This window comes from Pseudomonas monsensis, from assembly GCF_014268495.2.
In the GTDB taxonomy this organism is placed as follows: Bacteria; Pseudomonadota; Gammaproteobacteria; order Pseudomonadales; family Pseudomonadaceae; genus Aquipseudomonas; species Aquipseudomonas monsensis.
Genome location: NZ_CP077087.1, coordinates 1 through 55,465, shown reverse-complemented (window position 1 = coordinate 55,465; position 55,465 = coordinate 1). Strand labels below are relative to the sequence as shown.

The window sequence follows — 55,465 nt, the reverse complement described above, 5'->3', positions numbered from 1 at the left end:
GGTCATCTGCTGACGCTTGAGCGTGGTTTGCAGCGTTTCGATCAGGAGTTGACCGACCTCGTCGCCCAGGGTGCCGACGGCCAACAACTGGCTGACTGGTTCACCCGGTTTTATGTGTTCGTGGTGCAAGGCAATCTGTGCATCGCCACGGCGCTGGCCAGCAGCGGCGGCGATTGGCTGGGGCGCCCGCCGACCGCTTACGACAATCTTGAAAACAGCCCCCATCGACTGCCATGGGAAACCGATCCGGCCACGCCTCGGCCCGCGTCGAGCGAACTACCGTTACAGGCATTCCCTCAATGGTCACGGCTAATCCGCCTCGCCAACGCGACCAGCCTGCCGGGCCTTCGCGGCTACTACCTGCAAGTACGCGAGTGGTATCGCGACAATCTGATGCGCATCTTCTTCCGCCTGCACCACGCCATGCCGCTGGCGGATCGCGAACATTGGTTTGCACCGCACCCCGATGTGCGCACCCGCGATGGCAGCTTTTGGCAGGACGGTCGCGAAGGTGCGGAGCAGGCGACCGGGTTCATGATTTATCCGGGGCAGGTGCAAGGCATCCTCGGCGCCGACATCTTGCTCGAAGACACCCTCGATCCGGGGCGGCACGCGCATTACCAAACCGCGCGGGCGGTGATTGCGCGGATGGGCGGGAGGTTGTCGCATGGCTCGACGTTGTTGCGCGAATTGCGCAAACCGTCGGCGGTGATGCCGCAGGTGGATCCGGAGTGGGTGGGGTGTGAGGTGTTGTATCGGGATGGTGAGTTGGAATTGATCAATTCGAAGGATATGAAGTGAAACGATTGCTGGTGTTATGTGTGAGCTGGTTGCCGATAGCAGTTATGGCGGCAGATGTTTGCAATCAGGAAGCTGACTCAAAATATTTCTTATCGCAATGGTCGCAGAGCAGTGAACATCCGGAAGACATACTTTCCAGTCTCGATGGAAAAGAGTTTTCTATCGATCCGGGCCACGTGGTTTTTAGCGGCGATCTAAATGGCGATGGCATCCAAGACTTCATCTTCAATTCCCGCGTCGGCATTGGCTCATCAATGGATAGCACATTCGCCTTCCTGATCCAGTGCCGTGGTTATTTGAGGTATTCGGGCGGCGGTTATTTCGCCGGGGTCAAAGTTCTGGACGGCCCAGCCAAGGGGGGAGGTGAGTTCAAGGACATCGAGATCTACTCCTACATCAGGGACAAGCGCGGGCGGATTCGCTACAAGGGTGAAAAGGCCATGACCCGGCCACATCTGTGGCAATTCGACCCGCAGACACAGCGTTACGAAGGGCAGGCTGAGTAAGCCGACGGTCCCCACGGCATTTACGGAGTTACTACGTGAAAGGATTTTCGATTGTTCTCGGCAGCTTGATATTAGCTGCCGCGTCCATGGCATTCGCTGCCGATCCAACCTTCAAGGATTACACCGTCACGCCAGTTTTCACCGGCCCCAACCATAAATTGGTACCGCAAGAAAACAGCAGTCCAATAATGGATCAGGCACGGGTGCAAGCCCTGAAAGGCAAGGTCAACTTCGCCGGCCATTACATCCTGCACAGGCTCGGTTGTGGCGGTAGCGCGATTTGCGGCGAAGTGCTGGACGCCCAGACCGGTGAAGTGGTTGGCGGTCTGCCGAATGCCTACGACGGCAGCACGTTCGGCATGGTTTACCAACCCGACAGCCGATTGATCATCGTCTCCGGCATCACGCTCGACGGTGAAGAGGACGTCCAAGGGAACGCGTTGGATAGCGGTAACCGGGATCGTTACTACGAGTTTGTGAACAATGAGTTTCGGCTGCTGAGCATGACCGACGTGGAATCGTCGCCGATGGATGAGGAGTGAGTGGATGAACTGGTTTTTCATTCGGCCTGTGCTGATTGCGCTTTCGCTTTTACCTCATTCACTGCCCGCGACTGCCAGTGAAGGGAGTTGCTACGGCTACCTTACTGAGCTTGTCAGGAGCAGCGATTTTCCGTTTCGTTATGTCGGCAAGGACAAGGTCAACCTGCTGATCGACGAGGACGACGGCGAAGTGGTGCGCGCTCAGCTGTTTTTCGACACCGACGGCACCGGAACAATCGGCTGGATCAAATACACCCCGGCTACTCACGAATTGCTCAACACCTCGGCCGAGCTGGATGAACCGGTGGCGTTGTCATTCGACGCTAAGTTTGCGGACGGCTATGTAAAGTGCCTGACAAAACAAAAGGCCAGCTAACGGCGAAAAGGATTTCTCAATGAATCAGCTTTTGTTTTCCGGGTGCCTGGCATGGTTGTTCTCTTCCCCAGCCTTCGCCGCGCCGACGGATGCTTACACCCAACGCGATGTCATGCAGTGCGGCGGTGTTGAAGTGGTGTTGGTGTCGTCCTGCCGATCGGTGACGGTGGATGGTGCGCAAACCCACGTCATCCCGGTTTGCTCTGACCAAACCATCAACATCGGCGGCAAAGTGCTTCGTCGCGATATCAGCAAAGTTTCACAACTCACTTCCGACGGTGCGAAGACGAAGATGTTGAGCAATGTTGTTGTGGCGATGGATTGCGTGGAAGGCACCCAGGGCAGTCTTGTTTCGATAGGCGGATATGGCGGTTGTGGTTCTTGCCCAGAGTGGCACGGGTATTACTCGACATCAGGGCGATTGGAGCAATACAGCTTCGATAATAACCAACGCTCTTTTGGCTCGAAGGGATCTCGGGAGGAGCTGATCAAGGCCTATGGCGTTACGAAGAGACAGTTAATGTCAGAAAGCCCGGCGGTGAAGAGGATCGTCTATGGCCAGCCTTAAGTGGGTGTTGATGATCAACTGCCTTCTTGCCGCCACAAGTGCCCTTGCCGAGGACCCGCCCATAGTCGGTATCGACGCACACACGGTTACGTTTCGAGCGACAAAGTGGACTATGCCCGGCGTTGAGTCGGCGACCGCATGGTTCACCGCCAACGGCAAAACCTTCCCGCTTTTCGGCGCCGACATTGGCGCCGATGGGCATTCCAATATGCTCAGTCCTGACAAGAAAACTCTGCTGCTCGATCCAGTGATCGTCGGGATGTTGTCGCTCGAGAATGGTGAAGAAAAACTGGAGTCGCAACAGCATTGCGTTGTGATCTCCATGGAGACCGGTTGCGTGCTCGCTGATCGTTGGGCCACTTTTTGTGTCGGTCAGTGGAAGGGCAATCAGTGGATTTCCGCAGACGGTGATGTGCTCACTCCTGCCCTGGAGACGAAGTCCCCAAAGGACTTGCTGAAATATGTTTCAAGAATGGAGCCGGCGCAATCCCGCGCAGAATCCATCGAATGGGGCCTGAACTTTTTAAGCCCCGAGTCCTACATGGCGTGCCATCCCCCGGCGCAAAATGTTCAGGCGTACAACGACCTAGGTTTTTATCTGGCCGAGGGCGGTAGAGATGAGCTGGCGCTGAAGTTTTATCGCGGCGTTGAGGCGGTCGGTAAACGCACGGTACTGATGTTGAACATTGCCGACTCGCTCTGGCGCCTTGATCGCAAAGATGAAGCGCAGCGCTATTACAGCCAGTACCGCGACGCGATGAGCGCCGTCGGCAAGGCGCAGAAAATACCTCAACGTGTAGTTGAGCGATCCGTCATTCAGGGAATGAAAAATTGAACATGTTTGCGCGTTTTATCGCGTTGTCCTTTGGATGCCTGTTTGCCTCCTGCGCGATGGCCGAGGACGACTGCAAAGAAATCACCGTGAGCGCCCAGGTCGATCGGTGCGTGGAGGCAGCCCGCAAGGAAGCCGACACGCAACTCAATGCCAGCTACAAGAAACTGCTGGGACGGTTTGAGGCTCAACAAACGCGTGACCCTGAGCAGGGTAAAGCGCTGGTCGCCATGGCCAGAGAATCCCAGCGCGCCTGGATCAAGCTACGCGACACCACCTGCCCGCTTGAAGCCACGGAAATCGAGCCTGGGGTGGCAGCGCATGTCACGACGATCAACAACTGCGTGGCCAGAATGAGTCTGGAGCGTGCGGCTTATCTGGACACGATCGTCGCTGATGAGCCGGGTAATGTAGTTGATCTCAACAAGGTGTATCTGTCCGGCTCCCAGCGCTTCGGCGATGTCGTGGCACGTTATGTCAGCACCTTTGGCAGCCCATGCCTGACGGTCCAGATACTGGCGCCCAACGGCGGTTGGAGGGTGCTGTCCTCCAAGCGTTTTTGCAGTTTCGAGGGCAAGGCATTTTGGACGGACTATGCCGATGCCGGGTTTGAGGATCATGCGTTTGCCGAGGATGGGTTGCACGTGACGCTCAGTTTGACGGAGCTTCGTGGGCTCGGAGAGAAGCGCCTTGCCTGTGTGATACCGATTCAGAGCGAGCAAATCAAAGAGCTGAAGTGTGGCGCGCTTGAGCCTGGTGCATAACAGGTCCGAATAGTTTGCTGATACCCCTGAAACCGCTAAAGGAATGTTCGGTTTGAAATTTTCGTCTGCATTGTTTTCCGCGTTGCTCGTTTTCGTTCCTCTGGCGGCTCATAGTGAGGTCACGACCGAAGTTTTTTGCTTCCGCTCCTACGAAGGCAAACCCATAAATTTTGAATTCCGAACCTATTACGACTCTGTCGCCAAATGGAGCGGTGCTGGCGTCAAGTACAGCAAGTCGAAACAGGTTATTGGGCTGGTTCATCGCAGTACTGAACAAGAAGAGCTCGTGTATGGCCGGCCCTACCAGTACACGACAACTTGGGTTGAAGTAGTTGATGGCGCACTGACAGGTGAGTATCAGATGGTCACTCAGGGTGGCCGGGTTGATGCGATGACGTATACGAATTACAAGTCTGCAAAGAAGTATTCGTTTAAAAACGATTACAACGTGGATGCGAAACTCGAAAAAGGTTGCGAGTGGTGAAGCAGGGAATATTCAGAAAGGGGACTTAACGTCCCCTTTTTTATCCGCAAATCTCGCTACGGCTTGGCCGCCATGCTCTTCGCTTCAATGTGATCAAGCATCCCTTCCACCATCAATCGCACCCCGTCCGCCATTCTGCTGAGAGCCAGTGCCACCGAGCGGCGGGAGCCGGGGAGGTCGTCGGCGAGGTCGCAGGCGATGACGCTGATGGACAGCAGGTCTTCCGAGGCGTTGGCCATGAGGGCCTCGGCGTCGGTGCCAGGGGAGAGGCTGAAGAGGCCCGTTTCGCGTTTGGTATGTGGTTCGGTGGGCGGCTTGAAGTGGTGGTCGAGGGCGCGCTCGGCGGCTTCGTGGAATTTCTTTGATTCCAGAGTTTCGTAGGGCGAAACGTCTGGATTCTCTGGGGGATTGGGTGTTGGTTTGATCATTCGGTCTTACTCCAGTTTAAGGAGCCGACACCGTTTCGCTCGCACTTCGAAAGTGGTGGCAGCTGTGCATAGGTGTGCAAGACCGGTGGAGTAACCCGGCAGACCCGAAGGTCTCCCATACACAGCAGCCATAACGATCCGCGAGCATAGGAAAACGCTCGGCGAATTGCCATAACCAATGTGCACTCCAGCCGGACTTGCACGTCCGAGTCACCGATTTTGCGGCGACCCACAGAGCCTATCCACATCGCACCAACTCGCCTAGTTCATGGACAGCCCGGCACTTTGCAGGAAATTTCCCATAGATTCGCGGGCCGGAAGATCAAAAGATTGCAGGCTTCGCCAGCTCCTACAGGGATGTGTTTCAACAGGTGTAGGACGTTGCTTGCAGAATCGTGACTTGGCGGTCATCGTGCGGGAAATGACCAGCATCCTCTTCCAACAGCGGCAGATACTGGCGTTATCGTCCGAATCCCTTACACTCCCCCGGCCGTTCATTTTCCTTTTGAGGCTGTGCGCATGAAATTTCGTTTTCTTCTGTGGATGATGGGTTTGTTGATGGGTAAGGCCAGCCGGACAAATCCTGCGTTCCAGCAGCAGTTGGGTGACAAGGATCTGGTGTTTCAGCTGCAGACGCTGGACGGGAAAGTGGCGCGGCATTTCGTGGTGAAAAATCAGCGCATCACCAGCAAGTCCGGTGTGGTGGCGGAGCCGGCGTTTGCGATTGCGTTTAAAGATGCGGGTTATGGCTTTGCCACGATGCAGGCGAAGAACAAGCAGCTGGCGTTTATGCAGGGGATTCAGGACAAGTCGATCCAGCTGAAAGGTAATCCGGCGCTGGTGATGTGGTTTCAGGGGTTGATGAAGTATTTGAAGCCGAGGAAGGCCAAGCCTAAGGCTTGAGTAGAAGGGCTGTTGTGGCGAGGGGATTTATCCCCGATGGGCTGCGCAGCGGCCCCAAAACCTGAGACCTCGATATAACTGACACACACTGTTGGCTGGGTTTGCGACTGCTGCGCAGCCGGTCGGGGATAAATCCCCTCACCACAGGTTTTGTGTCAGACAGGTAAATTGGGTTGGATTCATCGCGGGCAAGCCCCCTCCCACAGGGATTGTGTTGATCTTGTGGGAGTGAGGCTTGCCCGCGATGCGTTTAGGCCTGGCTGAACTGCGAGGCCAGTTCGCGTAGCAGGACTTCGGCTTCGAGGACTTTGCTGACCACGTCGTTGGCTTTGTCGCGGGTCAGGCCGACGCGTTCCAGCAGGGCGTCGGGGATGTCTTCGTCGGGGCCGGAGCCGATGCCGCGACCGCGCAGCAGGCGTACGGCCAGGCAGACGAGGTTCGGGTATTCGGCATAGGCGCCGTCGTAGCTTGGGTCGTGCTGGAAGCGCAGGGCGGTGGCCAGTTCATCGGGCATGTCCCAGTAGCGCATCAGCCACGAGCCGATCTGTTCACGGCTGATACCGAGCAGATGTTGCTCGATGTAGCTGTGGCACAGGTGCGGGTTGACCTCCAGGTGACGGCAGATCAGCGAGAAGTGCGGCGGGAACACGTGGGCCAGCAGCAAGTAGCCGAAGTTGTGCAGCAGGCCGGCCAGATAGGTCAGGCCGGCTTCCGGGCGCTGGGCGCGCGGCATGGCGCGGGTCAGGCCTTCGATGACGGCGGCGGTGTAGATCGACTGCTGCCAGTACGGTGTGGTGTGTTGCGGGTGGTCTTTGGGCAGGCTCAGGGTCTTGCCGAGGGCCAGGCCCAGCGCGAGGTTGATCACCAGATCGAAACCGAGCACGCGGACGATCGCGTCTTCCACCGAACGGATCTTGCCCGGCGAGGCGTAGTACGGCGACGCCGCCCAGCTCACCACTTGCGCGGCCAGCGCCGGGTCGGTTTCAACGACGCCGGTGATGTCGTCGATGGTGGCGTTGGGGTCGACGCGCAGTTTGATGATTTTTTGCGCGGTTTCGGCCAGCGGTGGAATCTCGATGGTCGCTTCCAGACGCTGCTGAATCCGCCGCGCGGTGAACGCTTGCACAGCCTGGGTGATTTCCTCGCGGTCATCGTCCGGGCGGTCGAGGTTCGGGCGGATGCTGCTCAGGGCTTCGCCAAAGTTGGCGGCGCTGGCCTTGGTCAGCATGGTCTTGAAGTCTTCGCTGGCGATTTCCAGCAGCAGGCCCGGCTCGCCGGAGTTGATCAGCAACTTCGGCTCACGCAGCAGGCTTTCTTCGTAGAGGCACGGCGAACTGGTCAGTGCCGGCAGGCCCGGCAGCAGGCTCAGGCTGTGTTTGCCGAGCATTTTTTCCAGGCGTTCGGTGGAGACGGCGGTCAGGCGACGGCCCGTGAGTTCGGCGAGGCGGTTGAGGTCCAGCAACTGGCTCTGCGGAAACAGCACCATCAGCGCGCCGACGGCATCGTCCAGCAACACGGCTTGTACCTTGCGCGAAGCATTGAGACCGTGGTGGTCGAGCACCTCTTCGTAGGCGATACCCAGCTTGCCGAGCAGCAGCCGAATTACAGACGGCGCGTGCGGGAGTTCGGGGGCGAGAGCTGCGTCAGTCATGGTCTGTATCCGTTTTTGAAACAATTGCAGGAGTATAACCAGCTTGGTTGGAACGGGGGGTCAGAAACTGCGACGGTGCTCACACTTGGCCGTATTGCTGTCCGTGGCGCAGCCAGCGGTCGAGTAACGGGCTGACGTGGGTCGGCCAGCGTTCCAGCAAGGCTTGCGCGGCGTCGCGGACGGCGGGCAGCAGGTCGGCGTCGCGCATCAGGTCGGCAACCTTGAATTGCAGCAGGCCGGTCTGGCGGGTGCCGAGCATTTCGCCGGGGCCGCGCAGTTCGAGGTCTTTTTCGGCGATGACGAAACCATCGTTGGTCTCGCGCATGATGCCCAGGCGCTGGCGACCGATCTGTGACAGCGGAGGATGGTAGAGCAGCACGCAATGGCTGACCGCGCTGCCCCGGCCAACCCGGCCACGCAGTTGGTGCAGTTGTGCGAGGCCGAGGCGCTCGGGGTTTTCGATGATCATCAGGCTGGCGTTGGGTACATCGACGCCGACTTCGATCACCGTGGTGGCGACCAGCAGTTGCAGATTGCCGGCCTTGAATTCGGCCATGACTGCGGCTTTTTCCGCAGGTTTCATGCGCCCGTGGATCAGCCCGACTTTCAGCTCGCCGAGGGCGGCGGTGAGGTCTTCGAAGGTGGTTTCGGCGGCCTGACAGGTCAGCTCTTCCGACTCTTCGATCAGCGTGCACACCCAATAGGCCTGACGCCCTTCGGCACAGGCGCTGCGCACCCGTTCGATGACTTCGACGCGGCGGGTGTCGGTGACCAGCACGGTGTTGACCGGGGTGCGCCCGGGCGGCAATTCGTCGAGGATCGAGGTGTCGAGGTCGGCGTAGGCGCTCATCGCCAGCGTGCGCGGAATCGGCGTGGCGGTCATGATCAGTTGATGCGGGCACATGCGCCCGCCAACGCCCTTCTGCCGCAGTGCCAGACGTTGCTGCACGCCGAAGCGGTGCTGCTCGTCGATGATCACCAGTGCGAGGTTCTTGAATTGCACTTCGTCCTGGAACAGCGCGTGGGTGCCGACCACCATCGGTGTGCCGCTGGCGATCTGCTCCAGCGCGGCGACGCGGTTCTTGCCCTTGAGCTTGCCGGCCAGCCAGGCGACTTCAATGCCCAGCGGTTCGAGCCAGCGCTTGAAGGTGATGAAGTGCTGTTCGGCGAGGATCTCGGTCGGCGCCATCAGCGCGACCTGATAACCGGCCTCCAGAGCTTGCAGGGCGGCGAGGGCGGCGACCACGGTTTTACCGGCGCCAACGTCGCCCTGAATCAGCCGCAGCATCGGTTCGTGCTGGCTGAGGTCGTAGGCGATTTCGTTGCCGACACGTTGTTGCGCGCCGGTCGGGTTGAAGCCGAGGTTGGCGAGGTATTTCGGCGGCAGCTTCGTGGCTTTTGGCATCGCCGGTGCGCGCAATGAACGCATGCTTTCACGCAGGCGTTGCTGGGACAACTGATGGGTCAGCAGCTCTTCGAAGGCCAGGCGATGCTGGGCCCAGTGATGACCGAGGGCCAGTTCATCGACGTCGGCATCGGCGGGCGGGTTGTGCAGGTAGCGAATCGCATCGGCCAGCGGCGCCAGTTGGTAGTCGCGCGCCAATTCGGTCGGCAGCCAGTCGGGCAGGGTGGCCGGCTTGAGCATCGTCAGCGTTTGCATGCACAACTGGCGCAGACGCGCCTGGGTCAGGCCTTCGGTGAGCGGGTAGACCGGGGTCAGGGTTTCATCCACGGGCGGCGGTTCGTCACCGGTGATGGCGCGGTATTCCGGGTGGTAGATTTCCAGCCCTGAAGCGCCGGGCCGGGCTTCGCCGTAGCAGCGAACCCGCGTGCCGCGCTTGAGGCCTTCTTTCTGCGCGTTACTGAAATGGTAGAAGCGCAGACTCAAGCCTCCGGTGCCGTCCTGCAAGCGCACAACGAGGCTGCGACGGCGACCCATGACGACGTCGGCACCGCTGACGGTGCCTTCGACCACGGCGTCCTGACCCGGCCGTAACGCACCGATCGGCACCACGCGGGTGCGATCCTGATAACGCAGCGGCAGGTGGAACAGCACGTCCTGCAGGTTCTCCAGGCCGACCTTGGCCAGTTTCTCGGCCATGGCTTCGCCGACACCCTTGAGTGCCGTCACCGACACTTGCGACAGCTCCGTCATGACGCTCGCTTAACCGGCGGTGACCGGTGCCGCTGGCTTGGCCACCGAACACAGGCGAATGGAATCGGCGAGGATCTCGATGGCTTTCGGCCGCGGGAAGCTCGCGCGCCAGGCGATGGCCACGGTGCGGAAGGGTACCGGTGGTGACAGCGGACGCACTTCGATGACGCCGGGGGCGTAGTGATGGCTGTCGACGGCCGACAATGGCAGGATCGAGATGCCCAGGCCGGAGGCGACCATGTGCCGAATGGTTTCCAGCGAGCTGGATTCGACCGTGGTGTGCTTGGCGCCGTCGTTGCCTTTGGTCAGGGTCGGGCAGGCTTCGAGCACTTGATCGCGGAAGCAATGACCTTCGCCGAGCAGCAGCAGGCTCTTGTCGTTGAGCAGGCCGGCGTCGATGGTTTCTTTCTGTGTCCACGGGTGCTGGGCCGGCATCAGGACGTAGAACGGCTCGTCGTAGAGCGGCAGGGTCAGCACGTCGGCTTCGTTGAACGGCAGGGCGATGATGATCGCGTCGAGCTCGCCGTTGCGCAGTTTGTCGCGCAGCACGTGGGTGAAGTTTTCTTCGATGTACAACGGCATCTGCGGGGCGACCCGGTGCAGTTGTGGAATCAGGTGCGGGAACAGGTACGGCCCGACGGTGTAGATCGCGCCGACTTTCAGCGGTGCGGTCAACTGGTTCTTGCCGGCCTGGGCCAGTTCACGAATGCCTTGCGCCTGCTCGAGCACCTTTTGCGCTTGGGCGACGATGCCTTCGCCGACCGGGGTCAGGCGCACGGCGCTTTTGCTGCGCTCGAAAATCAGCACACCGAGTTCGTCTTCAAGCTTTTTCACGCCTACCGACAGGGTTGGCTGGCTGACGTGGCAACGCTCGGCGGCGTGGCCGAAGTGCTGCTCTTGGGCGAGGGTAACGATGTAGCGTAATTCAGTGAGGGTCATAGCAAGCGTCCATGAAGATGCAGGCCAAGCATACCGGCTGCAATTGATAGGCGCACGTTATCAGACTGAGTGAGGAATGCGACACCGGCCAATGTGGGTTTGCCGCGTGCAGATACGCAAAAGGCACCTTTCGGTGCCTTTTTGGCTGGCTATTACATCATCCTGTGGGAGCGAGCTTGCTCGCGAATGCGGTATGTCAGACGAAACTGCTCTGACTGACCTGGCCCCTTCGCGAGCAAGCTCGCTCCCACAGGGTATTGCGGTGTTGCTTAGCGGCGGCGATCGAGTGAGTACACAAACGGCGCCACAATTTCGATCGAGCCATTGGTCAACATGTCGGCTGGTGGCTTGGGCAGCGGTTGCGCGCGGCGGATCATTTCCAGGGTGGCCCGGTCCAGATCGGCGTTGCCGGAGCGGCTTACCAGTTCGAACGACAATACGTTGCCTTCGCCATCGACCACAAAGCGCAGACGGTTCAAGCCCTCCTTGCCGCGAGCCTGAGCACTTTGCGGGTACTTTTTGTACTTGGCCAGGTGTGCGAGCAGGGTGCCTTGCCAGCTGGCCTTGGCCGCCAACTGTGCCGGCGACGGGCCCGGCGCAGGCGCAGCGGATTTCTCCGTCGGTGCCGGGGTCGGTGGCGTATCGGCCGGTTTTTCCTCGGAAGGTTTTTCCTTCGGCGGATCAGGCAGCTTTTTCTCGACCGGCTTCGGCGGTTTAGGCTTTGGCTTGGGCTTGGGTTTCTGCACCGCGATTTCGGCTTTCGGTGCTTCAGCCAGTTTCGGAATCGGCAACTCTTCCACCGGAGCCGGCTGCTGCGGCGGTGTGACGACTTTCGGCGGAGCCGGCGGTGGCGGTGCCGGAACCGGTGCCAGTTCGACCATCATTGCCTGCGGTGGCAGTTCGATGGGCGGGCGGGCGGTCCAGTTCAGCGCCAGCGCGATGGCCAGCGCATGCACGCCCAGCACCACGGCCAGGCTACCGCCGTAACGCGTCAGCTTATGGCGCGTCTTGATCATTTCTTGGCAGCCGTCTCAAGCCCGACCAGACCGACCTTCAGGTAGCCGGCGGAGCGCAACTTGTCCATCACGCTCATCAGGTCACCGTAGTCCACGCCTTTGTCAGCCTGGAAGAAGATGGTGGTGTCTTTCTTGCCTTTGGTCTTGGCGTCGAGCGCGGCGCCAAGGGTGTCGGCTTTGACTTCGTCGTCGCCGATGTACAGGCGCTGGTCAGCCTTGACGCTGAGAAACACCGGTTTCTCCGGGCGTGGCGCCGGTTTGGCGGTCGAGGCTGGCAGGTCGACTTTGATATCGACGGTGGCCAACGGTGCGGCCACCATGAAGATGATCAACAGCACCAGCATCACGTCGATGAACGGCGTGACGTTGATTTCGTGGTTCTCGGCCAGATCGTCGTCTGCGCCTTCTTTCAAATGCAGGCCCATGGCCGATTACCCCACTTTCACCATGTGCGGTTGCGAGCTGCTGCGCTCAGGCTGGTGGTCGAGGTCGCGGCTGACCAGCAGCAGCACCTGCGCCGAGGCATCGGACACCTGCGCCTTGTAACCGGCAATGGAGCGGGCGAACACGTTGTAGATGACAACGGCTGGAATCGCTGCAACCAGACCCAGTGCAGTGGCCAGCAACGCCTCGGCGATGCCCGGCGCGACGACGGCAAGGTTGGTGGTCTGGGTCTTGGCGATGCCGATGAAGCTGTTCATGATGCCCCACACGGTACCGAACAGGCCGACGAACGGCGCGGTGGAACCGATGGTGGCGAGCACGCCGGTGCCGCTGCTCATGTTGCGACCGCAGGCGGCGACGAGACGTTCGAGACGGAAGCTGACGCGTTCCTTGATGCCTTCCTTTTCGCGGCTGTTGACCGACAGGCGCATCTCTTCGAGGGCGTCATGCACCAGCAGGTTGGCGAGGGTGCCTTCCTTCGCCGCCGTGGCGCTGGCTTCTTTAAGGGTGGCGGCTTTTTTCAGGGCGGCGATTTCGCCACGCAGACGACGCTTGGCACCCATCAGCTCGAAGCCTTTGGCGATCCAGATGGTCCAGGTGATGATGGAAGCGATGGCCAGACCGATCATCACGATTTTCACGATAATGTCGGCGTTCTGGTACATGCCCCAAGGCGACAGGTCGTGGGCCATGCCCAGGGAGTTGTCGGCTTCGAGGACTTCAGGGACGTCGGCAGCATCGACAGCCTGCACCGGATCGGTAGCGGCCGGGGCAACCGGAGTGGCGGCAGGTGCGCTTTGCTCGGTGGCGGCTGGAGTGGCGGGTGCCTGAGCGTCAGCGAAAGCGGCGGTCGGTGCCAGCATCAGGCTGAGCAGCAGAGCCGCTACGGTGCTCCAGGCGCGAGGTCGATTGGTTGGCGAAGCGGAGGTTTGATTACGTGTCATGCTGGCCGGACCTGAGATAGAAAAACGTTGCTGCTCTTCCAGGCCTCGTGAGGCCGAGAACAAAAGTGGCGTGCATTATTGCAAGTAATTCTTGTTAACAAAAGTAATAGAGTATCTTTTTTTCCTCGATTGCTAGCCGTTCGTCCTTCACCGGGGCTAGTCTGTTCCTTTCCGATGGGAGTTTTCTGATGTCCGCGCCTTCTGTTTTGATTGCCGGTTGTGGTGATGTCGGCAGTCGTCTGGCTACGCAATTGTTGAACGCCGGCTGGGAGGTTCATGGCCTGCGCCGCAACATTTCGCGCCTGCCCGACGGCGTGATCGGCGTTGCGGGTGACCTGTTCAGTGAAGATTGCCCGGCGACCTGGCCGGTGGGTGCGGTGGATTACCTGGTGTATTGCGCAGCCGCCACCGATCACGACGAGGCCGGTTATCGCGCGGCTTACGTCCAGGGTTTGCAGAACGTGCTGAGTTGGTTGGGCGACTATGGTCAGGTGCCGGAGCGGCTGATTTTTGTTTCCAGCAGCAGTGTTTATGGCCAGCAGAATGGCGAATGGGTGGACGAGCATTCCGCAACGCTTGCGACCGGTTACTCGGGGCGATTGATGCTCGAAGCCGAGCAAGTGGCGCTCAACAGTGGCATTCCGGCCAGCGTCCTGCGCCTGACCGGCATCTACGGCCCGGGCCGTGAGTGGCTGTTGACTCAGGTGCGTCGCGGTTATCGCGTGGCGGTCGAGCCGCCGCTGTATGGCAATCGGATTCACGCTGACGACGCGGCCGGATTGCTAGCGTTCCTGTTGGAGAAGGATCGGCAGGGCGTGAAACTCGAGGATTTCTACATCGGCGTCGACGATGCCCCGGCACCGTTGGCCGAGGTGGTGGGCTGGCTGCGTGATTATCTTGGGGTTACCGAATGGGCGGAAGACGCCAGCGTGCGTCGCACCGGCAGCAAGCGCTGCAGCAATGCCCGGGCCAAAGCGTTGGGCTGGACACCGACGTATCCGACTTATCGCGAGGGCTATGCCGCGATTCTTGAAGGTCAATGCTGACATCTGAACACCACACACGACTGTGGGAGCGGGCTTGCCCGCGATGGCGGCTTGGCAGTCAACTAAAGTGTTGAGTCTGTTGGCCTCATCGCGGGCAAGCCCGCTCCCACAGGATTATGTGTTGCTCCCAGGTGCGGTTACTGCTTTTCGAGCAACCACTTGCGCTCACCGGGGGTGAACTGCGGCATTTCATCCGCCAATGCAGTGTTCACTGCCTGGAAAATCTCCAGTGCCCTGCCTTTGCGGGCAAAGATCCAGTTGTTGCCCTGGCCGTTGAGTTGCAGCCACATGCTGTCGTGGTCGCTGTTCATCGAAGCGCAGTCGCCCGCCAGGCATAGCGCATAGCGGTCAGCGCCGGGCAGGCCGGAAACCTGGCCGTCAGCCTGGAACTGCACGGTGTTGCCTTCGCCGTCGCCACTGGCAATCTTCCAGCTGCCGCCCAGATACGCCGAATACAGTGCGCGTTCGAAGCTGGCGCCGATTGGCGCGCCTTCCGGCACCGGGATTTGCGCGCGGTCGAACAATTGGTCGGGCTCGTTCTCGGTGGCCGCTTGTTTCATCCGGCCGCCGTCGCGTTTCAGCTCACTGCTGGAGCTGCCATAAAAGTCGACTTTCCAGGCGCCGGACTGTTCGCCCTGCAGCCGTCCTTCGACGTTCTCGAAACCGTTGGTGTAGCGGGCCTGGCCGGCCTTGGTGTTGATGTCCCACTCAAGGTTCGGGCCGTAAGCCTGAAGCGCTTCGCGCAGGGGGCCGCCCTTGGCAGCGGCATCGATCGCCACCTGATTGATCCAGGTGCCGCTGATGTCACGGTCGGCAGGGTTGCTGGCGCAGCCGCCGAGGAAAATGGCGAGCAGCGGGAGAGCTAGCGCTTTGCGCATGGTGGAATCCTTTCAAAACCTTTTCTTGCTGAGCAGTCGGCGCGGCGTATCAGGCCGCGCCGTGCGCATCACTCGATGACCAGAATGGCATCCATTTCAACCTGCGCACCCTTTGGCAGGGCTGCAACGCCGATGGCGGCGCGGGCCGGGTATGGCTGGTCGAAGTACTTGCCCATGATCTCGTTGACCTTGGCGAAGTGGCTCAGGTCGGTGAGGAAGATGTTCAGCTTGACGATGTCCTTGAACGAACCGCCAGCGGCTTCAGCCACGGCTTTGAGGTTCTCGAACACCTGGACGGTCTGGGCTTCGAAGCCCTCAACCAGTTCCATGGTTTTTGGGTCCAGAGGAATCTGACCCGACATGTAGACGGTGTTGCCGGCCTTGATCGCCTGGGAGTAGGTACCGATGGCGGCTGGGGCCTTGTCGCTGGTGATAACGGTCTTGGTCATGTATGACTCCTTGTTAGGTGTGAGTTATGCACGCATGCGGGTGATGCGAATGACCCCGGTCAGGGCGCGCAGCTTCTTGATCACGCGGGCCAGGTGCACACGGTCGTGGACGCTGACCACCAGTTGCACGACGCTGATGCGACCATCGCGTTCGTCCATGCTGATTTTTTCGATATTGCCGTCGGCCGCGTTGACGCTGCTGGCCAGCAGGGCGATCAGGCCGCGCTGGTGCTCCAGTTCGACGCGCAGTTCGACGTTGAATTCGCCGGTGACATCCTTGGCCCACGAGAGCTGGATGCATTTTTCCGGGTTGTGTCTGATTTCGCTGATGTTGCGGCAGTTGTCCAGGTGCACGACCATGCCTTTGCCTGCCGACAGATGGCCGACAATCGGGTCGCCCGGGATCGGTGTGCAGCACTTGGCGTAGCTCAGAACCAGGCCTTCGGTGCCGCGAATAGCCAGCGGACCTTCCGGGCTCGGCAATTGCTCGCCTTCGCCGAGCAGGCGGCGGGCGACCACGTAGGCCATGCGATTGCCCAGGCCGATGTCTTCAAGCAGATCTTCGATCAGTTCGAGACGGTACTCGGCGAGCATCGCCTTGACGCGCTCGGCGTGGATCTTCTCCAGCGAACTGTCGAAGCCGTTGAGCACCTTGTTCAGCAGGCGCTCGCCGAGGCTGATGGATTCGGAGCGGCGTTGCAGTTTCAGCGCATGGCGGATGTGCGTGCGCGCCTTGCCGGTGACCACGAAGTTGAGCCACGCCGGATTCGGCCGTGCGCCCGGTGCGCTGACGATCTCGACCGTGGAGCCGCTTTGCAGCGGTTCGGACAGCGGCGCGAGACGACGGTTGATCCGGCAGGCGATGCAACTGTTGCCGACGTCGGTATGCACCGCGTAGGCAAAGTCGACCGCCGTGGAGCCTTTCGGTAGCTCCATGATCCGGCCTTTTGGCGTGAACACGTAGACCTCGTCCGGGAACAGGTCGATCTTCACGCTTTCGATGAATTCCAGCGAGTTGCCGGCACGTTGCTGCATCTCCAGCACGCCTTTGACCCACTGACGGGCGCGGGCATGGGTGCCTTTGGGCTGCTCGTCACCACTGGACTTGTACAGCCAATGGGCAGCGATGCCGTTGTTGGCCATCTCTTCCATTTCGCGGGTGCGGATCTGGATCTCGATCGGCACGCCGTGCATGCCGAACAGCGTGGTGTGCAGCGACTGATAGCCGTTGGCTTTGGGGATCGCGATGTAATCCTTGAAGCGTCCCGGCAACGGTTTGTACAAATTATGTACAGCGCCTAGTACGCGGTAGCAGGTATCGACCTTGTCGACGATGATCCGGAACGCATAGACGTCCATGATCTCGTTGAAGGCCCGACGCTTGCCGCGCATTTTCTTGTAGATGCCGTAGAGGTGTTTCTGACGACCGCTGACTTCGCCCTGGATGCCGTCGATAGCGAGGCAGTGGCCGAGGGATTCTTCGATCTTGTTGACGATTTCCTTGCGGTTGCCCCGGGCGCGCTTGACCGCCTGGTAGATCCGCGCGGAACGCATTGGGTGCATGGCCTTGAAGCCGAGGTCTTCGAATTCGATACGAATGGCGTGCATGCCCAGCCGGTTGGCAATGGGCGCGTAGATCTCGAGGGTTTCCTTGGCGATGCGCCGGCGCTTTTCGCCGGAAAGCACTTCCAGCGTACGCATGTTGTGCAGGCGGTCGGCGAGTTTGACCAGGATCACGCGAATGTCGCGCGCCATGGCCATGGCCATTTTCTGGAAGTTTTCGGCCTGGGCCTCGGCCTTGGTCTCGAAGTTCATCTGGGTCAGTTTGCTGACCCCGTCGACCAGTTCGGCCACGGTTTCACCGAACTGCGCTTGCAGCGCTTCCTTGGCGATACCGGTGTCTTCGATCACGTCATGCAGCATCGCGGCCATCAGGCTCTGATGGTCCATGTGCATGTCGGCAAGGATATTCGCCACCGCAAGAGGATGCGTGACGTACGCCTCGCCGCTGCGACGGCGCTGACCGTCATGGGCTTGTTCGGCGTAGAAATACGCTCGGCGGACCAGGTTGACCTGGTCATTGCCGAGGTAGGTCGATAAGCGATCGGCGAGGGCGTCTATGCTCGGCATGATGACTCCTGCCGTAGGCTGTTTTCCCGCGCCGTGCTACGTCGACCAGGCATAGGCTTAGACGGCCTCGTTGGACTCGTCCTCGAACGCGGCGAAGACCGGGTCTTCATGGACAATTTCCTGCTCGGCGATGAACTCGTAGCTCATCAGGCCTTCAGCGATTTCACGCAGGGCGACAACGGTCGGCTTGTCGTTTTCCCACTGGACCAGTGGCTCTTTGCCGCCGGTGGCCAGTTGACGGGCACGCTTGGTGGACAGCATGACCAGTTCAAAACGGTTTTCCACGTGGTTCAGGCAGTCTTCAACGGTTACGCGGGCCATGGTATTCCTCGGAGCGAATGCAATATGCGCGCTGCCCGGGTGGGCGAGCGGACTGAGCAGTTTAAAAAATCACCAGCGATTAGGGAAGCGCTGATTTTTTGACCAGACCCTTCAACGCGCTGCAAGCACCAATGTAAAGCCCTTGCAGCAGTTTTGGGAAGTGCTGTTTCAGCCCAGCAGTTCGGCCAGTAACTTGCCGAAACGCACCTGTTGGCGCTTCTGTTGCAACTGATTGGCGCGGAAAATCGCTTTCAGGTCGTCCAGCGCGTGGGCGAAATCGTCGTTGATGATCAGGTAGTCGTACTCGACGTAATGGCTCATCTCGCTGACGGCTTCACGCATCCGGCCGTCGATGATCTCGTCGCTGTCCTGGCCACGATTGGTCAGGCGCTGGTGCAGGGCCTGCAGCGATGGCGGCAGAATGAAGATCGAGCGTGCCTGCGGCATCAGCTTGCGCACTTGCTCGGCGCCTTGCCAGTCGATTTCCAGGATCAGGTCGTGACCTTCGTCCAGTGTCTGCTGCAGGCGGCTTTGCGAGGTGCCGTAGAAGTTGCCGAAGACTTCGGCGCGCTCAAGGAAGTCGCCGTGTTCGCCCATCTTCACGAACTCTTCGCGGGTCACGAAGTGATAGTTCACGCCGTCCACTTCACCCGGGCGCATGGCGCGGGTGGTGTGGGAGATCGACACGCGAATCTCCGGGTTGGCGTCGGTCAAAGCCTTGACCAGACTGCTCTTGCCCGCGCCCGATGGCGCGGAAATGATGTACAGGGTGCCGGTGTTGTGGGTCATGTCGGGGTAGCCTTACTCAATATTCTGCACTTGTTCGCGCATCTGCTCGATCAACACCTTGAGGTTGACGGCGGCTTGGGTGCTGCGCGGGTCGAAGGCCTTGGAGCCCAGTGTGTTGGCTTCGCGGTTGAGTTCCTGCATCAGGAAGTCCAGGCGGCGTCCGGCCGCGCCGCCGGATTTGAGCACCCGGCGCACTTCGATGATGTGGGTGCTCAGGCGATCCAGTTCTTCGGCTACGTCGCTCTTTTGCGCGAGGATGACCATTTCCTGTTCCAGACGCTGTGGATCCAGTTCGGCCTTCATGTCGGCGAAGCGGTCGAGGACTTTCTGGCGCTGGGTGGCGAGCATCTGCGGTACCAGTTCACGCAGGGTCACGACGTCTTCTTCAATGGACGTCAGGCGCTCATTGATCAGTCGCGCCAGCTCCGCGCCTTCGCGCTCGCGGCCGGCTTTCAGTTCTTTCAGACCTTGATTGAACAGGCCCAGCGCCTCGGCATTCAACGCCTGCGGATCGGTGGCGTCAGCTACCAGAACGCCCGGCCAGGCCAACACTTCCAGTGGATTCAATGCGGCAGGGTTCTTGATCAGGCCGGCAACTGTCTCGGCGGCGGCGACCAGTTGCGCAGCGCGCTCGCGGTCGACCTGCAGCGGCTTGCCGGTGCTTTCTTCGGTGAAGCGCAGGGTGCATTCCAGTTTGCCCCGCGACAGGCTCTGACGCAGCGCTTCACGCACAGCGCCTTCGAGGTCGCGAAACGACTCCGGCAGGCGCAGGTGTGGTTCCAGATAGCGGCTGTTGACCGAGCGCAGCTCCCAGCTCAGGGTGCCCTGGACGCCGGCTTTCTCGACGCGGGCGAAGGCGGTCATGCTGTGCACCATGGCGGTGACCTCGCAATGCAGATCGGCGCGAAACGTCAGTTCCGCAGGCTCGATATGAATGAATTAAAGCCGACTGGCAGCAAAGGCGCAGGATTGTAGCGCAGTGCGGCGAATGCGCCCAAACACACGGTGTGACAAAGGGCTGCAGGCCGTCGGTTATGCGTGTTCTAGCGCCTTCGGTCGTCACCCGGAATTTTTAACGAGTGCTCAGGTGCGGTGCAGCGCTCTATAATGCTCGGCAGTTTTCCGTCCCCAGTACAGGTATTCCCTATGAAACGTCCAAGTGGTCGCGCTGCCGATCAGCTCCGCTCGATCCGCATTACCCGCAACTACACCAAACACGCCGAGGGATCCGTACTGGTCGAATTCGGTGATACCAAGGTCATCTGCACCGTCAGCGTCGAAAACGGCGTGCCGCGTTTCCTCAAGGGCCAGGGCCAGGGCTGGCTGACTGCCGAATACGGCATGCTGCCGCGTGCGACCGGCGAGCGTAACCAGCGCGAAGCGAGCCGTGGCAAGCAGGGCGGTCGTACTCTGGAAATCCAGCGTCTGATCGGTCGTTCCCTGCGCGCTGCACTGGACATGTCCAAGCTGGGCGACGTGACCCTGTACGTCGATTGCGACGTGATTCAGGCTGACGGCGGCACCCGCACCGCTTCCATCACGGGTGCCATGGTTGCGCTGGTCGATGCACTGAAAGTGATCAAGAAGCGTGGCGGCCTGAAGGGCGGCGACCCGCTCAAGCAAATGATCGGCGCAGTGTCGGTCGGCATGTATCAGGGCGAGCCAGTGCTGGACCTGGACTATCTTGAAGATTCCGCTGCCGAGACCGACCTCAACGTCGTGATGACCAGCACCGGTGGCTTCATCGAGGTGCAGGGCACTGCCGAAGGTGCACCGTTCCAGCCTGAAGACCTGAACGCCATGCTGGAACTGGCCAAGAAAGGCATGAACGAAATCTTCGAACTGCAACAGGCGGCATTGGCCGACTGAGCAGGTTCGTAACCCGCAAGGAGGACGCGATGAGTGATGAGCAAGAGTTGCTGCCCAAACCGAGCCAGGAGGTTCGTCAATGGGCGATGTTTTGTCACTTGTCCGCCTTGCTGGGCATCTGGATTCCGTTCGGTAACCTGATCGGGCCGTTGATCCTGTGGCAGATGAAGCGCGAAACCGATCCGTTCATCGATGCCCAGGGCAAGGAAGCGCTGAACTTTCAGATCACCGTGGCGATTGCTGCAGCGATCTGTCTGCTGCTGATGGTGTTGATCATCGGCTTCTTCCTGCTGGGCCTGTTGGCCATTGGCGCACTGGTGCTGACGATCATTGCCGGGGTGAAGGCCAATGACGGGTTCCCGTATCGCTACCCGTTCACTTGGCGATTGATCAAGTAATAACCAATTGCGGTTTTTCCTGTGGGAGCGGGCTTGCTCGCGAAGGCGGTGGATCATTCAGCATGAGTGTTGGCTGACACCACGCCATCGCGAGCAGGCTCACTCTTACAGAAAGCAAAAACCAGCGCGCACAAAAAAGCCGACAGCGATGTCGGCTTTTTTGCATCCACGAATCGACGCTTAGATGGTCAGCGTCCAGTCGTAGTCGACGATCAGCGGCGCGTGCTGCGAGAACCGGGGCTGACGCGGCAGGCGTGCACTGCGTACAAAGCGGCGCAGGCCCGGAGTCAGGATCTGGTAGTCGAAACGCCAGCCCAGATTGAGCATCTCGGCCTGTTCGTTGTCCGGCCACCAGCTGTACTGGTCGCCTTCGCGGCTGACTTCGCGCAGGGCATCGACATAACCCATGTTGCCGACAATCTCGTCCATCCAGGCCCGTTCCGGCGCCAGGAAGCCCGGGGATTGCTGGCTGTCGCGCCAGTTCTTGATGTCGAGCTTCTGCTGCGCAACATACAGCGAGCCACAATAAATGTACTCGCGACGTTTGCGCCGCTGTTTGTCCAGGTATTTGCCGAAGTCGTCCATGAGCTTGAACTTCTGGTTCAAGTCCTCATCGCCGTTCATCCCCGAAGGAAGCAGCAAGGTGGCAATACTGACTTTGTCGAAATCTGCTTGCAGGTAGCGCCCGTAGCGGTCGGCCGTCTCGAAACCGAGACCGCTGATGACAGCCTTCGGTTGCAACCGCGAATACAAAGCCACGCCACCTTGGGCAGGGACTTCAGCATCGCAGGCATAAAGGAAGTAGCCATCCAGTTGGAAGGCTGGGTCATCCAGTTCAAAGGCGGAGGCACGGGTGTCCTGCAGGCAGATGACGTCGGCATTCTGTGCTTGCAGCCAACTGAGCAAACCACGCTCGACTGCAGCCTGAATACCATTGACGTTCACACTGATGATCCGCATAAATGGCCCCAAAAATCGCGTGCGTGTATGATACACGGCGTCAAGCTAATTAGCTAAATCCGTGGTATTTGGGGTTTTTTTCATGCAAGCGTATCAGCGCGATTTCATTCGTTTTGCCATCGATCGCGGCGTTTTGCGCTTCGGTGAGTTCACCCTGAAGTCCGGGCGCACCAGTCCTTACTTCTTCAACGCCGGCCTGTTCAACTCGGGTTCGGCCCTGGCGCAGCTGGGGCGTTTCTACGCGGCAGCCATTGCCGAAAGCGGCATTTCTTTCGATGTACTGTTCGGCCCGGCCTATAAAGGCATTCCGCTGGCGGCCACCACCGCTGTCGCGCTGGCCGAGCACCACAACCGTGATCTGCCTTGGTGCTTCAACCGCAAGGAAGCCAAGGCCCACGGCGAAGGTGGCAGCCTGGTCGGCGCGCCGCTGACCGGCAATGTGCTGATCATCGACGACGTAATCACTGCCGGCACCGCGATCCGCGAAGTGATGCAGATCATCGCCTCCCAGGACGGCGCCAAGGCCGCCGGCGTGCTGATCGCCCTCAATCGTCAGGAGCGTGGCAACGGTGAGTTGTCGGCCATTCAGGAGGTCGAGCGCGATTTCGGTATCCCGGTGATCAGCATTGTTTCGCTGAATCAGGTGCTGGAGTTCCTCGCTGACGATCCGCAGCTCAAGCAGCATCTGCCAGCCGTGGAAGCCTATCGCGCCCAGTTCGGCGTCTGACCGACTGGTGCAAAACCTGTGGGAGCGAGCTTGCTCGCGAATGCGGTGATTCAGCTTGCATCAATGTTGAATGTGCCGCCGTCTTCGCGAGCAAGCTCGCTCCCACAAAGTTTGCGATGATAAAAAAGACCCCGCTCAGCCAGGCTGAGCGGGGTCTTTTTGTTTGTACGCCGGCTTACGGACGCTTGCGATTGCTGATCAGCGTGCCCACACCAGTGTCGGTGAAGATTTCCAGCAGGATCGCGTTCGGTACGCGACCGTCGATGATCAGCGAGCTGCCGACACCGCCCTGAACCGCTTCCAGCGCGCAACGGATCTTCGGCAGCATGCCGCCGTAGATCGTGCCGTCGGCGATCAGGTCGTCGACCTGCTGGGTGCTCAGGCCGGTCAGGACGGTGCCCGACTTGTCCATCAGGCCGGCGATGTTGGTCAGCAGCATCAGCTTCTCGGCTTTCAGCGCCTCGGCAACTTTACCGGCCACCAAGTCGGCGTTGATGTTGTACGACTCGCCGTTCTCACCCACGCCGATTGGCGCGATCACCGGGATGAAATTGCCCTTGACCAGCAGGTTCAGCAATTCGGTGTTGATCCCGACGACTTCGCCTACCTGGCCGATGTCGATGATTTCCGGCTGGGTCATCTCCGGGGTCTGACGGGTGACCGTCAGCTTCTTCGCACGAATCAGCCCGGCGTCTTTACCGGTCAAGCCGATGGCGCTGCCGCCGTGACGGTTGATCAGGTTGACGATGCTTTTGTTGACCTGGCCGCCGAGGACCATTTCCACCACGTCCATGGTCGCGGCGTCGGTGACGCGCATGCCGTCGACGAAGTGGCTTTCGATCGACAGGCGCTTGAGCAGATCACCGATCTGCGGGCCGCCGCCGTGAACCACGACCGGGTTGATGCCCACGGCCTTCATCAAGACGATGTCGCGGGCGAAGCCGGTTTTCAGCTCCTCGCTTTCCATCGCGTTGCCGCCGTATTTGATCACCAGGGTCTTGCCGACATAACGTCGGATGTAAGGCAACGCTTCGGACAGGACCTGGGCGGTGTGGGCGGCGGCTTCGCGTTCGAGGGTCATTCAGGGCTCCGGGTGAATCAGAACGGTAGTTGGAGATCAGGTGCAACGCGTTTCAGTTGGGCGTGGAACACATCCTTGATGCGCTGCAATTCAGCCTCGTCATCGGCCTCGAAGCGCAGCACCAGCACCGGTGTGGTGTTGGACGCGCGCACCAGGCCCCAGCCTTTGGCGTAATCGACTCGCACGCCGTCGATGGTGGTCAGGTCAGCGCCTGCGCCCCATTGTGCGTCGTGCAGTGCATCAATGATGCTGAATTTGCTCTCTTCGGTCACATGGATATTGATTTCCGGCGTAGAAATATCATTCGGGAAGGTCGCAAACAGCTCCTCCGCGGTGGATTTTTCCTTGCTGAGGATCTCCAGCAGCCGCGCGGCGCTATAGATACCGTCGTCGAAACCGAACCAGCGTTCCTTGAAAAAGATGTGCCCGCTCATCTCACCGGCCAATAGAGCACCGGATTGTTTCATTTTCTTTTTGATCAACGAATGACCCGTCTTCCACATTAGCGGACGACCACCGTACTCCTTGATCAGCGGCACCAGGCGGCGGGTGCATTTGACGTCGAAGATGATTTCCGCGTCCGGGTTGCGCGCCACCACGTCGCGGGCGAACAGCATCAGCAGGCGGTCCGGGTAGACGATGCTGCCGGTGTTGGTCACCACACCGACACGGTCACCGTCGCCATCGAAGGCGAGGCCGATATCGGCGTTGGTTTCCTTGACCTTGGCGATCAGGTCGACGAGGTTTTCAGGCTTGCCCGGGTCCGGGTGGTGGTTGGGGAAGTTGCCGTCGACTTCGCAGAATAGCGGGATGACTTCGCAGTTCAGCGCTTCGATCAGTTGCGGGGCGATCACCCCGGCTGCGCCGTTGCCGCAGTCGACCACGACTTTCAGGCGCCGGGCCAGTTTGATGTCCTGGACGATTTCGGTGGTGTAGCGGTCGAGGATTTCGACCCGCGTGACGCTGCCCTGACCGTTGGTCAGGTCATTGCTCTTGATGCGCTCGTGCAGCACCTGGATCTGCTCGTTTGCGAGGGTGTCGCCGGCGATCACGATCTTGAAGCCGTTGTAGTTCGACGGGTTGTGGCTGCCGGTGAGCATCACTCCGGACTTGCCGGCCAGCACGTTGGCCGCGTAATACAGCGCTGGCGTCGGCACCAGGCCGACATCGCTGACGTGGCAGCCGCTCTCGGCGATACCGCGGATCAGCTCGGCCACCAGTTCCGGGCCGGACAGGCGACCATCGCGGCCGACCGACATGTTCGGTTCGCCCTGGGCCAGGCTCTGCGAGCCGATGGCGCGGCCGATCCAGTAAGCGGTTTCGGCATTGAGGAATTCCGGCACGGTGCCGCGAATGTCATAGGCGCGGAAAATGCTGTCGGGCAGCTTCGGGGCAATCTTGGCTGGGGTGCTCATCTGCACAAATGCTCCATCTCGAAAGTGGCGGGACAGACCGACGATTCACTCGGCGGCAGGCTCAAACTGAAGGGTATGACGGCGTTTTCCACAGAGAGTTCGTGGTGTGAAAGAGCCATGACGCCTCAGCTGGCGTGGCTTGTGGCCGACAAAACCCTGGTTTTCGGTGCTAAAACCTGCTGCAAAAGTTGCGCAAATTTTGTGGCGTTACTTGGTGCCGGTATGGCCGAAACCGCCCGCGCCGCGCTCGGTTTCGACGAACTCTTCCACCATTTCGAAGTGCGCCTGGACCACCGGTACCAGCACCAGTTGCGCCAGACGTTCGCCAACGGTCATGGTGAAATCGCTCTGGCCACGGTTCCAGCAGGACACCATCAGCGGGCCCTGGTAATCGGAGTCGATCAGGCCGACGAGGTTGCCCAGCACGATGCCGTGCTTATGGCCCATGCCCGAGCGCGGCAGGATCAGCGCGGCGAGGTTCGGGTCGCCGATGTAAACCGACAGACCGGTAGGGATCAGCACGGTTTCACCCGGCTTGATCACGATGTCCTCTTGCAGCATGGCGCGCAGGTCGAGGCCGGCGGAGCCCGGGGTGGCGTATTGCGGCAGCGGGAATTCAGTACCGATGCGTGGGTCGAGGATCTTGGCTTGCAAAGCGTGCATGTAAATTAAACCTGGTTCAGACGTTCGGCGATAAAAGTGACCAGTTGGCGAGCGATCTTGCTCTTGCTGGTCTGGGCGAAAACCGTGGCGTGCAGCGCACGGTCAATTACGCTGCAGGCGTTTTCTTCGCTGTTGAAACCGATGCTCGGATTGGCGACGTCGTTGGCGACGATCAAATCGAGATTCTTGTCCTTGAGCTTGCGTGCAGCGTAGTCGAGCAGGTGTTCGGTCTCGGCGGCGAAGCCGACACTGAACGGACGATCGGGACGGGTCGCAATGGTGGCGAGGATGTCGGGGTTGCGCACCATTTGCAGGACGAAGCCGTCGCCGCTTGTAGGGTCTTTCTTGAGTTTTTGCGGGGCAACGACTTCCGGACGGTAGTCCGCGACCGCTGCCGAGGCGATGAACACGTCGCAAGGGATGGCCGACTCACACGCGGCGAGCATGTCGCGGGCACTGACCACGTCGATACGCGTCACGCGATCCGGCGTTGGCAGGTGCACCGGGCCGCTGATCAGGGTCACGCGGGCGCCGGCTTCCACCGCGGCTTCGGCGAGGGCAAAGCCCATTTTGCCGGAGCTGTGGTTGGTGATGTAGCGCACCGGGTCGATGTTTTCCTGGGTCGGGCCGGCAGTGATCACTACGTGCTTGCCGGTCAGTGCCTGGCGCTGGAAGCAGTCTGCCGCGCACTGCGCCAGATCGGTGGCTTCCATCATCCGGCCCATGCCGACGTCGCCGCAGGCCTGGCTGCCCGAGGCCGGGCCGAAGGTCTTCAGGCCGCGGCTTTCGAGGAGTTGCAGGTTGGCCTGGGTCGCCGGGTCGCGCCACATCGCCTGATTCATTGCTGGCGCGACTGCCACAACGGCGTCGGTGGCCAGCACCAATGTGGTCAGCAAATCGTTGGCGATGCCTTGGGCCAGGCGGGCGATCAGGTCGGCGGTGGCCGGGGCGATCAGCACCAGATCGGCCCACTTGGCCAGCTCGATGTGGCCCATCGCGGCTTCTGCGGCCGGGTCGAGCAAATCGAGGTGAACCGGGTGGCCGGACAAGGCCTGCATGGTCAGCGGGGTGATGAACTCGGCGCCGCCATGGGTCATGACCACGCGCACTTCGGCGCCCTGGTCGATCAGGCGGCGAACCAGATCGGCGCTCTTGTAGGCAGCAATGCCGCCGCCGACGCCCAGAACGATGCGTTTCCGATACAGCCGCTGCATAGGTCTGCCTTTCATTTCGTGGGTGACATACGTGGCGAAACCCCCTCCCCAGGGTGAATTCGCCCGCAAAAAAGATGGGCTACGATATCACAGCGACCGCTACGGAACAGCGGCGCCCACAGACAAGGAATGTGTATGAGTATTCGCGATTGGCCTGCGGCGGAACGGCCGCGGGAGAAGCTGCTTGAACAGGGATCGGGAAGCCTTTCCGATGCTGAATTGCTGGCGATTTTTCTACGTACCGGGGTGTCCGGTAAAAGCGCGGTGGATCTGGCTCGACACCTTTTGAGCCAATTCGGCAGCCTGCGGGTTTTGCTCGAAGCCGATCTTGCGACGTTCAGCGAGCAATTGGGCCTGGGGCCGGCAAAGTTCGCCCAGCTGCAAGCGGTGCTGGAGATGGGGCGCCGACACCTGGCTGAGCGAATGCGCAAGAAGCCGGCGCTGGAGAGTCCTCAGGTGGTCCGCGATTACCTCAAATCCATGCTGCGTCACGAGCCGCACGAGGTGTTTGGATGCCTGTTTCTCGACTCCAAGCATCAAGTGCTGACCTTCGAGGCGCTGTTTCGCGGCTCGATCGACAACACCAGCGTGCACCCTCGGGAGGTTGTGAAGCGCGCGTTGGCCAATAACGCGGCGGCGGTGATCCTCTGTCACAACCACCCGTCGGGGAACAGCGATCCGAGTCAGTCGGATCGACTGCTGACCAAGCGTTTGCAGAAGGCTCTGGAATTGATTGATGTACGAGTGCTGGATCACTTCATCGTGGGCGAAGGCGAGCCGCTGTCTATGGCGGAGTGCGGCTGGATGTAACTCTCGGGAACGATGCAAATCCCTGTGGGAGCGAGCTTGCTCGCGAAAGCGGCCTGTCAGTAAACGTGATGCTGACTGACAGGCCGCCTTCGCGAGCAAGCTCGCTCCCACAGGTTTGATTGCATCCACAGGGTTTCGTGTCGGGCAGGTTATTTGAGGTTGACCTTGGAGTAGTCCTGCCGGCCGAACGGGCTCACCGAGTAACCCTGCACGTCTTTACGCGTCAGTGCGTAGGCGGTCGGGTGTGCCAGTGGCAACCATAGCGCCTGTTGCTGAATCTGCGTCTGCGCCTGCTCATACAGCTTGGTGCGCACGCCTTGCTCGCTGGTGGTCTTGCCGGCGCTGATCAGCTTGTCCAGATCGGCGTTGCAGTAGCGCGCGAAGTTGGTGCCCGATTTGACCGCCGCGCAGGAAAACTGCGGCGTGAGGAAGTTGTCCGGATCGCCGTTATCGCCGGCCCAGCCCATGAACAACAGGTCATGCTCGCCCGCCTTGGCGCGGCGAATCAGTTCGCCCCACTCGATCACGCGGATTTCCGCTTGAATGCCGATCTCGGCCAGGTCCGATTGCAACAGCTGGGCGCCGAGGCTCGGGTTCGGATTGAGCAGACTGCCCGACGGACGCGTCCAGATCGTGGTCTGGAATCCGTCCTTCAAACCGGCCTTGGCCAGCAGTGCCTTGGCTTTTGCCACATCGTGTGGATAGCCCGGCAGGTTCTTCGCGTAGCTCCAGGTATTCGGCGGGTACGGGCCGTTGGCGGGTTCGGCGGTGTCTTCGAACACGGCTTTGATGTAGTTGGCCTTATCGAACGCAAGGTTGATTGCCTGGCGCACTTCTGGTTTGTCCAGCGGCGGGTGCTGGCTGTTGATGCCGACGAAAGCGGTCATGAACGCGTCAGTCTTTTCCACTTTCAAGGTCGGCTCTTTCAGCGCGGCCTGTACGTCCAGTGGCTTTGGTGACAGGGCGATCTGACACTCGTTACGCCGCAGCTTTTGCAGGCGCACATTGGCATCCGGCGTGATGGCGAAGATCAGCGGATCCACTGCAGGCTTGCCGCCGAAGTAATCCGGGTTGGCCTTGTAGCGGATCGACGCATCTTTCTGAAACCGGGTGAACACGAACGGACCGGTGCCGATTGGCTGGCTGTTGAGCTTGTCCGTGGCGTTGGCCTTGAGCAGTTTGTCGGCGTATTCGGCGGAATAGATCGAGGCGAAACCCATGCTCAGGGTGGCGAGGAAGGTCGAATCCGGGTGGTCGAGGGTGAAGCGCACGGTCAGCGGATCCAGTGCGTCGATTTTCTTGATCAGCGCCGGCAACTGCATCGACTGCGCATGCGGGAAGCCGCTTTGCGCGACCTTGTGCCATGGATTGGCCGGATCGAGCATGCGGTCGAAGCTGAATTTGACGTCTTCGGCGGTCAGCTCGCGGGTCGGTTTGAAGTATTCGGTAGTATGAAACTTCACCTGTGGATGCAGTTTGAAGACATACGACAGCCCGTCGGTGCTGACTTCCCAGCTGTCGGCCAGGCTCGGGACCACTTTGCCGCTGGCGGTATCGAAGTCCACCAGGCGGTTCATCAGCACATCGGCCGAGGCGTTGGTGGTGGTCAGCGAGTTGTATTGCACCACGTCGAACCCTTCCGGGCTGGCCTCGGTACAGACGCTCAGGGCAGCGGCCTGGGCCAGAGGGCTCAGCAGGAGCGGGGCGAGCAACAGGGGTAGGGCAGCGAGGCGCATGGTCGGTTTCCTTTTACAGATCGAAGGCCCATCTGCAAGTGCAGTCTGGAAAAGGCCTACCCTAGAGGTCGCGATTGCAAATGACTATCCCCTTTTTGCATTTTTGGGGCAGGGCTTATGCAATTTCGACTGTCTGCTGGTGCATGCAAAGGCGTGATACCCTTCGCGGCCGGTTTTCTGCGACGAGCGGTAAAAGGCGACGGCGGCCTTTGTGTAAAGCGCTCGCAGCCCGAATTTGCGCCTTTTTGCCGATTGATTGCACACCGATTGTTGTTGCTCCCCGGTCTTTCTGGTATAAAGCAGCGCTCTTTTCTAGGGGCCCGGTTCCTTCACTGTAGGTGTAGCCGGTAAGACCTCTAAAGAAACGCGGCGCCTGGCGCCAAATGACTGAGAGATTAAGCGGCCAACCCATGCCGGGTTGGGCATGTGGTTTTAGAGGGCTGAGGCATGTCTAGAGTATGTCAAGTTACCGGTAAGGGTCCGGTAACCGGGAATAACATTTCCCACGCAAACAACAAAACCCGTCGTCGTTTCCTGCCGAACCTGCAGCATCACCGCTTCTGGGTTGAAGAAGAGAAACGTTTTGTGCGTCTGCGCGTATCTGCCAAAGGCATGCGTATCATCGACAAGCGTGGCATCACTGTCGTGCTCGCCGAACTTCGCCGCGATGGCAAGATTTAAGGGAGCTAATCATGCGTGAATTGATTCGTTTGATCTCGAGCGCCGGTACTGGTCACTTCTACACTACCGACAAGAACAAGCGTACTACCCCGGACAAAATCGAGATCAAGAAATATGATCCGGTTGTTCGCAAGCACGTGATCTACAAGGAAGGCAAAATCAAGTAATTGATTTTTCCGGACTTACAAAAAAGGCCCGTATCTCACGATACGGGCCTTTTTTGTTGCCTCGGGTTTCTGTGGTTTCTGGCCTGGCCTCATCGCTGGCAAGCCAGCTCCCACATTGATCGCTGGTGTTCAAAATTTGTGTTCACCGCAAAACCTGTGGGAGCTGGCTTGCCAGCGATAGGGCCGGATCAGTCAGCGAGAATCTCAAGCCTTCTGTTCAAAGATCACATAGATCTTGCGGCAAGCTTCAAGCACTTCCCAGGTTCCACGAAACCCTGCCGGAATCACGAAGCGATCGCCCACGCGCAAGGTCTTGGCATTGCCATCGCTGTCTCGCAGCACCGACACCCCCTGCAGGATTTCGCAGTATTCATGCTCGGTGTAATTCACTGTCCACTGACCGACCGCACCTTCCCACACACCGACATTCATTTGCCCGCAAGGGCTGTCGTATTGATTGAACACCGCTTGCTCGGGATCGCCCTTGAGCACTTTGGCCGGGTCCGGGCGATAGCGTTCGGCTTCGCTGCTGGTCAGGCTGATGTCGACGACGTTCTGGATGTTCATTGTTGTTTTCTCCCGTGATGACGGCGCGGTGGTTGGAAAGGGCCAAAGTCTATGTTTATTAAATTGAACACCGCAAGGCCGTATAGCCGGCTTATGTCAAATATATTGAAACAACCCCGGCCGCTGGTTTAGGGTGGCGGGTGCCTTGGGCCGAAAAGCAGGCTGGCCGGGCAGCATTCCTGAAGACGACCGCGAAGACCGCGGCGCTCTATTCAACAAGAGGAGGACACTCGAATGACCACCCTGACTCGTGCCGACTGGGAACAACGCGCCCGCGACCTGAAAATCGAAGGCCGCGCCTACCTCAATGGTGAATACACCGACGCCGTCTCCGGCGAGACTTTCGAGTGCATCAGTCCGGTCGATGGCCGTCTGCTGGGCAAGATCGCCAGCTGTGACGCCGCTGACGCTCAGCGCGCCGTGGAAAATGCCCGCGCCACCTTCAATTCCGGTGTCTGGTCGCGCCTGGCGCCGACCAAACGCAAAGCTACCATGATTCGTTTTGCCGGCCTGCTCAAACAGCACGCCGAAGAGCTGGCCCTGCTCGAAACCCTCGACATGGGCAAGCCAATCAGCGATTCGCTGTACATCGACGTGCCGGGTGCTGCGCAAGCGCTGAGCTGGAGCGGTGAGGCGATCGACAAGATCTACGACGAAGTCGCCGCCACGCCGCATGACCAACTGGGTCTGGTGACCCGCGAGCCGGTGGGCGTGGTCGGCGCCATCGTGCCGTGGAACTTCCCGCTGATGATGGCCTGCTGGAAACTCGGCCCGGCGCTGTCCACCGGTAACTCGGTGATCCTCAAGCCGTCGGAAAAATCCCCGCTGACCGCCATCCGTATCGCTGCGCTCGCGGTAGAAGCCGGCATTCCGAAAGGCGTGCTCAACGTGCTGCCGGGTTACGGCCACACCGTCGGCAAGGCGCTGGCGCTGCACAATGACGTCGACACCCTGGTGTTCACCGGTTCGACCAAGATCGCCAAGCAACTGATGATCTACTCCGGCGAGTCGAACATGAAGCGCGTGTGGCTGGAAGCTGGTGGCAAGAGCCCGAACATCGTGTTTGCCGACGCACCGGACCTGCAAGCCGCTGCCGAATCCGCCGCCAGCGCCATCGCCTTCAACCAGGGCGAAGTCTGCACCGCCGGTTCGCGTCTGCTGGTCGAGCGTTCGATCAAGGATAAATTCCTGCCGATGGTGATCGAGGCGCTGAAAGCCTGGAAACCGGGCAATCCACTGGACCCGGCGACCAACGTCGGGGCGCTGGTCGACACCCAGCAGATGAACACCGTGCTGTCGTACATCGAGTCCGGCCACACCGACGGCGCCAAACTGGTGGCCGGCGGCAAGCGCATTCTTCAGGAAACCGGTGGCACCTACGTCGAGCCGACGATTTTCGACGGCGTGAGCAACGCGATGAAGATCGCCCAGGAAGAAATCTTCGGCCCGGTGCTGTCGGTCATTGCGTTCGACACCGCCGAAGAAGCGATTCAGATCGCCAACGACACGCCGTATGGCCTGGCCGCTGCGGTGTGGACCCAGGACATCTCCAAGGCCCATCTGACCGCCAAGGCCCTGCGTGCCGGCAGTGTGTGGGTCAACCAGTACGACGGCGGCGACATGACTGCGCCGTTCGGCGGCTTCAAGCAATCGGGTAACGGTCGTGACAAGTCGCTGCATGCATTCGACAAGTACACCGAGCTGAAAGCGACGTGGATCAAGCTGTAAGCCTTTAGCGGGAGCCTGGCTCGTTCAGGCTTCCGAACTACAGAGATCCCCCTGTGGGAGCAAGCTTTTGTGGTGAGGGGATTCATCCCCGATCGGCTGCGAAGCAGTCGCAAAACCAGTGCATGCAAGGGTGCAGGTTTTGAGGTCGCTGCGCGACCTGTCGGGGATGAATCCCCTCGCCACAGGGTTTGCTCCCACATTGGTTTTGTGGTGCACATAAAAATAATCCACAGGAGCGTGGACCATGCGTTGGGCGACGTATTTCGCCGTGTTGGCGTCTGTCTTGAGTGTCGGCCTGGCCCTGGGGGTCAGCATGCCGCTAGTGTCGTTGCGCCTAGAGGGCTGGGGCTATGGCTCCTTCGCCATCGGCGTGATGGCGGCAATGCCGGCGATCGGCGTGTTGCTGGGGGCGAAGATTTCCAGTCATCTGGCGGCACGTTTCGGCACGGCGAACCTGATGCGTCTGTGCCTGTGGGCCGGAGCACTGTCAATCGGCTTGCTGGCGTTGCTGCCGAGTTATCCAGTGTGGCTGGTGCTGCGCCTGATGATCGGGGTGATCCTGACCATCGTGTTCATCCTCGGCGAGAGCTGGATCAATCAACTGGTCGTCGAAAACTGGCGTGGTCGCCTCGTCGCTCTGTATGGCAGCAGCTATGCGCTGAGCCAACTGTCTGGTCCGTTGCTGCTGGGCGCGCTCGGCACTGAACACGATTATGGGTTCTGGGTCGGTGTCGGGCTGCTGACGGTTTCGCCTTTTCTGTTGATGGGCCGCAGCGGTGCGCCGAGCAGCGAAGCCAGCAGTGTGACCTTCGGCGACCTGTGGGGTTTTGCCCGCGAGTTGCCGGCGATTGCCTGGGCAGTCTCGTTGTTCGCCGCGTTCGAGGCGATGATCCTGACGCTGCTGCCGGTGTATTGCCTGCAACAAGGCTTCAGCGCCGAGATCGCGCTGGCAATGGTCAGCACGGTGGTGGTCGGTGACGCGCTGTTGCAACTGCCGATTGGCGCGCTGGCAGACTATCTGTCGCGGCGCACATTGTTCACCGGCTGCGCAGTGGTCCTGATGCTGTCGAGCCTGGCGATCCCCATGCTGATCGACACGCTGTTGATCTGGCCATTGTGGGTGCTGTTCGGTGCCAGCGCCGGTGGGTTGTTCACTTTGTCACTGATCCTGATCGGCGAGCGCTATCGCGACGATGCGCTGGTGCGGGCCAATGCGCACATTGCGCAGCTGTGGGGTGTCGGTTGTCTGATCGGGCCCTTGATGGCGGGGGCGGGCAGTCAGTGGATCAGCGGGCATGCGTTGCCGTTGTTGATGGCGGCGGGGGCGTTCGGGCTGGTGATTCTGTTGATGCGCCAAGGTGCGTTTGGCACCGTGTCTGAACCTGCCTGACTTGATTCCGATCCGAGTAATGAACGTGTGGTGCGAGGGTTCGCTAAATCCCCTCGCCACAAAAGCCCGTCACAGCATTGACCTGTGTTTGTTTACAGCATCCGTTCAAGACCCACCGTGGTGCTGAACCATGCATTGAAGCGCCGCCACCAGCTCCCCGGTTCCTCGGTCAGCGTGTGCAGCTGGCCGTTGTCCTCGGTCACCCAGACGAGCTTGCCATCCTGCAGTTTCGCCTGATAACTCAGCGCTGGCGCCATGCCTTGCAAGGCCAGTTCGCGCACGTGCTCGGCCAGTTCCGGGCTGTCCACCAGCACGCCGACTTCAGTGTTCCATAGCACCGAACGCGGATCGAAGTTGAACGAGCCGATAAACGCTTTGCGCCGGTCGAAAATCATCGCCTTGCTGTGCAGGCTGGAATCCGAACCCCGAAACGACTTGCTGTAGAACAGGTGCGGGCCGCTGCCGTAGTTATCCCCAGGCTGGCGACGCAATTCATACAGTTTCACCCCGTGTTCCAGCAGCGCCTTGCGGTACGGCGCGTAACCGCCGTGCACCGCTGGCACGTCGGTGGCTTCCAGCGCATTGGTCAGCAGGCTCACCGAGACCCCGGCGTCGGCGCGTCCGGTCAGGTACACCAGGCCCGGCTGGCCGGGCACGAAGTACGCCGAAATCATGATCAGCTCTTTGTTGACGCCTCTCAGCTCCGGCGCCAGTTGCGTGGTCAGCAGCAGTTGCGGGTCCGGCTCGTTCTTGGCCAGCACCTTGCTTGGGGCATCCCACAGCGCCTGGTTCCAGGCCCAGATCAGTTCCTTGCGCCAGATGTCCATGCGCGGTGCGGTCTTGAACGTCATCAGCTTTTGGTACAGCGCGTGATTCTGTTTGCGGGTTTCATCCAGTGACTCTTCCAGGCGCGTGCGGGTGTTCTGCAAGTCCTTGGCGGTCGGTTTGCTGGAGAGGAATTCGTCGATCGGCTTGCTCAGAGCGCTGTTCCAGTATTGGTCGAAGCTGTGTCCGAGTTGCTCGGCCACCGGGCCGACGCTGAGCATGTCGATGTCGGTGAAATTCAGGTTCGGCTCGGCGTCGAAATACTCGTCGCCCAGGTTGCGCCCGCCGACGATGGCCACGCTGTTGTCCGCCAGCCACAGCTTGTTGTGCATGCGCCGGTGTTGCAGCGACAGGTTGAACAGGCGCCCGGCGGCGCGGGTGACGCCGGTGCTGCGGCCCAGGTGCAATGGGTTGAACAGGCGGATCTGGATCTGTGGATGCGCCGCGAGGGTGGCGATGAGCGTGTCGAGACCGTCGCTGGTGGTGTCGTCGAGCAGAATGCGCACGCGCACGCCACGGTCGGCGGCCTTGAGCAGTTCTTCCACGAGCATTCGCGTGCTGACGCCGTCATGGACGATGTAGTACTGCAAGTCGAGGCTGGTTTGTGCCTGGCGAATCAGCTCGGCGCGGGCGGTGAAGGCCTCAGTGCTGTTGGACAGCAGGCGAAAGCCGGAGCGGCCCTGATAGGGCGCGGCCTGGGCCTGGATCGAGCGGCCGAAACTGGAGTTCGACGCCGGCAAGGCCTGGCTCGGTTCACGCGGCACATCGAGGCTGGCGCAGCCGCTCAGGAGCGAGGCGAGCATCAGCAAAGCGAGTAGGGGCTGTCTGAAGCTCACGTAGGTTCATTCCGGTCGGCAGCAAAGGTCGGCATATGGACGCTGATCACTCGAAAAAAGTCAGTCGGCTTCGGCCAGTAATTTGATTGCCGCTGCACCGACCTTGCGCACCGCCTCTTCGATCTGCGGTGTCGGTTTGGCAGCGTAGTTCATCCGCAGGCAATTGCGGTACTTGCCCGAGGCGGAAAAAATGCTGCCGACGGCAATCTGTACGCCCTGGTCGTGCAGCGCCCGATTCAGTTTCAGCGTATCGAAACCTTCCGGCAGTTCGACCCACAACATAAAGCTGCCCTGTGGACGGCTGGCGCGGGTGCCGACAGGAAAGTAGCGGGTCACCCAGTCGATCATGACGTCGCGATTACGCTGGTATTGTGAGCGCATCCGCCGTAAATGCGGTTCGAAGTACCCGGATTTGAGAAATTCGGCAATCGCGATCTGCGGCTGCGGCGCAGTGGAGCCGGTGCTGATGTATTTCATGTGCAGCACCCGTTCCAGATAGCGGCCCGGCGCGACCCAGCCGATGCGCAATCCCGGCGCCAAGGTCTTGGAAAACGAACTGCACAGCAACACGCGGCCGTCCTCGTCGAAGGACTTGATCGTGCGTGGACGCGGGTAGGTATAGGCCAGTTCGCCGTACACATCGTCTTCGATGATCGCCACGTCGAAGCGCTGCGCGAGGTTGAGCAGCGCGCGTTTGCGCGACTCCGGCATGATGTAGCCCAGTGGGTTATTGCAGTTGGGCGTGATCTGGATGACCTTGATCGGCCATTGCTCCAGCGCCAGTTCCAGTGCTTCGAGGCTGATGCCGGTCAGCGGATCGGTGGGGATTTCCAGGGCTTTCATGCCCAGGCCCTTGAGCGTCTGCATGGCGCCGTGAAAGCTCGGCGAATCCACCGCGACGATGTCGCCGGGCTCGCAGATCGCGTGGATGCTGGTGGACAGCGCTTCGTGGCAACCGGTGGTGATGACCAGGTCGCTGGCGCTTAACTGGCAACCGGAATCGAGCATCAGCCGGGCGATCTGTTCGCGCAGTTCGAGGGTGCCGTGGATGTTGTCGTAATACAGACCGGGCATGTCCTGGCGCCGACTGATTCGCGCCAGTCCGCGCAACAGCGGTTTCATGGTGGGCGTGGTCACATCGGGCATGCCGCGCCCCAGTTGCACGACGTCCTTGCGGGGCACCGCACGAATCAGCTCCAGCACCTGATCCCACTGCGAAATCTCCACCGGCCGCTGCGCCGGACGGCCGACCGCCGGCAGCTCCGGCAGCTCGCGTCCGACCGGTACAAAGTAGCCGGACTTGGGCTTCGGCGACGCCAGACCACTGTCTTCGAGCATGCGATAAGCCTGCTGCACCGTGCTGAGACTGACGCCATGTTCTACGCTCAAGGCGCGCACCGACGGCAATCGGTCACCCGGACGGTAGAAACCTTGTTCGATGCGCGTGCCGAGCAGCTCGGCGAGATTCACATAAAGCGTCATGGCAGGTGCCTCGATGCAGGAGTTTCGTTAAACCAGTACAGATGCGACGAAAATCGACAATTCAGTGGCAGAAACGGCAAATCTGTATGGAGTTAATACAGATCGGTTGAATCTGTAATGCTTTTGCCGGCCCGCGCATCATGGAATCTCTGGCGACCCAAGTAAACAGGAGCGACAAAAATGAACGGCTTGAGCGATGTGCGGCTGACGTTACACAGTCAGGAACTGGTGACAGGGCAGGAGGACGGTGCATGGAATACGGCCCTGCGCAACGCGCCGTCCGGCCTCAGTCGCTGGGGCCTGTTCTGGCATCGTCTGCACACGCGCAAGGCGTTGCTGGCGCTTACACCCGAGCAGCTCAAGGATGTCGGGCTGACCCGGGAGCAGGCGCAGGAGGAGGGGTTGAAGCCGTTCTGGCGGATCTGAGATCTGTATTGTTCTTTCGGGCCTCATCGCTGGCAAGCCAGCTCCCACAGTATTTTTGGTGTTCACAATATTTGTATTCGCCGCAAAAACCTGTGGGAGCTGGCTTGCCAGCGATGGCGGCTTCAAGGGCGCAGCAAAAACCTCAGACCAGCTCTTTGAGCCGATGCCACAACATCCCCAGCGCCAGCAACGGCGAGCGCAAATGCTTGCCGCCCGGGAAGGTGATGTGCGGCACCTTGGCAAACAGATCGAACCCGCCACTGTGCTGGCCGCTGATTGCCTCGGCCAGCAGCTTGCCGGCCAGGTGCGTGGCATTCACCCCGTGCCCGGAATACGCCTGAGCGTAATACACGTTCGGCTGATCATTGAGCCGGCCAATCTGCGGCAAGCGGTTGGCGCCGATGCCGATCATTCCGCCCCACTGATAGTCGATCTTCACCCCGGCCAGTTGCGGAAAGACGTCGAGCATCTTCGGCTGCATGTAGGCGCCGATGTCCTTTGGATCGCGTCCCGAGTAATGGCAGGCACCGCCGAACAGCAGGCGCCGATCCGCCGAGAGCCGGTAGTAATCCAGCGCCACCCGCTGGTCGCAGACCGCCATGTTTTGCGGCAGCAGGGCGTGCGCCTGTGCCTCGCTCAACGGTTCGGTGGCGATGATGTAGCTGCCGGCGGGCAGGACTTTGCCACTGAGTTGTGGATTGAGGTCATTCAGATAAGCGTTGCAGCCCAGCACCAGTGTCTTGGCGCGCACCGAGCCTTGCGCCGTGTGTACCTTCACTTCGAGGCCGTAGTCGATGCGAGTGACGGCCGACTGTTCAAACAGTTTGACCCCCAGTTGTTGCGCGGCAGCGGCTTCGCCCAGCGCCAGGTTCAGCGGGTGCAAATGCCCCGAACCCATGTCGATCAAGCCGCCGACATAACGCTTGGAGCCGACCACGGTGTGCATCTGGTCGGCTTGCAGCAAGCGGGTTTCGTAGCGATAACCGAGGCCGCGCAGTTCATCGGCATCCTCGGCAAAGCCTTCGAGGTCGGCAGGTTTGTTGGCGAGGTCGCAGTAGCCCCAGGTCAGGTCGCACTGGATCTGGAAACGCTCGACGCGCTGGCGAACGATTTCCACCGCTTCCAGGCCCATGAGTTTCATCTGGCGTACGCCGTCGGCACCGATGACGTTGGTGAACTGATCGAGGCCGTGGCCGACCCCGCGAATCAGCTGCCCGCCGTTACGGCCGCTGGCACCCCAGCCGATCCGGTGCGCTTCCAGCAACACCACGCTGAGGCCGCGTTCGGCCAGTTCCAGCGCGGTGTTCAGCCCCGAGAAGCCGCCGCCGACCACGCAGACGTCCGCTACCACCTCACCTTGCAACTGCGGATGATCAGGCTGTGGCAGGCTGCTGGCGGCGTAATAAGAGGCAACGTGTGGTTGGCTCGCGGTGATGTGGGCGCGGGCGATCATGGGCGTCATCCAACGGCTGAGTGTCGAGAAAATTTGACGGAGGATAAGCCGCACGCCCGAAATTGGGCAACATTGGTCGGTCTGCGGTGTCTGGATCAGGGCTTTTGCGGCACAATCGTCGCCTATTTCCCGTCGGTCACCGCTTCGATGAGCTGCAACAGCCAGAAAATCCGTACCCTGCGTCAGCAGATCCCTTCGTTCGACTGTGTGCCGGGCTGCCATGACTGTTGCGGGCCGGTGACCACCTCGCCGGAAGAAATGGCCCGCCTGCCGCGCAAGACCCGCGCCGAGCAGGATGCGGCGCTGGAAGCACTGAACTGCGTACACCTGGGGCCGAATGGCTGCACGGTGTATGAAGAGCGGCCACTGATCTGCCGGTTGTTCGGCACCACCAAAACGCTGCCGTGCCCGAACGGGCGAGGGCCGGTGGAGCTGATTCATCCGCGGGTTGAAAAGCAGATCTTCGAGTACATGGCTTCGAATCGGCAGGTGCTGGTCTAACGGGGCGGCACTCTGAACCGAGTCGGCGCCATCGCTGGCAAGCCGGCTCCCACAGGTTCGGCGGCGAGCGGGGGATTTTGTGAACACCCGCACTCATTGTGGGAGCTGGCTTGCCAGCGATAGGGCCGGGTCAGGCCCAAAACATCTCAATCCGGAATCGGCAGGCTCAGGCTCTCTTTCACCTCTTCCATCACGATGTAGCTCTTCGATTCGCGCACATGCGGCAGCTTCAACAGAATGTCGCCGAGCAACTTGCGGTAAGACGCCATCTCGGAAATCCGCGCCTTTACCAGATAGTCGAAATCCCCTGACACCAGGTGACACTCCAGCACGTGCGGCAATTTCAGCACCGCGCGTCGGAACTCTTCGAAAGTGTCGCCGGATTTGTAGTCGAGGCTGATCTCGACGAACACCAGCAGGCTACCCTTCAAATGCTGCGGATTCAGCCGGGCGTTGTAGCCCATGATGATCCCTTCACGCTCCAGACGTCGCACCCGCTCCGTACACGGCGTGGTGGACAGACCGACCTTCTCCCCGAGTTCGGTAAACGATATCCGCCCGTCCGCCTGCAGGATCCGCAAGATGTTGCGGTCGATCTTGTCCAGCTCACGTTTGGTCTGAGTGTTGGTACGCATAGGGGATGCGCCTCCGTGAAAAGGGTTTTTGCCGAGAATTGTCGCCAAATATAGGCGCTTATACAGTGAAAAGCACTGGCCAATCTTTTTTACACTGCGCGCATCATTGCTCTAACAACAGACGTACGCGGCCCTGCCGCGATGAGGGATACAAAAATGCGCGTAATGGTCTTGGGTAGCGGCGTCATCGGTACCGCCAGTGCTTACTATCTGGCCCGTGCCGGGTTTGAAGTGGTGGTGGTCGACCGGCAGCCAGCCGTCGCCATGGAGACCAGTTTCGCCAACGCCGGCCAGGTGTCGCCGGGTTACGCCTCGCCGTGGGCCGCACCGGGCGTGCCGCTCAAGGCGATCAAGTGGTTGCTGCAACGCCACGCCCCTCTCGCGATCAAGGCCACCGCTGACATTGACCAGTACCTGTGGATGGCGCAGATGCTGCGCAACTGCACCGCCAGCCGTTACGCGGTGAACAAGGAGCGCATGGTGCGTCTGTCCGAGTACAGCCGCGACTGCCTCGACGAACTGCGTGCGGAAACCGGCATCGCCTATGAAGGCCGCAGCCTCGGCACTACGCAACTGTTCCGCACCCAGGCGCAGCTCGATGGCGCCGCCAAAGACATCGCCGTGCTGAAAGAGTCCGGCGTGCCGTTTGAAGTCCTCGACCGCGCCGGCATTGCCCGCGTCGAACCGGCCCTGGCCAATGTCACCGACATCCTCGCCGGCGCCCTGCGTCTGCCGAACGACCAGACCGGCGACTGCCAGATGTTCACCACCCGCCTCGCCGAAATGGCGGTGAAACTGGGTGTGGAATTCCGCTTTGGCCAGGACATCCAGAAGCTCGACTACGCCGGTGACCGCATCAACGGCGTGTGGATCGACGGCAAGCTGGAAACCGCCGACCGCTACGTGCTGGCCCTCGGCAGCTACTCGCCGCAACTACTCAAGCCGCTGGGCATCAAGGCCCCGGTGTATCCGCTCAAGGGTTACTCGCTGACCGTGCCGATCACTAACCCGGACATGGCTCCAACCTCGACCATTCTCGACGAGACCTACAAGGTCGCGATCACCCGTTTCGACAACCGCATCCGCGTGGGCGGCATGGCCGAGATCGCCGGTTTTGACCTGTCGCTGAACCCGCGTCGGCGCGAAACTCTGGAGATGATCGTCAACGACCTTTATCCTCAGGGCGGCAATCTGGCCGAGGCGAGCTTCTGGACCGGCCTGCGTCCGACCACCCCGGACGGCACGCCGATCGTTGGCGCCACGCCGTTCAAGAACCTGTTCCTCAACACCGGTCACGGCACCCTGGGTTGGACCATGGCGTGCGGTTCCGGTCGTTTGCTGGCCGATCTGATGGCGAAGAAAAAGCCGCAGATCAGCGCCGAAGGCCTCGATATTTCCCGTTACGGCAACAAGCCTCAGGAGTCCGCAAAACATGGCAATCCAGCGCCAGCTCACCAATGAGCGCATGAGTCAGATCGTCACCCACAACGGCATCGTGTATCTGGCCGGACAGGTCGGCGATGACTTCAACGCCGGGGTCGAACAGCAGACCCGCGACGTGCTCGCCAATATCGAGCGTTTGCTGGATCTGGCCGGGACTGACAAGCAGCATCTGCTGTCGGCGACGATCTACCTCAACGACATCGAGGCGCACTTTGCCGGGATGAACTCGGTGTGGGACCAGTGGCTGCCCAAAGGCGCCGCGCCGGCCCGCGCCACCGTCGAAGCGAAGATGGCCAAACCGAGCATCCTGGTGGAGATTTCCATCGTCGCCGCGCTGCCGTAACCGTTTCAAAGATCCCTCTCCCGGCGCTGTTGGCGGTTCACGTCGTCAGTCGGCGCCGGTTTTTCTTCCCATGACCGCCTAGAAGTCTGCCGCCATGCGTCCTGCCCGTGCCCTGATCGACCTCCAAGCCCTGCGCCACAACTACCGAATTGCCCGCGAAATCACCGGCGCCAAGGCGCTGGCCGTGATCAAGGCCGATGCCTATGGTCATGGCGCGGTGCGTTGCGCCCAGGCGCTGGAAGCCGAGGCCGACGGGTTTGCCGTCGCCTGCATCGAGGAAGCGCTGGAGCTGCGCGCCGCTGGCATTCGTGCGCCAGTGTTGCTGTTGGAAGGGATTTTCGAAGCCGATGAATTGGCGCTGATCGTCGAGCATGACTTCTGGACCGTGGTGCATTCGCTGTGGCAGCTCGAAGCAATCGAGCAGGCGGCATTGGGCAAACCGATCACCGTGTGGCTGAAACTCGACTCGGGCATGCACCGCGTCGGTTTGCATCCCAAGGATTACGCGGCGGCCTATCAACGCCTGCTGGCCAGCGGCAAAGTGGCGAAGATCGTGCTGATGAGCCACTTCGCCCGCGCCGATGAGCTGCACGAGCAGAGCAGCGCCGATCAGGTCGCGGTGTTCGAAGCGGCGCGTCAGGGCCTGGCGGCCGAAGTCAGCCTGCGCAACTCGCCGGCCGTGCTCGGTTGGCCGCAGATTCACAGCGACTGGGTGCGTCCGGGCATCATGCTCTACGGCGCGACCCCGTTCGAAGAAGCCAACGCCGTGGCCGAGCGTCTGCAACCGGTAATGACCCTCGAATCGAAAGTCATCTGCGTGCGCGAACTGCCCGCCGGCGAGCCGATCGGCTATGGCGCCAAATTCATCACCGACAAGCCGATGCGCGTCGGCGTGGTCGCCATGGGGTATGCCGATGGTTACCCGCGTCAGGCACCGACCGGTACGCCGGTGTTGGTCGCCGGCCAACGCAGCCGCATTCTCGGTCGCGTGTCGATGGACATGCTGTGTATTGACCTCACCGATGTGCCGGAAGCCGGCCTCGGTTCGACCGTCGAGCTGTGGGGCAAAAACATCCTCGCCAGCGAAGTGGCGAAGTGGGCGGACACCATTCCATACCAGATCTTCTGCAACCTGCGTCGCGTGCCAAGGCTCTATTCCGAGGGCTGACGCCGCTGCGGGGGCCAAGTGTTGTAAATACTGAACGCTGTCGCCATGATAACGCTCAATATTCTTACAACATCAGGAGGCTCCCGCCTTGGACGTCGGTGAACGACTGCAATCGATCCGCAAGCTCAAAGGGCTTTCCCAGCGTGAACTCGCCAAGCGCGCGGGCGTTACCAACAGCACCATTTCGATGATCGAAAAGAACAGCGTCAGCCCTTCGATCAGTTCGCTGAGGAAAGTGCTGGGCGGGATTCCCATGTCGATGGTCGAGTTCTTTTCCGAAGAGATCCTGCAGGAAGTCCCGACCCAGATCGTCTACAAGGCCAACGAGCTGATCGACATCTCCGACGGCGCCGTGACCATGAAACTGGTCGGCCGCGCGCACCCTAGCCGCGCTATTGCCTTCCTCAACGAAATCTACCCGCCGGGCGCCGATACCGGCGAAGAAATGCTCACCCATGAAGGCGAAGAAACCGGGATTCTGGTGGAGGGTCGTCTGGAGTTGGTGGTGGGTCTGGAAACTTTTATTCTCGAAGCCGGCGACAGCTACTACTTTGAAAGTACCAAGCCGCATCGTTTCCGTAATCCGTTCGACACGCCGGCGCGACTAATCAGCGCAGCCACGCCGGCGAATTTTTAACGATAGAGGCGCCAGGCCATGACGGCGAAGGCATCCGAATAGTTTTTCCACTGCGCGGTATAACCCCTTCGACTATGGGGTTGTTTCAGTGTGGCGGGCTACCCGCTATACTTGCGCCCGCCTGCGAACCGTGGCCGCAGGCGTGAATAGCCACCATTGAGGGTGAACGCGTGAACCTAATTATGAAAATGCTGGCCGCACCAGCAACCGTACTGGCCCTCTGGGCTGTCAGCGCTCAAGCTGCGACGAATGACGACATTGCCAAGCGCCTCGAGCCGGTCGGCCAGGTGTGCGTTCAGGGGCAGGAATGCAAAGGAATGGAGGTCGCTGCCTCCGCTGGCGGCGGCGGTGGTGCGAAGACACCGGATGAAGTGATTGCAAAACATTGCAACGCTTGCCACGGCACCGGGCTGCTGGGCGCACCGAAAATCGGTGACACCGCCGCCTGGAAAGAACGCGCCGATCACCAGGGCGGCCTCGACGGCATCCTGGCCAAAGCCATCACCGGCATCAACTCCATGCCGCCAAAAGGCACCTGCGCCGATTGCTCGGATGACGAGCTGAAGGGCGCGATCCAGAAGATGTCCGGCCTGAAGTAAGGCGCGCTTCTGATGAAAAAAACCGTCTTCGGACGGTTTTTTTTGTGTGCAGCATCACTGCATGCTTTTCGCGATAAAGGCACCGGAAGAATTAAGTACGGCTTTGTACACAGCATAAGCGTCAGTATCTGCCGGAGTTATTGGTTCGGAGCGCCCTTCCGATATCTGTCTCAGATCACATCCCGGGATCGACAAAATGAGAGGTGAGTGAGTGGCGATGATGAACTGTGCGCCTTTGCGTGCTAACTCCATTATTCGGTTGATAAATACCAATTGCCTCAATGGGGATAACGACGCTTCCGGTTCATCGAGAACGTACAGTCCCTGGGCTTTGAATCGGTTTTGAAACAGTGCCTCCATTGCTTCACCGTGCGACATGCAATGCATATCCACGCCGCCGTAATAGGTCTTTATTTCGGGATCAAAGCTCCCCTCTGCATCAAGCTTGCGGATCGCGGTGTTCAAGTTATAGAAGGTTTCTGCTCTGTAGAAAAAAACGTCCTTCTCCCTTCGGTAGCCTTTTGAAAGCATCAGGGTTTCGTGCAGTTTCGAGTGGGTGTTCTCAGTCGAGAAATTGAAGTTCTTCCCACCGCCTTCTGGATTGCATCCCAACTTGATGGCAAGTGCTTCAAGCAACGTGGATTTTCCAGAACCGTTTTCTCCAATAAATACGGTAATTCTGCTATTGAATTGAAGCGGAAAAAGGCCGCGTAGAAAATGAGCCGCGGCTCTGTCTGGCTTCAGGCGTATCTGCTGGATGAATAAATCATTCATATTGGCGCCCCCTGAATACTCTACCAACGGATACCTTTACGCCAATCATCGTTATACCAAGTCTTATCGAACTCGTGCTGGCCATGGTAAAAATTCCGACGTAGCCAAGATAGGCAATAAGACGCTCGCCGAATAACTCCGGCGTCGCAGTGGCGCTAAAAATGATGACTGATACTGTCCCAGCCGAGATAGCCATTTCCGGCCAGAAGCACTGAATGGCGTTGGCTTTTTGATATTTGTAGCGTGCTTGTATTGTGTTGCTCAGACATTCATTGCTATCGCTGATAAGTGATTGAGAGCTTTGCTCATCAATTGTGCATGAGCTGAAAGTGCTGATTAACGATTCCTTGTACAGGTCTTCGTTGATCATTTCGGCTTTATACAGACTCTGGATATGTAGTTTTGCAAATTTCAACTGCACACAAGTCAATGTCATGATAAATATCAACGGGATGAAAAAATAAGTATTTTCACGGAGTAAGATATAGGCTGTAGCAAATGTCAAAATACAAGATCCTGCCAGATGAATTGAGTCATGAAGGACTGAAGCAATTTTCTCGGCATCTTCTTTGATCATCGTCACGCGAGAGCTTAACGGGCAAGGTCTTTCATCATGCACAATGAAATTGATGAGTGAAAAGCGAGATTTCGCTTCCATGAGCGCCGCCATGGAGCTGCCCAGAGTTTGAGTCGCGAGTTTGGATAAAAAAATAGCGGTGAGAAGGAAATACAGATTAGTGCTGACAGCACCACTACTGAGAGCAGTAAGTCCCTCTGCCACGATCGAAGGTATTAGCAACTGACATGCAGCTGCTAAAATCAGGCATATCGTTGAAAACAAAAATAATGCCCCGTTTTTTCGCAAGCACATAAGCATAATTCAACGCCCCCCGTGCTGTAGTTTATAGCTCAGTATTCGATTGCGGCGATAAGAGGCCTCTCTGCTTGAGTAGTAAATGGATATAAGTGACATTGTTGGGCTGAGCACACGCTCAAGGTAGATGGCTGAGGCAAAGATAGCGCCTGTTGTCAAAGCGCTTTCACTTATTAAATGAGCGGATATCAAGAACAAAAAAACTATCGCTACCAAGTAACATGTTCCTGAAATTGATTCGAAAAAAGATGCCTTCAGGTTTGAACGAAAAGCGAGGCGCTCAATGTTTTTGATGTCCAACTTGACTCTGTCGTTGTACGGTTTGGCATCGCATACATGCGCACAGATTTCCCCGATTATAACGGTGTTTTCTTGGACGTATTCTTCAAAAAGGGTGTCGCTCTTTCTCCGGGTTATAAAATATGCAGCTGAGGCATATAGCAGGCCGCTAAGGGGGGCGAGCGCCAGAAGAGGATGATACTGAGCCGTTATAATCAGCGCGAAGATTATGATGCTGAAATTGAGTGAAGTGTCAAAAAATACCGAATGGTATAGATACATCGAACCGTCAACATCGCCGTCGATGAGTTCGATCTGCTCACCTGGATTTCCCCTATATGTAGATGCCTTGCTTCGCAGGTGCGTTAGAATTGTCCTTTTCAAAATATATCTTGTTTTGGCAGCAGTCCTTTGTAGATATATGTTGGCTGCTAGTTTCAAGGGAGGCGTCGCGATGATAAGAAGCGAAGCGCCTGCGAGTGCATATAAATATAAGTGATTTTGGGATACATACAAATTAATTGAATTGCCGATTAGGTAGGGTGATGCGCTTGTTAGAACTGAAATGCCTAGGCCAAAGCAGCAAAGTATTAGGTTGCTTTTCATGGTTTGATAAATTCCATTTGGTGCGGAAGAAATGGAAACTCGTAGTTACGGTCAATCAAACCAATAGAGCCAAGTAGTGAGCCCACGCGTCCGATCCATAATCCTAATGGATCGGCAGTTTTTGTTCTCAAGATTCTCGAATTTTGTTCACTTAAATTAACGATATTCGACCATAGAAAAACTTGTGGATCGAGCAACGATTCCGGTGAGATCTTTTTCATGATATTCAGAATCCCATAAGCGCCATGACATAAAGAGTCATTGACGGGTCTCTTTCGTTTTTCGAGACTCGAATATGAGAATGCGGCTTTTGGTGGGTGCTTTTCCAAGAAATCTAGCGCAGGCTGTACTCCATTGTTTGCGAAATAACTGATCGCCAAATAATTACCGGGTAAACCGTGGCTCCACGCAAACTCACCGGCGCTTGATTCCGAGCGTTTTCTGTAGTCGCGCCAATTTTCAATTGACTCATCATATTCGTTAAGCTCCCAAGACAAAAAGCCTAGGAATAATTCGTGGATTGAATCTTTTTTTGCGATAAGTTTGTTGAAATAAAATAATGAGTATGCGCACCCCATTATTCCGTGAGACAGACCGCTCAATAAAGCGTCGCTTCTCGTTGTAATTGCATTGTCGAATGTGGGTAGTTTGCTTCCAGATATAAAGGTGAGTTCGGTCTCTATTTTTTTGTATAAGGAGTTGGCTAAATCGGAAAACGATAAATCTTTAGTAAGATCGAATAGCAGTGTGAGTACATTTAGAGTGCCGAACATTCCAGAAAGAAAGTCAGAGCCCCAAAAATATTTTTGCCACCATGGTTCTCCCAGTACGTCTTCAACATATTTTTTATACAGCTGTAGTAGTTGGCTTTGCCTTTCATCGTCAAAATAATTTAAGCCTATCAGGAGCGGAACGATTGCGGACGATAGACCGAAGTGAAAGCCCCCTAAGTGCGTACCCTTATTTGTCAGTTTTTTAACTATTCTACTGTGGCAATGATTTAGTAGTTCAGTTACCAGAGTTTTATCTATGACGCTGCTATGACTGGCCGCCACTACGGAGCCATAAAGAATACCAGACAGCCCGTAGTAGAAGTCATCTCCTAACTCCGAGAACTCCATATAGCCACCTGGTGATGAGTGAAATCCTAGCCAGAGTCCATTACTCGAAATTTCGGTGCGTAACAGTTCATTGATCAAGCATGCGTTGATTTCCGATGATGTCCTGATTTTGTTAATGATCTCGCCTACATTTGAATAACGGGGGTCTTTCACATCGTCGTGTTGTTTGAAGGAGTGGTCCGTGAGTTTATTTCCGTGTTCATACATGTTTTTCATTGCTAAAAGGGTGTTTGAGGTTAGTTTCTCTTCAAATGCAATTCTGTTTTTGTCCAGGCTTTTGATGTATTGGATACTGTTGTCTATTCCGTTTATATAATCTTTACTATCGAGGTGCCCTGAACCGCTGTAACCGGGTTCGTAGAACTCAAGAACACCGGCTTGTCCTCGAGCAAAAGGTATGTCCAGATCCAAGCAAGCTGAGACCTCCGCGTTGAGAAAACCTATCGCGGGAGCTGTGTCGTTATTAAGGATATTTTCCAGGAAGGCCGTTCGTTTGTCAGTGCAACGCATTAAGGTTGCATGCAAGGAACATTGAATGGCGTAGTGATATGTCGCGGTCGGTCTGGGGATATACCTGTTTTGTCGGCCTCTAAAAGATTTAATTGTTTCGATAATTGATGGTTGCGCATTGTTCAATATAGAAAATAGAGTGGTTAGGCCATCAATGATTTGATTTTCGTAGTCCCACGGCTGCACCGGTTTCCCATTAAGATATAAAACATTCTGATTTGGAAATATTTTAACTCCGTCCATGCCAAATTGGCTGTGACCAGTTTCGTCTTCTAAGTGTTGATAAAGGTTTAGACTGACATATTGCTCTGATAATCCACCCAGCGCACTCAAGTCCACACCGATACCATCGGTGCCTTTCCAAGTCCAATTCGGAAGAATACTTGTTTGGGTAACGTTCCACCGAACTTCTCTCGGGATTGTCTCAATGTTTAAGGTGCTGTAAAAAATTGTCTCCAGATCAATGGGTATAGGGCTTGATCCATGCGCAATCAGATTGTCAGAGGTAATGTCCGCAGCCATAAAGGCCGTGCAATAACCTAATAAAAATCCTGCTCTTTTGAAATATTGATGTACCTCTTCTTCAGTTTCTGCCTGCTTTTGAGGTGTATGCTCTGACCATCCATGTTCTTTTTTCACCAAATAAATTGGTATTTTCCATTCGCAAAAGTCAGTGCCTGCGGCACTGCTCAAAGACAGTAGAAAGCCGGAAGCTTCCGCTTCAAGTTTAAGATTTCTTGGTTTGTAAACTATTTTTATGGAGTTAAAGGAAAGCGTGCAAACGGTCCTCGATCCATAATGCGTTTCGCTAGCCGAGACATCAATTGCGGAAAGATTGACGTCAGACCCAATATTGAATACTTCGTTAATCTCCTGCCTGTCTTCTATCAAGTCAGTAAAAAGTTGTAATGTAAATTCGACAAAATTTTGTGATATTTTGGTGAGGACTCGATCTAGCTCCGGATAAGCTTTAATAATTTCGGTGAGATAGATTTTATTTTCGCTAACTAACTTGTAGTAAGAGGAGGTTTCCATCTCTCTGCCGATGATGGATTTTTCAAATATTTGTTTTTCAGTGATTAAAACGTTATTAGCTACGTTGGTAATTCTCGCTGCCAGGTTTGTTGCGAAACCGCTGATAATGACTGACTGAGTTTCCAGGGCGCTTCCGGATGCTTTTGGAAGTTTATTTTCGATATGATAGATATAGTAAGACAGGTATGGCCATACCGGGCAGTCTGTGGTCAGGCTTCGGTTGGAGTTCAAGGGTTCAGTTAAAAACTCAATCGGCGTTTTCAATGTAAAAATCCTAAAGTAAGTGAAAGGAGCGGCACGTATTGACCGCCCCTGGCTCATAACTACATGTAAGTCGCGTAGCAGCATCCTTGCCAGCATTGTGAACAACAACTAGTGCATGGACGCGAACCGCTGCTGGCTGCGCTTAAGTTACTGAATGCTTGAATTGCCAGTGTTGAAATAGGTGCGCTTGAATTTAGAATGTGTGCCCTCGCACTACGGATTGCTAAGAAGTCGATTTCCATAATTTTTCCTTATAAGTTTATGTTTGGCCTAAAAGTATTGGCTGCTAATGTAGTGTTACGTTTTTAATGCTAGCTGTGACCTAAATAACTTCAATTCAGAAGTGTCCTGAAGTTCTGCGTGATTAAGTTAGAGTCAATGTAGGAAAGAAGCTGTAGGCTTGTGCGATGATTCTTTTGGTGTTGTTAATTCATTGTTATTGTTGAAGGTTTTCTGGATGTGCTTGCACCAAGCACCGCACTCGCCTATTTCACTTTTTTCGCATTAATTGCCTTCCCTCGGAAGTAAATCCCCGGCAATCTCGGTCTACCCCTATTCACGGAACGGGCAGGAGGCTTCAGATGGTGCAGTTGTGTTCGATCGAACAGGCAGTGGACGAGGTGCTGGCGCGTTTGCCGGCGCATATCCACATGGGCATGCCGCTGGGCCTGGGCAAACCCAATCACTTCGTCAACGCGCTGTACCGGCGGATCAAAGGCCTGCCCGAGCGGCAACTGACGATGTATACCGCGCTGTGCCTTGGCCGTCCGACGCTGGGGGATGGTTTGCAGAAGCGCTTTATCGAACCCTTCGTCGAGCGGGTGTTCGGCGACTACCCGGAATTCGATTTCCTCGCCGACCTGCATCACGACAGCCTGCCCGCCAACATCCGTATCGAACAGTTTTTCATGCAGCCCGGCAGCCTGCTCAACAGCGCGCCGGCCCAGCAGGATTACGTCAGCAGCAACTACAGCCACGCCGCCCGTGACATTAACGCTGCCGGGCTGAACCTGGTGGCGCAACTGCTGGCCAGCAGCAGTGAACACCCGGACCGTCTGAGCCTGAGCTGCAACCCGGACATCACCCTCGACCTGTTGCCGATGATCGCCAAGCGCCGCGACGCCGGGGAAACCATTTTGCTGGTCGGCCAGGTGCACACCGATCTGCCGTACATGCCCGGCGACGCCGAAGTCGATATCGACACCTTCGACCTGCTGATCGACGCGAAGGACAGCAGTACGCTGTTTTCCACGCCGAACATGCCGGTGGGGTTTCAGGATCATTTCATCGGTTTGCACGCCAGCACGCTGGTGCGCGACGGTGGCACCCTGCAGATCGGCATCGGCTCGATGGGCGATGCCCTGACGGCCGCATTGCTCGCACGTCAGGCGGATAACGCCGGATACACAGCGTTGCTCGATGACATCAACCTCAGTCAGTGGGCGCAGTTGATCGAACGGGAGGGTGGCACCGCGCCGTTCGCCAAAGGCCTGTACGGCTGCAGCGAAATGTTCGTCAACGGTCTGCTGGTGCTGGCGGATGCCGGGATCATCCGGCGCAAGGTCTATCCCGACGTGCAGACGCAGGAACAGGCCAACGCTGGCACCCTCGATGAAGCGGCGCAGACTGACGGCATCTCGGTGCATGGCGGTTTCTTCCTCGGCCCGCGCAGTTTCTACGAGCGCCTGCGCGAGTTACCGCAGAGTAAACGCCTTGAATTCAACATGACCCGCATCAGCTACATCAACGAGCTGTACGGGCAGGAAGCATTGAAGCGCTTGCAGCGACTTGATGCGCGGTTCATCAACACCGTGTTCACCATGACGTTGCTGGGTGCGGGCGTGGCCGATCAACTGGAAGACGGGCGGGTGCTCAGTGGCGTCGGTGGGCAGTACAACTTCGTTGCCCAGGGCCATGCGCTGCACGATGCGAGGTCGATTCTGATTCTGCGCAGTTGGCGTGAGTCCGGCGGCGATGTCAGCTCGAACATCGTATGGGAATACGGCCACTGCACGATCCCACGGCACCTGCGCGACATCGTGGTTACCGAGTACGGCATCGCCGATCTGCGTGGCAAGACCGATGCGGTGGTGATCGAGTCGTTGCTGAACATCAGCGATTCCCGTTTCCAGCAGGGACTGATCGAGCAAGCGCAAAAAGTCGGCAAACTGCCAAAGGATTTCCGTCTCGATCCGCGTTTCGCCGAGAACACCCCGCAACGCTTGCAGGCGATTGCCGCGAAGCATCCGAACCTGTTTCCGGAGTATCCGCTGGGTTGTGATTTCACCGCGATCGAGCGCGATCTGTTGCGGGCGCTGAATTGGCTGAAGAGCAAGTTCAAGCTGACCGAGATTCTGGAACTGGGCAAGGCCGCGCTGGATGCGCCGGAGCCGTCGATGTTCCCCGAGCATCTTGAGCGAATGCAGCTCACAAACCCGGAAGGCCTGAAAGAAGACCTTTTCCAGCGCCTGCTGCTCACTGGCTTGAAGGCCACTGCGCAATAAAAAACGACAAAAAAACCTGTGGGAGCGGGCTTGCCCGCGATGGCGGTGTATCAGTCAACTTGGATGTTGAAGGATAGTGCCCCATCGCTGGCAAGCCAGCTCCCACAGGTATTGCGTTGAGCTTGCGGCTTTCAGCGGTTATTCGATGAAGGTAACGACGCCATCCTTCAGCGATTTCACGCGGGCCAGCGATTCAACGCGATAACCCTGCGAATCCAGCTCGGCACGGCCGCCCTGGAACGACTTCTCGATCACGATGCCCAGGCCGGCCACGGTGGCACCGGCCTGCTTGATGATCGAGATCAGCGCTTGCGAGGCCTTACCGTTGGCCAGGAAGTCGTCGATGATCAATACGCGGTCGCTGCTGGTCAGGTGACGCGGGGAGATGGCCACGGTGCTTTCGGTCTTCTTGGTGAACGAGTAAACGGTCGCCGACAGCAGGTTTTCGGTCAGGGTCAGGGACTGTTGCTTGCGCGCGAAAATCACCGGCACACCGAGGTTCAGACCGGTCATGATTGCCGGGGCGATGCCCGAGGCTTCGATGGTGACGATCTTGGTGATGCCCGAATCCTTGAACAGCGTGGCGAATTCGTCGCCGATCAGCTTCATCAGGGCCGGGTCGATCTGGTGGTTCAGAAAGGCGTCGACTTTCAGGACCTGGTCGGAAAGCACAATGCCTTGTTCGCGGATTTTCTGGTGCAATGCTTCCATGAAGCTGTCCTCATTTGGCGCTTGGTGCGCCGAAGGTCTAGTAAAAAGGGGTCAATTCTAGCGCTTTAACATCGCGCGTATATCGGCCAATGCATTGTTGCCGCGCACGGCTTTGACTTCGGTCGGTGTGTCGTCGTTGCCTTCCCACGCCAAGTCGTCCGGCGGCAGCTCATCGAGGAAGCGACTCGGCGCGCAGTCGATGATCTCGCCGTACTGCTTGCGCTTGGCGGCGAAGGTGAAGGCCAGGGTCTGACGGGCACGGGTGATGCCCACGTAGGCCAGGCGGCGTTCTTCTTCGATGGTGTCGGCTTCGATGCTGGAACGGTGCGGGAGGATTTCCTCTTCCATGCCCATGATGAACACGTAAGGGAATTCCAGACCCTTGGAGGCGTGCAAGGTCATCATCTGCACGCCTTCGGCGCCGTCCTCTTCCTCCTGCTGACGCTCGAGCATGTCGCGCAGGACCAGTTTGCCGATGGCGTCCTCGACGGTCATTTCGCCTTCTTCGTCTTTCTCGAGGGTGTTTTTCAACGCCTCGATCAAGAACCAGACGTTACCCATCCGGTAATCGGCAGCCTTGTCGCTGGAGCTGTTGGTGCGCAGCCAGTTCTCGTAGTCGATGTCCATGACCATGCTGCGCAGCGCCGAGATCGGGTCTTCGCCAGCGCACTGCTCGCGGACCTTGTCCATGAAACGCTTGAAGCGCGCCAGACGATCGGTGAAGCGGCTGTCCAGGTGTTCGCCCAGACCGATTTCGTCGGTGGCGGCGTACATCGAGATTTTGCGTTCGGTGGCGTAGTTGCCGAGTTTTTCCAGGGTGGTCGAGCCGATTTCCCGGCGCGGCACGTTGATCACCCGCAGGAACGCGTTGTCGTCATCCGGGTTCACGATCAGGCGGAAGTAGGCCATCAGGTCTTTCACTTCCTGACGGCCGAAGAAACTGTTGCCACCGCTCAGGCGGTACGGCACCTGGTGGTGCTGCAGTTTCAGTTCGATCAGCTTGGCCTGGTAGTTGCCGCGATAGAGGATCGCGAAATCGCTGTACGGGCGGTCGGTGCGCAAGTGCAGGCTGAGGATTTCCATGGCCACGCGCTCGGCTTCGGCGTCCTCGTTGCGGCAGCGGATTACACGGATCTCGTCGCCGTGGCCCATCTCACTCCACAACTGCTTTTCGAATTCGTGCGGGTTGTTCGAGATCAGCACGTTGGCGCAGCGCAGGATGCGGCTGGTGGAGCGGTAGTTCTGCTCGAGCATTACCACTTTCAAGGACGGATAGTCGTCCTTGAGCAGCATCAGGTTTTCCGGCCGCGCACCGCGCCAGGCGTAGATCGACTGGTCGTCGTCGCCCACCACGGTGAACTGGTTGCGCTTGCCGATCAGCATTTTCACCAGCAGGTACTGACTGGCGTTGGTGTCCTGGTATTCGTCGACCAGCAGGTAGCGCACCTTGTTCTGCCACTTTTCGAGAATGTCGGCGTGCTCTTCGAAGAGTTTTACCGGCAGTAGGATCAGGTCGTCGAAGTCCACCGCGTTGAACGCCTTGAGCGTGCGCTGGTAGTGGGTGTAGACGATGGCGGCGGTCTGTTCCTTGGGGTTGCGCGCATTCTCCAGCGCCTGGGCCGGCAGGATCAGGTCGTTTTTCCAGGCGCCGATCATGTTCTTGATCTCGTCGACGCCGTCGTCGCCCGCGTATTCCTTCTGCATGATGTCGGTCATCAGGGCTTTGACATCGGTCTCGTCGAAGATCGAGAAACCGGGTTTGTAGCCCAGCCGCGCGTGTTCCTTGCGGATGATGTTCAGGCCGAGGTTGTGGAACGTGCAGACGGTCAGGCCGCGACCTTCACCGGCACGCAGCAGGGTGCCGACCCGCTCCTTCATCTCGCGCGCGGCCTTGTTGGTAAAGGTCATGGCGACGATGTACTGGGCGCGGATGCCGCAGTTCTGGATCAGGTGCGCGATCTTGCGGGTAATCACGCTGGTCTTGCCGGAGCCAGCGCCGGCGAGCACCAATAGAGGGCCGCCGACGTAGTTCACGGCTTCTTGCTGCCGGGGATTGAGTCGGGACAT

55 protein-coding genes and 1 pseudogene (1 of these 56 cut by a window edge) are annotated in these 55,465 nt (G+C 58.6%); 26 read left to right on the top strand and 30 right to left on the bottom strand.

Features of this window, described 5'->3' with window-relative positions; all coding sequences use genetic code 11:
- The 8 genes from HV782_RS00280 to HV782_RS00245 form a co-directional block, all read left to right on the top strand.
- A protein-coding gene (locus HV782_RS00280; RefSeq protein ID WP_186743940.1) for an alpha/beta fold hydrolase crosses the window boundary here: on the top strand, positions 1-801 show its 3' end. It extends 1,650 nt beyond the left edge of the window; the window shows 801 of its 2,451 coding nt (coding positions 1,651-2,451); the start codon falls outside the window, past its left edge; the stop codon is at positions 799-801.
- Positions 798-1,307: a hypothetical protein gene (locus HV782_RS00275; RefSeq protein ID WP_150694271.1), complete on the top strand. Its 510-nt coding sequence runs from the start codon at positions 798-800 to the stop codon at positions 1,305-1,307. Before HV782_RS00280 ends, HV782_RS00275 begins: the two co-directional genes overlap by 4 nt.
- 86 nt (positions 1,308-1,393) lie before the next feature.
- Entirely contained in the window at positions 1,394-1,849 is a 456-nt protein-coding gene (locus HV782_RS00270) for a hypothetical protein (RefSeq protein WP_186744121.1), read from the top strand.
- A 4-nt stretch (positions 1,850-1,853) separates the two neighbouring features.
- On the top strand, positions 1,854-2,225 hold the full coding sequence (locus HV782_RS00265) for a hypothetical protein (RefSeq protein WP_128614430.1): 372 nt from the start codon (positions 1,854-1,856) through the stop codon (positions 2,223-2,225).
- A 19-nt stretch (positions 2,226-2,244) separates the two neighbouring features.
- On the top strand, positions 2,245-2,793 hold the full coding sequence (locus HV782_RS00260) for a hypothetical protein (RefSeq protein WP_128614431.1): 549 nt from the start codon (positions 2,245-2,247) through the stop codon (positions 2,791-2,793).
- Complete coding sequence (locus HV782_RS00255) at positions 2,780-3,628, top strand: tetratricopeptide repeat protein (RefSeq protein WP_186743943.1); 849 nt, start codon at positions 2,780-2,782, stop codon at positions 3,626-3,628. The genes HV782_RS00260 and HV782_RS00255 overlap by 14 nt, the downstream gene beginning before the upstream one ends.
- 2 nt (positions 3,629-3,630) lie before the next feature.
- On the top strand, positions 3,631-4,389 hold the full coding sequence (locus HV782_RS00250; RefSeq protein ID WP_186743945.1) for a lysozyme inhibitor LprI family protein: 759 nt from the start codon (positions 3,631-3,633) through the stop codon (positions 4,387-4,389).
- 43 nt (positions 4,390-4,432) lie between these two features.
- On the top strand, positions 4,433-4,873 hold the full coding sequence (locus HV782_RS00245; protein ID WP_186743947.1) for a hypothetical protein: 441 nt from the start codon (positions 4,433-4,435) through the stop codon (positions 4,871-4,873).
- A 56-nt stretch (positions 4,874-4,929) separates the two neighbouring features.
- Here the strand turns inward: HV782_RS00245 and HV782_RS00240 are convergent, their stop codons facing one another.
- Positions 4,930-5,301, bottom strand: coding sequence for a DUF6124 family protein (locus tag HV782_RS00240; RefSeq protein ID WP_186743949.1), 372 nt, complete (start codon positions 5,299-5,301; stop codon positions 4,930-4,932).
- A 519-nt stretch (positions 5,302-5,820) separates the two neighbouring features.
- Between HV782_RS00240 and HV782_RS00235 the strand changes: the two genes are divergently transcribed.
- Positions 5,821-6,204, top strand: coding sequence for a helicase (locus tag HV782_RS00235; RefSeq protein WP_025112696.1), 384 nt, complete (start codon positions 5,821-5,823; stop codon positions 6,202-6,204).
- A 250-nt stretch (positions 6,205-6,454) separates the two neighbouring features.
- Here HV782_RS00235 and HV782_RS00230 read toward each other — a convergent pair whose 3' ends face one another.
- The 6 genes from HV782_RS00230 to exbB all read right to left on the bottom strand — a co-directional run bounded on the left by HV782_RS00230 (position 6,455) and on the right by exbB (position 13,353).
- Complete coding sequence (locus HV782_RS00230; RefSeq protein ID WP_128615334.1) at positions 6,455-7,855, bottom strand: aminoacyl-tRNA deacylase and HDOD domain-containing protein; 1,401 nt, start codon at positions 7,853-7,855, stop codon at positions 6,455-6,457.
- Positions 7,856-7,934: 79 nt separating this feature from the next.
- A complete protein-coding gene (gene recG / locus HV782_RS00225) occupies positions 7,935-10,010 on the bottom strand; it encodes an ATP-dependent DNA helicase RecG (RefSeq protein WP_186743951.1) in 2,076 nt (691 codons plus the stop codon).
- Positions 10,011-10,019: 9 nt separating this feature from the next.
- On the bottom strand, positions 10,020-10,949 hold the full coding sequence (locus HV782_RS00220) for a hydrogen peroxide-inducible genes activator (protein ID WP_007920331.1): 930 nt from the start codon (positions 10,947-10,949) through the stop codon (positions 10,020-10,022).
- A 269-nt stretch (positions 10,950-11,218) separates the two neighbouring features.
- A complete protein-coding gene (locus tag HV782_RS00215; protein WP_186743953.1) occupies positions 11,219-11,965 on the bottom strand; it encodes an energy transducer TonB family protein in 747 nt (248 codons plus the stop codon).
- The gene (exbD, locus tag HV782_RS00210) at positions 11,962-12,390 is read right to left on the bottom strand and encodes a TonB system transport protein ExbD (RefSeq protein ID WP_123469870.1); all 429 of its coding nucleotides are present in this window, start codon (positions 12,388-12,390) and stop codon (positions 11,962-11,964) included. Before exbD ends, HV782_RS00215 begins: the two co-directional genes overlap by 4 nt.
- A 6-nt stretch (positions 12,391-12,396) precedes the next feature.
- Complete coding sequence (exbB, locus tag HV782_RS00205) at positions 12,397-13,353, bottom strand: tonB-system energizer ExbB (RefSeq protein ID WP_123469868.1); 957 nt, start codon at positions 13,351-13,353, stop codon at positions 12,397-12,399.
- A gap of 188 nt (positions 13,354-13,541) precedes the next feature.
- Between exbB and HV782_RS00200 the strand changes: the two genes are divergently transcribed.
- The gene (locus HV782_RS00200) at positions 13,542-14,399 is read left to right on the top strand and encodes an SDR family oxidoreductase (RefSeq protein WP_186743955.1); all 858 of its coding nucleotides are present in this window, start codon (positions 13,542-13,544) and stop codon (positions 14,397-14,399) included.
- 137 nt (positions 14,400-14,536) lie between these two features.
- On the opposite strand, the gene HV782_RS00195 is transcribed toward HV782_RS00200, so the two are convergent.
- The 6 genes from HV782_RS00195 to HV782_RS00170 all read right to left on the bottom strand — a co-directional run bounded on the left by HV782_RS00195 (position 14,537) and on the right by HV782_RS00170 (position 19,842).
- The gene (locus tag HV782_RS00195) at positions 14,537-15,277 is read right to left on the bottom strand and encodes a putative periplasmic lipoprotein (RefSeq protein WP_128615337.1); all 741 of its coding nucleotides are present in this window, start codon (positions 15,275-15,277) and stop codon (positions 14,537-14,539) included.
- A gap of 68 nt (positions 15,278-15,345) precedes the next feature.
- Positions 15,346-15,726, bottom strand: coding sequence for a RidA family protein (locus HV782_RS00190; RefSeq protein WP_014340863.1), 381 nt, complete (start codon positions 15,724-15,726; stop codon positions 15,346-15,348).
- A gap of 24 nt (positions 15,727-15,750) precedes the next feature.
- The gene (gene spoT / locus HV782_RS00185; RefSeq protein ID WP_123469862.1) at positions 15,751-17,856 is read right to left on the bottom strand and encodes a bifunctional GTP diphosphokinase/guanosine-3',5'-bis pyrophosphate 3'-pyrophosphohydrolase; all 2,106 of its coding nucleotides are present in this window, start codon (positions 17,854-17,856) and stop codon (positions 15,751-15,753) included.
- Between the two features lie 57 nt (positions 17,857-17,913).
- The gene (gene rpoZ / locus HV782_RS00180; RefSeq protein ID WP_123469860.1) at positions 17,914-18,177 is read right to left on the bottom strand and encodes a DNA-directed RNA polymerase subunit omega; all 264 of its coding nucleotides are present in this window, start codon (positions 18,175-18,177) and stop codon (positions 17,914-17,916) included.
- A 168-nt stretch (positions 18,178-18,345) separates the two neighbouring features.
- Entirely contained in the window at positions 18,346-18,966 is a 621-nt protein-coding gene (gene gmk, locus HV782_RS00175; protein ID WP_123469858.1) for a guanylate kinase, read from the bottom strand.
- A gap of 12 nt (positions 18,967-18,978) precedes the next feature.
- On the bottom strand, positions 18,979-19,842 hold the full coding sequence (locus HV782_RS00170; RefSeq protein ID WP_186743957.1) for a YicC/YloC family endoribonuclease: 864 nt from the start codon (positions 19,840-19,842) through the stop codon (positions 18,979-18,981).
- Between the two features lie 270 nt (positions 19,843-20,112).
- Between HV782_RS00170 and rph the strand changes: the two genes are divergently transcribed.
- A complete protein-coding gene (gene rph, locus HV782_RS00165) occupies positions 20,113-20,835 on the top strand; it encodes a ribonuclease PH (protein ID WP_123469854.1) in 723 nt (240 codons plus the stop codon).
- A gap of 29 nt (positions 20,836-20,864) precedes the next feature.
- On the top strand, positions 20,865-21,233 hold the full coding sequence (locus tag HV782_RS00160) for a DUF4870 domain-containing protein (protein WP_025112709.1): 369 nt from the start codon (positions 20,865-20,867) through the stop codon (positions 21,231-21,233).
- A gap of 180 nt (positions 21,234-21,413) precedes the next feature.
- Here the strand turns inward: HV782_RS00160 and crc are convergent, their stop codons facing one another.
- Complete coding sequence (gene crc / locus HV782_RS00155; protein ID WP_007920349.1) at positions 21,414-22,193, bottom strand: catabolite repression control protein Crc; 780 nt, start codon at positions 22,191-22,193, stop codon at positions 21,414-21,416.
- A gap of 82 nt (positions 22,194-22,275) precedes the next feature.
- Between crc and pyrE the strand changes: the two genes are divergently transcribed.
- A complete protein-coding gene (gene pyrE / locus HV782_RS00150; RefSeq protein ID WP_075946864.1) occupies positions 22,276-22,920 on the top strand; it encodes an orotate phosphoribosyltransferase in 645 nt (214 codons plus the stop codon).
- 175 nt (positions 22,921-23,095) lie between these two features.
- Here pyrE and argB read toward each other — a convergent pair whose 3' ends face one another.
- From argB to coaBC, 4 genes and pseudogenes are all read right to left on the bottom strand, one after another.
- Positions 23,096-24,001 (bottom strand): acetylglutamate kinase, encoded by a 906-nt coding sequence (gene argB / locus HV782_RS00145; protein WP_003229488.1) that lies wholly within the window; start codon positions 23,999-24,001, stop codon positions 23,096-23,098.
- Between the two features lie 17 nt (positions 24,002-24,018).
- Positions 24,019-25,395 (bottom strand): annotated as a pseudogene (locus HV782_RS00140) (phosphomannomutase/phosphoglucomutase); the annotation flags it as partial.
- 228 nt (positions 25,396-25,623) lie between these two features.
- Positions 25,624-26,079, bottom strand: a complete 456-nt coding sequence (gene dut / locus HV782_RS00135) for a dUTP diphosphatase (protein ID WP_123469848.1) — start codon at positions 26,077-26,079, stop codon at positions 25,624-25,626.
- A gap of 5 nt (positions 26,080-26,084) precedes the next feature.
- Positions 26,085-27,293, bottom strand: a complete 1,209-nt coding sequence (gene coaBC, locus HV782_RS00130; RefSeq protein WP_007920365.1) for a bifunctional phosphopantothenoylcysteine decarboxylase/phosphopantothenate--cysteine ligase CoaBC — start codon at positions 27,291-27,293, stop codon at positions 26,085-26,087.
- Positions 27,294-27,428: 135 nt separating this feature from the next.
- On the opposite strand from coaBC, the gene radC reads away from it, so the two are divergent.
- A complete protein-coding gene (gene radC, locus HV782_RS00125) occupies positions 27,429-28,103 on the top strand; it encodes a RadC family protein (protein WP_186743961.1) in 675 nt (224 codons plus the stop codon).
- Positions 28,104-28,252: 149 nt separating this feature from the next.
- Here the strand turns inward: radC and HV782_RS00120 are convergent, their stop codons facing one another.
- Positions 28,253-29,839: an ABC transporter substrate-binding protein gene (locus HV782_RS00120; RefSeq protein ID WP_186743963.1), complete on the bottom strand. Its 1,587-nt coding sequence runs from the start codon at positions 29,837-29,839 to the stop codon at positions 28,253-28,255.
- A 447-nt stretch (positions 29,840-30,286) separates the two neighbouring features.
- Between HV782_RS00120 and rpmB the strand changes: the two genes are divergently transcribed.
- On the top strand, positions 30,287-30,520 hold the full coding sequence (gene rpmB / locus HV782_RS00115; protein WP_007920377.1) for a 50S ribosomal protein L28: 234 nt from the start codon (positions 30,287-30,289) through the stop codon (positions 30,518-30,520).
- Positions 30,521-30,531: 11 nt separating this feature from the next.
- Entirely contained in the window at positions 30,532-30,687 is a 156-nt protein-coding gene (gene rpmG, locus HV782_RS00110; RefSeq protein ID WP_003177274.1) for a 50S ribosomal protein L33, read from the top strand.
- 204 nt (positions 30,688-30,891) lie between these two features.
- Here the strand turns inward: rpmG and HV782_RS00105 are convergent, their stop codons facing one another.
- A complete protein-coding gene (locus tag HV782_RS00105) occupies positions 30,892-31,254 on the bottom strand; it encodes a cupin domain-containing protein (RefSeq protein WP_123469842.1) in 363 nt (120 codons plus the stop codon).
- A gap of 234 nt (positions 31,255-31,488) precedes the next feature.
- Here HV782_RS00105 and HV782_RS00100 point away from each other — a divergent pair, with 234 nt between their 5' ends.
- Positions 31,489-32,982 (top strand): aldehyde dehydrogenase, encoded by a 1,494-nt coding sequence (locus HV782_RS00100; RefSeq protein WP_008086799.1) that lies wholly within the window; start codon positions 31,489-31,491, stop codon positions 32,980-32,982.
- Positions 32,983-33,226: 244 nt separating this feature from the next.
- Positions 33,227-34,372: an MFS transporter gene (locus HV782_RS00095; protein ID WP_123469840.1), complete on the top strand. Its 1,146-nt coding sequence runs from the start codon at positions 33,227-33,229 to the stop codon at positions 34,370-34,372.
- Positions 34,373-34,464: 92 nt separating this feature from the next.
- Here HV782_RS00095 and HV782_RS00090 read toward each other — a convergent pair whose 3' ends face one another.
- Positions 34,465-36,033: a phospholipase D family protein gene (locus HV782_RS00090; protein WP_186743965.1), complete on the bottom strand. Its 1,569-nt coding sequence runs from the start codon at positions 36,031-36,033 to the stop codon at positions 34,465-34,467.
- Positions 36,034-36,093: 60 nt separating this feature from the next.
- Complete coding sequence (locus tag HV782_RS00085) at positions 36,094-37,515, bottom strand: aminotransferase-like domain-containing protein (protein WP_123469836.1); 1,422 nt, start codon at positions 37,513-37,515, stop codon at positions 36,094-36,096.
- Between the two features lie 180 nt (positions 37,516-37,695).
- On the opposite strand from HV782_RS00085, the gene HV782_RS00080 reads away from it, so the two are divergent.
- The gene (locus HV782_RS00080; protein WP_123469834.1) at positions 37,696-37,941 is read left to right on the top strand and encodes a DUF1127 domain-containing protein; all 246 of its coding nucleotides are present in this window, start codon (positions 37,696-37,698) and stop codon (positions 37,939-37,941) included.
- Positions 37,942-38,083: 142 nt separating this feature from the next.
- Here HV782_RS00080 and HV782_RS00075 read toward each other — a convergent pair whose 3' ends face one another.
- The gene (locus HV782_RS00075) at positions 38,084-39,394 is read right to left on the bottom strand and encodes an NAD(P)/FAD-dependent oxidoreductase (RefSeq protein ID WP_186743967.1); all 1,311 of its coding nucleotides are present in this window, start codon (positions 39,392-39,394) and stop codon (positions 38,084-38,086) included.
- Positions 39,395-39,541: 147 nt separating this feature from the next.
- Here HV782_RS00075 and HV782_RS00070 point away from each other — a divergent pair, with 147 nt between their 5' ends.
- Positions 39,542-39,895 carry a YkgJ family cysteine cluster protein gene (locus HV782_RS00070; protein ID WP_123470310.1) on the top strand — a complete coding sequence of 118 codons (354 nt, stop codon included), beginning with the start codon at positions 39,542-39,544 and terminating at the stop codon, positions 39,893-39,895.
- A gap of 146 nt (positions 39,896-40,041) precedes the next feature.
- On the opposite strand, the gene HV782_RS00065 is transcribed toward HV782_RS00070, so the two are convergent.
- Entirely contained in the window at positions 40,042-40,530 is a 489-nt protein-coding gene (locus HV782_RS00065) for an Lrp/AsnC ligand binding domain-containing protein (protein WP_003177284.1), read from the bottom strand.
- Between the two features lie 156 nt (positions 40,531-40,686).
- Between HV782_RS00065 and dadA the strand changes: the two genes are divergently transcribed.
- From dadA to HV782_RS00040, 5 genes are all read left to right on the top strand, one after another.
- Positions 40,687-41,991: a D-amino acid dehydrogenase gene (dadA, locus tag HV782_RS00060; protein WP_123469830.1), complete on the top strand. Its 1,305-nt coding sequence runs from the start codon at positions 40,687-40,689 to the stop codon at positions 41,989-41,991.
- The gene (locus tag HV782_RS00055; protein WP_123469828.1) at positions 41,963-42,316 is read left to right on the top strand and encodes a RidA family protein; all 354 of its coding nucleotides are present in this window, start codon (positions 41,963-41,965) and stop codon (positions 42,314-42,316) included. Before dadA ends, HV782_RS00055 begins: the two co-directional genes overlap by 29 nt.
- Positions 42,317-42,410: 94 nt before the next feature.
- On the top strand, positions 42,411-43,484 hold the full coding sequence (gene alr / locus HV782_RS00050; protein WP_123469826.1) for an alanine racemase: 1,074 nt from the start codon (positions 42,411-42,413) through the stop codon (positions 43,482-43,484).
- Positions 43,485-43,572: 88 nt separating this feature from the next.
- Positions 43,573-44,121, top strand: a complete 549-nt coding sequence (locus HV782_RS00045) for a cupin domain-containing protein (protein ID WP_123469824.1) — start codon at positions 43,573-43,575, stop codon at positions 44,119-44,121.
- 182 nt (positions 44,122-44,303) lie between these two features.
- Entirely contained in the window at positions 44,304-44,720 is a 417-nt protein-coding gene (locus HV782_RS00040; RefSeq protein WP_016985831.1) for a c-type cytochrome, read from the top strand.
- Positions 44,721-44,774: 54 nt separating this feature from the next.
- On the opposite strand, the gene HV782_RS00035 is transcribed toward HV782_RS00040, so the two are convergent.
- The 4 genes from HV782_RS00035 to lanM are packed head-to-tail and all read right to left on the bottom strand — an operon-like array spanning position 44,775 to position 50,183.
- Complete coding sequence (locus tag HV782_RS00035; protein ID WP_186743969.1) at positions 44,775-45,494, bottom strand: AAA family ATPase; 720 nt, start codon at positions 45,492-45,494, stop codon at positions 44,775-44,777.
- Positions 45,487-46,365, bottom strand: a complete 879-nt coding sequence (locus tag HV782_RS00030) for an ABC transporter ATP-binding protein (protein ID WP_217890334.1) — start codon at positions 46,363-46,365, stop codon at positions 45,487-45,489. Before HV782_RS00030 ends, HV782_RS00035 begins: the two co-directional genes overlap by 8 nt.
- A 9-nt stretch (positions 46,366-46,374) precedes the next feature.
- Entirely contained in the window at positions 46,375-47,253 is an 879-nt protein-coding gene (locus HV782_RS00025; protein ID WP_186743973.1) for an ABC transporter ATP-binding protein, read from the bottom strand.
- Positions 47,250-50,183, bottom strand: coding sequence for a type 2 lanthipeptide synthetase LanM (gene lanM / locus HV782_RS00020; protein WP_186743975.1), 2,934 nt, complete (start codon positions 50,181-50,183; stop codon positions 47,250-47,252). Before lanM ends, HV782_RS00025 begins: the two co-directional genes overlap by 4 nt.
- Before the next feature lie 581 nt (positions 50,184-50,764).
- On the opposite strand from lanM, the gene HV782_RS00015 reads away from it, so the two are divergent.
- Positions 50,765-52,687 carry an acetyl-CoA hydrolase/transferase C-terminal domain-containing protein gene (locus tag HV782_RS00015; protein ID WP_186743977.1) on the top strand — a complete coding sequence of 641 codons (1,923 nt, stop codon included), beginning with the start codon at positions 50,765-50,767 and terminating at the stop codon, positions 52,685-52,687.
- A 138-nt stretch (positions 52,688-52,825) separates the two neighbouring features.
- On the opposite strand, the gene HV782_RS00010 is transcribed toward HV782_RS00015, so the two are convergent.
- Together HV782_RS00010 and rep are read right to left on the bottom strand one after the other, a co-directional pair.
- A complete protein-coding gene (locus tag HV782_RS00010; protein ID WP_003229440.1) occupies positions 52,826-53,398 on the bottom strand; it encodes a xanthine phosphoribosyltransferase in 573 nt (190 codons plus the stop codon).
- A 57-nt stretch (positions 53,399-53,455) separates the two neighbouring features.
- Entirely contained in the window at positions 53,456-55,465 is a 2,010-nt protein-coding gene (gene rep, locus HV782_RS00005) for a DNA helicase Rep (protein WP_123469818.1), read from the bottom strand.

Excerpts from the sequence above, each read along its gene's own strand:
- radC (WP_186743961.1), top strand. The coding sequence starts at position 27,429 with ATGAGTATTCGCGATTGGCCTGCGGCGGAACGGCCGCGGGAGAAGCTG.
- HV782_RS00070 (WP_123470310.1), top strand. The coding sequence starts at position 39,542 with ATGAGCTGCAACAGCCAGAAAATCCGTACCCTGCGTCAGCAGATCCCT.
- HV782_RS00015 (WP_186743977.1), top strand. The coding sequence starts at position 50,765 with ATGGTGCAGTTGTGTTCGATCGAACAGGCAGTGGACGAGGTGCTGGCG.
- HV782_RS00245 (WP_186743947.1), top strand. The coding sequence starts at position 4,433 with ATGTTCGGTTTGAAATTTTCGTCTGCATTGTTTTCCGCGTTGCTCGTT.
- recG (WP_186743951.1), bottom strand. The coding sequence starts at position 10,010 with ATGACGGAGCTGTCGCAAGTGTCGGTGACGGCACTCAAGGGTGTCGGC.
- rpoZ (WP_123469860.1), bottom strand. The coding sequence starts at position 18,177 with ATGGCCCGCGTAACCGTTGAAGACTGCCTGAACCACGTGGAAAACCGT.
- HV782_RS00195 (WP_128615337.1), bottom strand. The coding sequence starts at position 15,277 with ATGCGCAAAGCGCTAGCTCTCCCGCTGCTCGCCATTTTCCTCGGCGGC.
- dut (WP_123469848.1), bottom strand. The coding sequence starts at position 26,079 with ATGCACGCTTTGCAAGCCAAGATCCTCGACCCACGCATCGGTACTGAA.
- HV782_RS00105 (WP_123469842.1), bottom strand. The coding sequence starts at position 31,254 with ATGAACATCCAGAACGTCGTCGACATCAGCCTGACCAGCAGCGAAGCC.
- rpmB (WP_007920377.1), top strand. The coding sequence starts at position 30,287 with ATGTCTAGAGTATGTCAAGTTACCGGTAAGGGTCCGGTAACCGGGAAT.
- HV782_RS00265 (WP_128614430.1), top strand. The coding sequence starts at position 1,854 with ATGAACTGGTTTTTCATTCGGCCTGTGCTGATTGCGCTTTCGCTTTTA.
- HV782_RS00035 (WP_186743969.1), bottom strand. The coding sequence starts at position 45,494 with ATGAATGATTTATTCATCCAGCAGATACGCCTGAAGCCAGACAGAGCC.
- dadA (WP_123469830.1), top strand. The coding sequence starts at position 40,687 with ATGCGCGTAATGGTCTTGGGTAGCGGCGTCATCGGTACCGCCAGTGCT.
- HV782_RS00240 (WP_186743949.1), bottom strand. The coding sequence starts at position 5,301 with ATGATCAAACCAACACCCAATCCCCCAGAGAATCCAGACGTTTCGCCC.
- crc (WP_007920349.1), bottom strand. The coding sequence starts at position 22,193 with ATGCGGATCATCAGTGTGAACGTCAATGGTATTCAGGCTGCAGTCGAG.
- HV782_RS00085 (WP_123469836.1), bottom strand. The coding sequence starts at position 37,515 with ATGACGCTTTATGTGAATCTCGCCGAGCTGCTCGGCACGCGCATCGAA.
- HV782_RS00215 (WP_186743953.1), bottom strand. The coding sequence starts at position 11,965 with ATGATCAAGACGCGCCATAAGCTGACGCGTTACGGCGGTAGCCTGGCC.
- HV782_RS00040 (WP_016985831.1), top strand. The coding sequence starts at position 44,304 with ATGAAAATGCTGGCCGCACCAGCAACCGTACTGGCCCTCTGGGCTGTC.
- exbB (WP_123469868.1), bottom strand. The coding sequence starts at position 13,353 with ATGACACGTAATCAAACCTCCGCTTCGCCAACCAATCGACCTCGCGCC.
- HV782_RS00080 (WP_123469834.1), top strand. The coding sequence starts at position 37,696 with ATGAACGGCTTGAGCGATGTGCGGCTGACGTTACACAGTCAGGAACTG.
- spoT (WP_123469862.1), bottom strand. The coding sequence starts at position 17,856 with ATGCCGAGCATAGACGCCCTCGCCGATCGCTTATCGACCTACCTCGGC.
- pyrE (WP_075946864.1), top strand. The coding sequence starts at position 22,276 with ATGCAAGCGTATCAGCGCGATTTCATTCGTTTTGCCATCGATCGCGGC.
- HV782_RS00200 (WP_186743955.1), top strand. The coding sequence starts at position 13,542 with ATGTCCGCGCCTTCTGTTTTGATTGCCGGTTGTGGTGATGTCGGCAGT.
- gmk (WP_123469858.1), bottom strand. The coding sequence starts at position 18,966 with ATGACCCACAACACCGGCACCCTGTACATCATTTCCGCGCCATCGGGC.
- HV782_RS00160 (WP_025112709.1), top strand. The coding sequence starts at position 20,865 with ATGAGTGATGAGCAAGAGTTGCTGCCCAAACCGAGCCAGGAGGTTCGT.
- coaBC (WP_007920365.1), bottom strand. The coding sequence starts at position 27,293 with ATGCAGCGGCTGTATCGGAAACGCATCGTTCTGGGCGTCGGCGGCGGC.
- argB (WP_003229488.1), bottom strand. The coding sequence starts at position 24,001 with ATGACCCTCGAACGCGAAGCCGCCGCCCACACCGCCCAGGTCCTGTCC.
- HV782_RS00170 (WP_186743957.1), bottom strand. The coding sequence starts at position 19,842 with ATGGTGCACAGCATGACCGCCTTCGCCCGCGTCGAGAAAGCCGGCGTC.
- HV782_RS00260 (WP_128614431.1), top strand. The coding sequence starts at position 2,245 with ATGAATCAGCTTTTGTTTTCCGGGTGCCTGGCATGGTTGTTCTCTTCC.
- HV782_RS00055 (WP_123469828.1), top strand. The coding sequence starts at position 41,963 with ATGGCAATCCAGCGCCAGCTCACCAATGAGCGCATGAGTCAGATCGTC.
- HV782_RS00010 (WP_003229440.1), bottom strand. The coding sequence starts at position 53,398 with ATGGAAGCATTGCACCAGAAAATCCGCGAACAAGGCATTGTGCTTTCC.
- rep (WP_123469818.1), bottom strand. The coding sequence starts at position 55,465 with ATGTCCCGACTCAATCCCCGGCAGCAAGAAGCCGTGAACTACGTCGGC.
- HV782_RS00235 (WP_025112696.1), top strand. The coding sequence starts at position 5,821 with ATGAAATTTCGTTTTCTTCTGTGGATGATGGGTTTGTTGATGGGTAAG.
- HV782_RS00190 (WP_014340863.1), bottom strand. The coding sequence starts at position 15,726 with ATGACCAAGACCGTTATCACCAGCGACAAGGCCCCAGCCGCCATCGGT.
- HV782_RS00220 (WP_007920331.1), bottom strand. The coding sequence starts at position 10,949 with ATGACCCTCACTGAATTACGCTACATCGTTACCCTCGCCCAAGAGCAG.
- HV782_RS00075 (WP_186743967.1), bottom strand. The coding sequence starts at position 39,394 with ATGATCGCCCGCGCCCACATCACCGCGAGCCAACCACACGTTGCCTCT.
- rpmG (WP_003177274.1), top strand. The coding sequence starts at position 30,532 with ATGCGTGAATTGATTCGTTTGATCTCGAGCGCCGGTACTGGTCACTTC.
- exbD (WP_123469870.1), bottom strand. The coding sequence starts at position 12,390 with ATGGGCCTGCATTTGAAAGAAGGCGCAGACGACGATCTGGCCGAGAAC.
- HV782_RS00100 (WP_008086799.1), top strand. The coding sequence starts at position 31,489 with ATGACCACCCTGACTCGTGCCGACTGGGAACAACGCGCCCGCGACCTG.
- HV782_RS00270 (WP_186744121.1), top strand. The coding sequence starts at position 1,394 with ATGGCATTCGCTGCCGATCCAACCTTCAAGGATTACACCGTCACGCCA.
- HV782_RS00095 (WP_123469840.1), top strand. The coding sequence starts at position 33,227 with ATGCGTTGGGCGACGTATTTCGCCGTGTTGGCGTCTGTCTTGAGTGTC.
- HV782_RS00255 (WP_186743943.1), top strand. The coding sequence starts at position 2,780 with ATGGCCAGCCTTAAGTGGGTGTTGATGATCAACTGCCTTCTTGCCGCC.
- rph (WP_123469854.1), top strand. The coding sequence starts at position 20,113 with ATGAAACGTCCAAGTGGTCGCGCTGCCGATCAGCTCCGCTCGATCCGC.
- HV782_RS00250 (WP_186743945.1), top strand. The coding sequence starts at position 3,631 with ATGTTTGCGCGTTTTATCGCGTTGTCCTTTGGATGCCTGTTTGCCTCC.
- HV782_RS00120 (WP_186743963.1), bottom strand. The coding sequence starts at position 29,839 with ATGCGCCTCGCTGCCCTACCCCTGTTGCTCGCCCCGCTCCTGCTGAGC.
- HV782_RS00065 (WP_003177284.1), bottom strand. The coding sequence starts at position 40,530 with ATGCGTACCAACACTCAGACCAAACGTGAGCTGGACAAGATCGACCGC.
- HV782_RS00230 (WP_128615334.1), bottom strand. The coding sequence starts at position 7,855 with ATGACTGACGCAGCTCTCGCCCCCGAACTCCCGCACGCGCCGTCTGTA.
- HV782_RS00030 (WP_217890334.1), bottom strand. The coding sequence starts at position 46,365 with ATGTGCTTGCGAAAAAACGGGGCATTATTTTTGTTTTCAACGATATGC.
- alr (WP_123469826.1), top strand. The coding sequence starts at position 42,411 with ATGCGTCCTGCCCGTGCCCTGATCGACCTCCAAGCCCTGCGCCACAAC.
- HV782_RS00025 (WP_186743973.1), bottom strand. The coding sequence starts at position 47,253 with ATGAAAAGCAACCTAATACTTTGCTGCTTTGGCCTAGGCATTTCAGTT.